At 69.1% G+C, this 57,671-nt stretch carries 50 protein-coding genes and 3 pseudogenes (1 of these 53 running past the window's edge); 23 read left to right on the forward strand and 30 right to left on the reverse strand.

From position 1 onward, the window contains the following. From AB0I98_RS30795 to AB0I98_RS30805, 3 genes and pseudogenes are all read left to right on the forward strand, one after another. A partial coding sequence (locus AB0I98_RS30795) for a transposase family protein (protein ID WP_362947733.1) occupies window positions 1-225 on the forward strand: 225 nt, incomplete at its 5' end. Between the two features lie 464 nt (window positions 226-689). Continuing rightward, window positions 690-2,015 carry an alpha/beta hydrolase gene (locus AB0I98_RS30800; protein WP_362947734.1) on the forward strand — a complete coding sequence of 442 codons (1,326 nt, stop codon included), beginning with the start codon at window positions 690-692 and terminating at the stop codon, window positions 2,013-2,015. Between the two features lie 580 nt (window positions 2,016-2,595). Continuing rightward, window positions 2,596-3,102, forward strand: a pseudogene (locus AB0I98_RS30805) (sensor histidine kinase); the annotation flags it as partial. Between the two features lie 100 nt (window positions 3,103-3,202). On the opposite strand, the gene AB0I98_RS30810 reads toward AB0I98_RS30805, so the two are convergent. The 8 genes and pseudogenes from AB0I98_RS30810 to AB0I98_RS30845 form a co-directional block, all read right to left on the reverse strand. Then, window positions 3,203-3,616 carry a VOC family protein gene (locus AB0I98_RS30810; RefSeq protein WP_362947735.1) on the reverse strand — a complete coding sequence of 138 codons (414 nt, stop codon included), beginning with the start codon at window positions 3,614-3,616 and terminating at the stop codon, window positions 3,203-3,205. Next, window positions 3,613-4,197 (reverse strand): dihydrofolate reductase family protein, encoded by a 585-nt coding sequence (locus tag AB0I98_RS30815; RefSeq protein WP_362947737.1) that lies wholly within the window; start codon window positions 4,195-4,197, stop codon window positions 3,613-3,615. Before AB0I98_RS30815 ends, AB0I98_RS30810 begins: the two co-directional genes overlap by 4 nt. 175 nt (window positions 4,198-4,372) lie before the next feature. Further along, window positions 4,373-5,626: an IS256 family transposase gene (locus AB0I98_RS30820; protein ID WP_362947739.1), complete on the reverse strand. Its 1,254-nt coding sequence runs from the start codon at window positions 5,624-5,626 to the stop codon at window positions 4,373-4,375. Between the two features lie 1,133 nt (window positions 5,627-6,759). Then, a pseudogene (locus AB0I98_RS30825) lies at window positions 6,760-6,972 on the reverse strand (class I SAM-dependent methyltransferase); the annotation flags it as partial. Window positions 6,973-7,094: 122 nt separating this feature from the next. Continuing rightward, window positions 7,095-8,252 carry an FAD-dependent oxidoreductase gene (locus AB0I98_RS30830; RefSeq protein ID WP_362947741.1) on the reverse strand — a complete coding sequence of 386 codons (1,158 nt, stop codon included), beginning with the start codon at window positions 8,250-8,252 and terminating at the stop codon, window positions 7,095-7,097. Window positions 8,253-8,773: 521 nt separating this feature from the next. Beyond that, complete coding sequence (locus AB0I98_RS30835; RefSeq protein ID WP_362947743.1) at window positions 8,774-10,081, reverse strand: ISL3 family transposase; 1,308 nt, start codon at window positions 10,079-10,081, stop codon at window positions 8,774-8,776. Between the two features lie 103 nt (window positions 10,082-10,184). Continuing rightward, a complete protein-coding gene (locus AB0I98_RS30840) occupies window positions 10,185-10,586 on the reverse strand; it encodes a DUF6283 family protein (protein WP_362947745.1) in 402 nt (133 codons plus the stop codon). Window positions 10,587-11,013: 427 nt separating this feature from the next. Next, window positions 11,014-11,406: a helix-turn-helix domain-containing protein gene (locus tag AB0I98_RS30845; protein WP_362947747.1), complete on the reverse strand. Its 393-nt coding sequence runs from the start codon at window positions 11,404-11,406 to the stop codon at window positions 11,014-11,016. A 106-nt stretch (window positions 11,407-11,512) separates the two neighbouring features. Here AB0I98_RS30845 and AB0I98_RS30850 point away from each other — a divergent pair, with 106 nt between their 5' ends. Both AB0I98_RS30850 and AB0I98_RS30855 read left to right on the forward strand, forming a co-directional pair. Beyond that, window positions 11,513-12,346 carry an enoyl-CoA hydratase/isomerase family protein gene (locus AB0I98_RS30850; protein ID WP_362947748.1) on the forward strand — a complete coding sequence of 278 codons (834 nt, stop codon included), beginning with the start codon at window positions 11,513-11,515 and terminating at the stop codon, window positions 12,344-12,346. A gap of 185 nt (window positions 12,347-12,531) precedes the next feature. Next, on the forward strand, window positions 12,532-12,732 hold the full coding sequence (locus AB0I98_RS30855) for a hypothetical protein (RefSeq protein WP_362947750.1): 201 nt from the start codon (window positions 12,532-12,534) through the stop codon (window positions 12,730-12,732). Between the two features lie 317 nt (window positions 12,733-13,049). Here AB0I98_RS30855 and AB0I98_RS30860 read toward each other — a convergent pair. Beyond that, window positions 13,050-13,163 (reverse strand): annotated as a pseudogene (locus AB0I98_RS30860) (helix-turn-helix domain-containing protein); the annotation flags it as partial. 1,109 nt (window positions 13,164-14,272) lie between these two features. Between AB0I98_RS30860 and AB0I98_RS30865 the strand changes: the two are divergent. The 3 genes from AB0I98_RS30865 to AB0I98_RS30875 are packed head-to-tail and all read left to right on the forward strand — an operon-like array spanning window position 14,273 to window position 16,484. Then, entirely contained in the window at window positions 14,273-15,337 is a 1,065-nt protein-coding gene (locus AB0I98_RS30865) for an aromatic ring-hydroxylating dioxygenase subunit alpha (protein ID WP_362947752.1), read from the forward strand. Then, window positions 15,334-15,549: a hypothetical protein gene (locus AB0I98_RS30870; RefSeq protein WP_362947753.1), complete on the forward strand. Its 216-nt coding sequence runs from the start codon at window positions 15,334-15,336 to the stop codon at window positions 15,547-15,549. Before AB0I98_RS30865 ends, AB0I98_RS30870 begins: the two co-directional genes overlap by 4 nt. Further along, window positions 15,546-16,484, forward strand: a complete 939-nt coding sequence (locus AB0I98_RS30875) for a PDR/VanB family oxidoreductase (RefSeq protein WP_362947754.1) — start codon at window positions 15,546-15,548, stop codon at window positions 16,482-16,484. The genes AB0I98_RS30870 and AB0I98_RS30875 overlap by 4 nt, the downstream gene beginning before the upstream one ends. Here AB0I98_RS30875 and AB0I98_RS30880 read toward each other — a convergent pair. Further along, complete coding sequence (locus AB0I98_RS30880; protein WP_362947755.1) at window positions 16,435-17,250, reverse strand: IclR family transcriptional regulator C-terminal domain-containing protein; 816 nt, start codon at window positions 17,248-17,250, stop codon at window positions 16,435-16,437. The genes AB0I98_RS30875 and AB0I98_RS30880 overlap by 50 nt on opposite strands. Before the next feature lie 191 nt (window positions 17,251-17,441). Here AB0I98_RS30880 and AB0I98_RS30885 point away from each other — a divergent pair, with 191 nt between their 5' ends. From AB0I98_RS30885 to AB0I98_RS30900, 4 genes are read left to right on the forward strand one after another with little or no spacing between them, the layout of a single operon-like run. Continuing rightward, the gene (locus AB0I98_RS30885; RefSeq protein WP_362947756.1) at window positions 17,442-18,416 is read left to right on the forward strand and encodes an ABC transporter substrate-binding protein; all 975 of its coding nucleotides are present in this window, start codon (window positions 17,442-17,444) and stop codon (window positions 18,414-18,416) included. After that, window positions 18,413-19,186, forward strand: a complete 774-nt coding sequence (locus AB0I98_RS30890; RefSeq protein ID WP_362947758.1) for an ABC transporter permease subunit — start codon at window positions 18,413-18,415, stop codon at window positions 19,184-19,186. Before AB0I98_RS30885 ends, AB0I98_RS30890 begins: the two co-directional genes overlap by 4 nt. Further along, window positions 19,183-19,962 carry an ABC transporter permease subunit gene (locus AB0I98_RS30895; RefSeq protein ID WP_362947759.1) on the forward strand — a complete coding sequence of 260 codons (780 nt, stop codon included), beginning with the start codon at window positions 19,183-19,185 and terminating at the stop codon, window positions 19,960-19,962. The genes AB0I98_RS30890 and AB0I98_RS30895 overlap by 4 nt, the downstream gene beginning before the upstream one ends. Window positions 19,963-19,982: 20 nt before the next feature. Continuing rightward, entirely contained in the window at window positions 19,983-20,804 is an 822-nt protein-coding gene (locus tag AB0I98_RS30900; protein ID WP_362947761.1) for an ABC transporter ATP-binding protein, read from the forward strand. Here AB0I98_RS30900 and AB0I98_RS30905 read toward each other — a convergent pair. From AB0I98_RS30905 to AB0I98_RS30960, 12 genes are all read right to left on the reverse strand, one after another. Next, complete coding sequence (locus AB0I98_RS30905) at window positions 20,773-22,908, reverse strand: discoidin domain-containing protein (RefSeq protein ID WP_362947762.1); 2,136 nt, start codon at window positions 22,906-22,908, stop codon at window positions 20,773-20,775. The genes AB0I98_RS30900 and AB0I98_RS30905 overlap by 32 nt on opposite strands. 65 nt (window positions 22,909-22,973) lie before the next feature. Next, complete coding sequence (locus tag AB0I98_RS30910) at window positions 22,974-24,575, reverse strand: glycoside hydrolase family 13 protein (RefSeq protein WP_362947764.1); 1,602 nt, start codon at window positions 24,573-24,575, stop codon at window positions 22,974-22,976. A 49-nt stretch (window positions 24,576-24,624) separates the two neighbouring features. Beyond that, window positions 24,625-25,485, reverse strand: a complete 861-nt coding sequence (locus AB0I98_RS30915) for a carbohydrate ABC transporter permease (protein ID WP_362947765.1) — start codon at window positions 25,483-25,485, stop codon at window positions 24,625-24,627. Further along, window positions 25,482-26,438 (reverse strand): sugar ABC transporter permease, encoded by a 957-nt coding sequence (locus AB0I98_RS30920; RefSeq protein ID WP_362947767.1) that lies wholly within the window; start codon window positions 26,436-26,438, stop codon window positions 25,482-25,484. Before AB0I98_RS30920 ends, AB0I98_RS30915 begins: the two co-directional genes overlap by 4 nt. 3 nt (window positions 26,439-26,441) lie before the next feature. Beyond that, window positions 26,442-27,788, reverse strand: coding sequence for a sugar ABC transporter substrate-binding protein (locus AB0I98_RS30925; RefSeq protein ID WP_362947768.1), 1,347 nt, complete (start codon window positions 27,786-27,788; stop codon window positions 26,442-26,444). Between the two features lie 120 nt (window positions 27,789-27,908). Further along, window positions 27,909-28,904, reverse strand: coding sequence for a LacI family DNA-binding transcriptional regulator (locus AB0I98_RS30930; protein WP_362947769.1), 996 nt, complete (start codon window positions 28,902-28,904; stop codon window positions 27,909-27,911). A 66-nt stretch (window positions 28,905-28,970) separates the two neighbouring features. After that, window positions 28,971-29,663: a GntR family transcriptional regulator gene (locus AB0I98_RS30935; protein ID WP_362947770.1), complete on the reverse strand. Its 693-nt coding sequence runs from the start codon at window positions 29,661-29,663 to the stop codon at window positions 28,971-28,973. 77 nt (window positions 29,664-29,740) lie between these two features. Beyond that, window positions 29,741-30,742, reverse strand: a complete 1,002-nt coding sequence (locus AB0I98_RS30940; protein ID WP_362947772.1) for a proline racemase family protein — start codon at window positions 30,740-30,742, stop codon at window positions 29,741-29,743. Between the two features lie 13 nt (window positions 30,743-30,755). Beyond that, window positions 30,756-31,652 (reverse strand): dihydrodipicolinate synthase family protein, encoded by an 897-nt coding sequence (locus tag AB0I98_RS30945; protein ID WP_362947774.1) that lies wholly within the window; start codon window positions 31,650-31,652, stop codon window positions 30,756-30,758. 51 nt (window positions 31,653-31,703) lie between these two features. Next, window positions 31,704-33,101 (reverse strand): NAD(P)/FAD-dependent oxidoreductase, encoded by a 1,398-nt coding sequence (locus tag AB0I98_RS30950; protein WP_362947776.1) that lies wholly within the window; start codon window positions 33,099-33,101, stop codon window positions 31,704-31,706. Further along, complete coding sequence (locus AB0I98_RS30955; protein WP_362947777.1) at window positions 33,094-33,396, reverse strand: (2Fe-2S)-binding protein; 303 nt, start codon at window positions 33,394-33,396, stop codon at window positions 33,094-33,096. Before AB0I98_RS30955 ends, AB0I98_RS30950 begins: the two co-directional genes overlap by 8 nt. Further along, window positions 33,393-34,550, reverse strand: a complete 1,158-nt coding sequence (locus tag AB0I98_RS30960) for an FAD-binding oxidoreductase (protein ID WP_362947779.1) — start codon at window positions 34,548-34,550, stop codon at window positions 33,393-33,395. The genes AB0I98_RS30955 and AB0I98_RS30960 overlap by 4 nt, the downstream gene beginning before the upstream one ends. 88 nt (window positions 34,551-34,638) lie before the next feature. Between AB0I98_RS30960 and AB0I98_RS30965 the strand changes: the two genes are divergently transcribed. Next, the gene (locus AB0I98_RS30965) at window positions 34,639-36,051 is read left to right on the forward strand and encodes an aminopeptidase P family protein (RefSeq protein ID WP_362947780.1); all 1,413 of its coding nucleotides are present in this window, start codon (window positions 34,639-34,641) and stop codon (window positions 36,049-36,051) included. 79 nt (window positions 36,052-36,130) lie between these two features. On the opposite strand, the gene AB0I98_RS30970 is transcribed toward AB0I98_RS30965, so the two are convergent. Then, window positions 36,131-36,802, reverse strand: a complete 672-nt coding sequence (locus AB0I98_RS30970; protein ID WP_362947782.1) for a hypothetical protein — start codon at window positions 36,800-36,802, stop codon at window positions 36,131-36,133. Window positions 36,803-37,041: 239 nt separating this feature from the next. Here AB0I98_RS30970 and AB0I98_RS30975 point away from each other — a divergent pair, with 239 nt between their 5' ends. The 3 genes from AB0I98_RS30975 to AB0I98_RS30985 all read left to right on the forward strand — a co-directional run bounded on the left by AB0I98_RS30975 (window position 37,042) and on the right by AB0I98_RS30985 (window position 38,690). After that, a complete protein-coding gene (locus AB0I98_RS30975; RefSeq protein ID WP_210575247.1) occupies window positions 37,042-37,695 on the forward strand; it encodes a helix-turn-helix transcriptional regulator in 654 nt (217 codons plus the stop codon). Window positions 37,696-37,727: 32 nt separating this feature from the next. Further along, window positions 37,728-38,252: a toxin-antitoxin system, toxin component gene (locus AB0I98_RS30980; protein WP_362947844.1), complete on the forward strand. Its 525-nt coding sequence runs from the start codon at window positions 37,728-37,730 to the stop codon at window positions 38,250-38,252. A 201-nt stretch (window positions 38,253-38,453) separates the two neighbouring features. Then, window positions 38,454-38,690 (forward strand): hypothetical protein, encoded by a 237-nt coding sequence (locus tag AB0I98_RS30985; protein ID WP_328352317.1) that lies wholly within the window; start codon window positions 38,454-38,456, stop codon window positions 38,688-38,690. Between the two features lies 1 nt (window position 38,691). Here the strand turns inward: AB0I98_RS30985 and AB0I98_RS30990 are convergent, their stop codons facing one another. Both AB0I98_RS30990 and AB0I98_RS30995 read right to left on the reverse strand, forming a co-directional pair. Continuing rightward, the gene (locus tag AB0I98_RS30990) at window positions 38,692-39,375 is read right to left on the reverse strand and encodes a 4'-phosphopantetheinyl transferase superfamily protein (RefSeq protein WP_362947783.1); all 684 of its coding nucleotides are present in this window, start codon (window positions 39,373-39,375) and stop codon (window positions 38,692-38,694) included. Then, on the reverse strand, window positions 39,323-40,231 hold the full coding sequence (locus AB0I98_RS30995) for a metallophosphoesterase (RefSeq protein WP_362947785.1): 909 nt from the start codon (window positions 40,229-40,231) through the stop codon (window positions 39,323-39,325). The genes AB0I98_RS30990 and AB0I98_RS30995 overlap by 53 nt, the downstream gene beginning before the upstream one ends. Window positions 40,232-40,525: 294 nt before the next feature. On the opposite strand from AB0I98_RS30995, the gene AB0I98_RS31000 reads away from it, so the two are divergent. Continuing rightward, on the forward strand, window positions 40,526-41,653 hold the full coding sequence (locus AB0I98_RS31000) for an ATP-grasp domain-containing protein (RefSeq protein WP_362947787.1): 1,128 nt from the start codon (window positions 40,526-40,528) through the stop codon (window positions 41,651-41,653). Between the two features lie 91 nt (window positions 41,654-41,744). On the opposite strand, the gene AB0I98_RS31005 is transcribed toward AB0I98_RS31000, so the two are convergent. The 5 genes from AB0I98_RS31005 to AB0I98_RS31025 all read right to left on the reverse strand — a co-directional run bounded on the left by AB0I98_RS31005 (window position 41,745) and on the right by AB0I98_RS31025 (window position 49,429). Next, window positions 41,745-42,569: a sulfotransferase gene (locus tag AB0I98_RS31005; protein ID WP_362947845.1), complete on the reverse strand. Its 825-nt coding sequence runs from the start codon at window positions 42,567-42,569 to the stop codon at window positions 41,745-41,747. Window positions 42,570-42,800: 231 nt separating this feature from the next. Next, window positions 42,801-44,051, reverse strand: a complete 1,251-nt coding sequence (locus AB0I98_RS31010) for an alpha-L-fucosidase (protein ID WP_362947789.1) — start codon at window positions 44,049-44,051, stop codon at window positions 42,801-42,803. 156 nt (window positions 44,052-44,207) lie between these two features. Next, window positions 44,208-47,252: a glycoside hydrolase family 38 C-terminal domain-containing protein gene (locus tag AB0I98_RS31015; RefSeq protein ID WP_362947790.1), complete on the reverse strand. Its 3,045-nt coding sequence runs from the start codon at window positions 47,250-47,252 to the stop codon at window positions 44,208-44,210. Window positions 47,253-47,303: 51 nt separating this feature from the next. Continuing rightward, on the reverse strand, window positions 47,304-48,668 hold the full coding sequence (locus AB0I98_RS31020) for a 6-phospho-beta-glucosidase (RefSeq protein WP_362947792.1): 1,365 nt from the start codon (window positions 48,666-48,668) through the stop codon (window positions 47,304-47,306). Further along, window positions 48,665-49,429, reverse strand: a complete 765-nt coding sequence (locus AB0I98_RS31025) for a DeoR/GlpR family DNA-binding transcription regulator (protein ID WP_328371682.1) — start codon at window positions 49,427-49,429, stop codon at window positions 48,665-48,667. Before AB0I98_RS31025 ends, AB0I98_RS31020 begins: the two co-directional genes overlap by 4 nt. A 138-nt stretch (window positions 49,430-49,567) precedes the next feature. Between AB0I98_RS31025 and AB0I98_RS31030 the strand changes: the two genes are divergently transcribed. The 6 genes from AB0I98_RS31030 to AB0I98_RS31055 form a co-directional block, all read left to right on the forward strand. Beyond that, a complete protein-coding gene (locus AB0I98_RS31030) occupies window positions 49,568-50,587 on the forward strand; it encodes a carbohydrate kinase family protein (RefSeq protein ID WP_362947794.1) in 1,020 nt (339 codons plus the stop codon). A 47-nt stretch (window positions 50,588-50,634) separates the two neighbouring features. Further along, entirely contained in the window at window positions 50,635-51,915 is a 1,281-nt protein-coding gene (locus tag AB0I98_RS31035; protein ID WP_362947796.1) for an extracellular solute-binding protein, read from the forward strand. A gap of 124 nt (window positions 51,916-52,039) precedes the next feature. Then, complete coding sequence (locus tag AB0I98_RS31040; protein WP_362947846.1) at window positions 52,040-52,924, forward strand: sugar ABC transporter permease; 885 nt, start codon at window positions 52,040-52,042, stop codon at window positions 52,922-52,924. Then, window positions 52,921-53,793: a carbohydrate ABC transporter permease gene (locus AB0I98_RS31045; protein WP_362947798.1), complete on the forward strand. Its 873-nt coding sequence runs from the start codon at window positions 52,921-52,923 to the stop codon at window positions 53,791-53,793. The genes AB0I98_RS31040 and AB0I98_RS31045 overlap by 4 nt, the downstream gene beginning before the upstream one ends. Before the next feature lie 139 nt (window positions 53,794-53,932). After that, the gene (locus AB0I98_RS31050) at window positions 53,933-54,877 is read left to right on the forward strand and encodes an alkaline phosphatase family protein (protein WP_362947799.1); all 945 of its coding nucleotides are present in this window, start codon (window positions 53,933-53,935) and stop codon (window positions 54,875-54,877) included. Then, window positions 54,874-57,671, forward strand: partial view of a glycoside hydrolase family 2 TIM barrel-domain containing protein gene (locus AB0I98_RS31055; RefSeq protein ID WP_362947801.1) — the 5' portion only. 175 nt of this gene lie beyond the right edge of the window; 2,798 of the gene's 2,973 nt are visible here — the first part of the coding sequence; its start codon is at window positions 54,874-54,876; its stop codon lies beyond the right edge, outside the window. The genes AB0I98_RS31050 and AB0I98_RS31055 overlap by 4 nt, the downstream gene beginning before the upstream one ends.

Below are 57,671 nucleotides of genomic sequence, written 5' to 3' on the forward strand. Positions count from 1 at the left end.
ATGGGAGCCGGCCCCTGGGTGACGACACCCATCAGACGCCTGCCGCGCCGTGACCTCACGCCGACCCAGCAAACCGTCAACCGTGCGCTGTCCGCGGCACGGGCTCCAGTCGAGCGCGGCGTCGCACGCTTGAAGTCCTGGCGCATCTTCCGCCGATCCCGGTGCAGCCCGAATCGAATGTCGTCAATCTCCGCGGCTGTCCTCACTCTGGAGCGGCAACGCTGAAAGACCTCAGTCTTTCGCAGTGGGACATCTTTCACCGGACTGGGATGGTGCCGGGGACACGACGGACTTCCGCCTCGGATGCCTTGCGTTCGCCCGGTGCCCGTCGGTCAGGACATAGGCCTGCCAGCGGTGCTCCTCAAGACTGCCGTGGCTCCGTGGATACCCGCTACCGGAACAGACCCTGAAGCAACTCGGAGGCGACCATTTCTCTGTCGGCATCACCAGAAGACTCACCGGGCAGGCACGGGCTTCCAACTGCTGGCACAGACCCTGCAGGGGAGCCCTGCCAGCATCGTCGTGTCCACCGGAGCAGGCGCCGGCCACACAGGAAGACACTGGCTCTCGTCATCGCCGCCACCACGGTCGCGGTGACAGCGGTGGTGTGCGCGTCCACGGCGACGCCGGACGCATCGGCCGCGGAGCCGGCTTCCCTGGAGTGGGGTCCATGTCCAAAAGAAGCTGCTATGCCGCGTGTGGAGTGCGCGACGCTCGAGGTCCCGCTGGACTATCGCAAGCCCGACGGTCGCCAGATCGAAATCGCAGTCTCCAGGCTGGCCAGCCAAGTGCCTTCCAAACGTCGAGGCGTACTACTGACCAATCCCGGCGGCCCCGGCGCGGGAGGGCTCAGCTATCCAGGCATCCTCGCGGCCTTCGGGTTGCCCACTCAGGTGCTGGACTCCTACGACGTGATCGGCTTCGATCCTCGGGGCGCGGGTCGTAGCACACCGGTGAGCTGTGATCTGACGCAGCAGCAGCAGGAGCGGGGTGCCTTTCCGGCATACGCCCATACCGCCGCCGACGTCACCCGGGAGGCGAAGTACGCGCGCACCATCGCCCGGCAGTGCGCTACGTCAGACAGCGCGTGGATGCTGCCGCACACCACGACCGCGAACACCGCGCGGGATATGGACCGCATCCGGGCGGCTCTGGGCGAGAGCAAGATCTCCTACCTGGGTGCCTCATACGGAACCTCGCTTGGTGCGGTCTACGGGACTCTCTTCCCGGGGCGGGGCGACCGAATCGTGCTCGACAGCAACCTGGGGCCTGGTGGCTATGACGTGACCGCTTTCCGGCTGGTAGGCCGCGGAATGGAAGAGCGCTTCCCGGAATTTGCGGAGTTCGTGGCCGCGCATCCCGAATACGGACTGGGCGCCACTCGCAGGCAGGTGACCGCCAAGTTCTTCGAACTCGCCAAGCGACTGGATGAACGACCGGTCAGCGGCATCAACGGGACATCGTTCCGCGGGAGGACGTTGGATCACCTCTACTCCGACGCGCTCATGCCGGCGTGGGCGAAGACCTGGCAAGCACTCGACCAGGGCAAGCCGGTGTCGTCCCCGCCGCCGCCGAACGCGGCGAACTCCATGGCAGCCCGTCTCTATGTGCTTTGCGCGGACAGGCGCTGGCCGACAAAGGTGAGCGAGTACCAGCGTGACGTCGCAGTGGACCGCCTGCTGTATCCGAAGCTGGGTGGGTCTACTGCCAACATCGGACCCTGTGCCTTCTGGCCGGACAAGGACTTTGAGCCGCCGGTGGAGGTTGGACGCCGGGGACCTTCGAACTTCCTCCTCGTGCAGAACGAGCGTGACCCTGGGACACCGCTGGCCGGCGCCAGGAAGCTGCGCGGAGCACTGGGCAAGCGGGCCACGATGGTGACCGTTGACCAGGGCGGCCACGGCGTCTACCCGTCCGGCGGCAACAAGTGCGCGAGCGACCTGGTCACAACATTCCTGACTACCGGGCAACGCCCCGCATACGACCAGGCATGTGCGGCTGAGCCGGGCAAGTAGCGAACGTGCCCGAGTGACGTAGCTGTTGCGCCGCCGCGGAGCAGGCCTCCCGTTCGGAGGTACCGCGACGGCGCGCCGTTCGGCTCGCCCCGCTGATCATTCGGATGCCGGAGCATCCCGTCGACGACCCGGTCGTTGGTCTGGCCGCGCTGAGCCTGTGCCGCAGCTGTCGGTGGCGATGACCACTTCGATTCCCAAGCCAAGCCGGCCGGCCCGGGCAGTCCCGGTAACGAGGCAGGTGGACCATGCAGATTGCCAGGCGAGGTAACGCAACTCCGGCCCACTTCATGTCCCGGCAGGGGCCGCTGGACAGCGGGCCTGTAAAACCAGTGATCTGGCATTCACGCTCACTGGAGACCCTCTCCGAAGGCTGCAGGGATCTCATCGTCACCATGATTACCCCTTCCGCGGGGACTGCCTACCGGGTTGCCCCTGGCCCGACTCATGGAAGACACGTTCTCGCGAGAATGGCCAAGTTGTGAACGACGACAACGCGCAACCGCTCGGATTGTGGCAGCAGACCTGGCGGCTGGCGGCGGCCGCGGCAGTGGGCGCAATCATCTGGCTCATTACCGGTGTAATGCTGGAGCGAGTGTCAGAAGCCGGAACGGGTTCCTGGTTTTTCATCGGTGATCCGCTGGTGGCTCTCGGCTGCTTGACAGCGCTTCTGTGGCGGCGCAGGTATCCCTTCATCGTGGCCACGACTGTCGTGATCGCCTCAACCGTGTCGGCTCTCGCCACAGGGGCCGCGTTGATGGCACTCGGCTCGGTTTCCACTCGTCGGCGTTCGGTGGAGACTGGCGCGGTGGTGCTGGCCTACTTGGTCGCGTCACAGTTCGCCAGTGGGCTGTACTCGGTCCGGAGCACACCCGGCTCGTTCTGGTTGCAGCTCGCCATGTTGGTACTGACCGCGGGTATTGTCGTCGCCGCCGGCACGGCCCTTGGCTCGCGGCGGGCGGAAGTACTGTCCCTGCGGGACCGGGCGGAGAGCGCGGAACGGGAGCAGACCGCGCGAGCCGCGCAGACGCGGGCCGTGGAACGCAACCGAATCGCCCGCGAGATGCACGACGTGCTTGCGCACCGGATCGAGTAATCGTCAAGACCTGTGGATGGGGTGGGATGTCGCCTCGCGTTGCGCCGCGGTCGCACCGAGGGGGAGCTTCGTCACGCCACAGACCGTGGCCGCCTCAGGCGAAGTCTGCTGCGGTGATGCCGTCGGGATGTCCGGACGGCCACTCCACCAACTCGATCCGGTAACCATCCGGGTCCGTGAGCCACGACGTCTTCGGGCCGTGAGGCCCGCCCGGGTACTGGAGGGGTTCGGGCCCCAGGCCGGCTTCGGTCAGCGTCTCCAGAGTGGTGGCGAGCGTGTCCACCTGGATCGCGAGGTGGTCGAAACCGCTGCCCACGTCGACTGGTCCGTCGCCGGGGCGGTGGACCAGTTCGAGCGAGGCCGCCGGTTCGTCGGGGAACTTGAGGATCACGAGGTGAGCCCCGTCGCCGCCCTCGACCCTGCCCAGTTCGACGTAGCCCAAGGCGGTGTAGAAACCGAGCGAGCGGTCCAGGTCGGTGACGCGGTAGGAGACGAAGAGCGTCTTCACGCGGCCTCCTCGGGGCGATGCACCCGGTAGCGGAGATGCGTGACGTCTCGATCCTCGAGTCGTCGGACAAGGTCGAGTTCGATGTGATCGCTACCCAGGTGGTCGAACAGCCGTCGGCCGTCCCCGAGGAGGACCGGAACCAGGTGGATCTCCATCTCGTCCAGCTGCCCGGCTCGCAGAAGTGCTTGGGCCGCCCCCGCCCCATGGACCATGACCGGCCGGTCCCCTGCGGCTGCGCGAGCCTGACGGGCGCAGTCCTCGACATCGGTGACGAAACGCGCGTGGCCGGGTGGCACGTCCCCGTCATCCACCTGGTGGGTGAGGACGAAGATCGGCACGCCGTCGTGGTGGTCGCCCTGCCAGCGCCCGGCGAGTTCGAAGGTCCGACGGCCGGAGATCACCGCGCCGGTCGCCAGCGCTTCGCGGTAGACCTCGCCGCTCGGACCGTCGGACTCCCGGTCGTCGAGCCAGTTGAAGAGCCGTCCACCGTCACGTCCGAGCTCCTGCCCTGGCCGATCGTCCGGGCCGGCGATATAGCCGTCGAGCGACATCGACATATACAGCCGAATCGGATTGTTCATCCTGGCCTCCATCTCTCCTCCATGACACCGGGATCCGGCGTCTCCTGATCCGCCGACGGGGCGGGAATGCCACAAGGAAGACTTCAGGCAACCGGCAAACTCATCGGCCCGACGCGCCGACCCTGCTGCCGGGCTGAGGGGCAGGAGCCATGACCCGTGGATCAGTTGCGGTCGTTCAGGCCACGTGGCTCTCGGAGCGTTCGACGAGGCGGCCGCGCTCGAAGCGGGCTCCGGCACGGACCAGGGCGACGAGGTGGGGTGCGTTCACGGCCCGCCACCGCTGCTGGGCGGACTCGACGAGCTTGAAGACCATGGCCAGGGCGGCGGCCGCGCTGCCAGCGCCCCGGGTGACCTTGGTCCGCAGCCGGACGGTGGCGAAAGTCGACTCAATCGGGTTCGTGGTGCGCAAGTGGATCCAGTGCTCAGCGGGGAAGTCGTAGAAGGCCAGCAGCTCGTCCACGTCGTCGGTGATCTTCTTGACGGCCTTGGGGAACTTCGCGCCATAGGTCTTGGCGAACGCGGCCACGGCCCTTTGTGCGTGGTCGCGGTCCTCGGCGTTGTATATCTCCTGCAGGGCCTTCTTCGCGCCGGGCTGGGCGGACTTCGGCAGGGCGTTCGCAACATTGGCGATCTTATGAACCCAGCACCTTTGATGGCGGGTTTCGGGGAACACCTCAGCCAGGGCCTTCCAGAAGCCGAGTGCGCCGTCGCCGACCGCAAGGACGGGAGCGCGCATGCCGCGGCGGGCGCAGTCGCGCAGGAGATCCGCCCATGAGTCGGCGGATTCGCGGTAGCCGTCGCTCATGGCGATCAGCTCCTTGGTGCCGTCGGCGCGTACGCCCATCAGGACCAGTACGCACGACTTCGCCTCGCGCAGGCGGATGCGCAGGTGGATGCCGTCGGCCCAGACGTAGACGTAGTCACTGCCGGACAGGCCGCGCTCGCCGAACGCGGCGTAGTCGGCCTGCCACTGCTGGGTGAGGCGGGTGACCGTGGCCGCCGACAGGCCGGCTGTGGAGCCGAGAAACTGCTCCAGGGCGGGCACGAAGTCGCCAGAGGACAGGCCGTGCAGGTAGAGAAGCGGCAGCACCTCGCTGATCTTCGGGGACTTGCGGCACCAGGGCGGCAGGATCGCCGAGGAGAACCGCTTGCGCTCGCCGTCCACCTCGTCGACGCGTTTGTCGTTCACCCTCGGTGCCTTCACCTCGACCACCCCGGCCGCGGTGGTGACCTTCCGCGGCTCGTGGTACCCGTTGCGGACCACGAGCCGACGCCCGTTCTCGTCACGCTGTTCAGCCAACTCGGCTATGTAGGCGTTGACTTCGGCCTCCAGGGCCGCGGCCAGCATCCGCCGTGCACCCTCGCGGACGATGTCGTCGATCAGGAAGCCGGTCTCGGTCGATCCATCGGCATTCACTACGCTCAGCACGGGCGTGCCTTCCCGGCCGACGGCGCAACGCCAGCCTGCTCGATGACCAGAAGTCGATCACTCGGCAAGGTACGCCCTTCGCGTCCAACCCGAGGCCGATCCACAAGTCATGAGCATTGCTCGCCCGCAGCGCGCTATGGCGACCTCCGCCTGGCCTCTGACGCGGCCAGATCTGGGCACTCCTATCCGACCTGTTGGGTGCTGGCAGAGAATCTACGTCGTTGTGATTCGGCTTGTACGCGCATGTGACATCGGTACGCCTCTTCTAGGCCAGGGTCGGGGGCATCAGGAGAAGCGCTATGTACGCCGTCAACACCGTTCCGACTGCAGTCGCACAACTCACCGGCGAGCGGCTGCAAGCTACCCGGCTTCGTACGATCGCCCTGGAAAGCTGGGAGAAGCTCATCCCAGCGGCAGAGTCGAACCAGGCGTTCCTCGAATCCCTGTTGCTGGGCGCGCTGGGTGGCCGCGCCGACCAGAGGCACCCTTTCGGTGTGCTCGCGGCGGCCCCCGCGTCGGGGCAGCTTGAGCTCTACCTGGAAGACGATTCCTGCGCCGAGCTCTTGCTGGAGCTACTGCCCTACCGTGACCGGCGCCGTACTTGGCGGAGTGTGCGCGGGCTAGGCGTGCACCCCGAGCGACGCAGTCTTCATTTCACCCTGCCTCCGTATCGTTCGCATGCCTACGCCTCTCCCGTCCAGCGGTCCCTGGTGATTGTGCGCGCGCTGCGGGAGAACAGGCTGTCGCTTCTGCTGGAGCGTGACCGGCAGCGGCTGGAAAACGCAGGATGCCAGCCTCAAGGAACGGGGAAGCCCTCCAGGCTGTCTCCCGCGACGCGAACCGCTGTCTCGCAATGTGCTCGAACAGCACGCCGCTGCATGCCAGTTGGCCAGTTCCCTATTGCACCCACCCGAGTATGGGACGCTTTGTCCGGACACGTAGGGGTCACAGCGTCCCCTTCGCTCACCGACCACGGCTTGGACTGGATCATCGAGCGCACCGTAGCGGCCGACGCGCCCTTTCATGACGACCGCCTCCTGGCGGTATTCACCGACCGCGTAGCCGGACCGGGCCTGCACCTCCTCAGCCACGAATGCTCTGCAGCGGTCTGCACCGCGCAATGGGTGTCCGACAAACTGCTCCGCCGGCCAGTTATAGGCGGGCGTCACCTTGTGGTCGAAGCGGACCGGCTCCGGTCCCTCGGTTCCGAAGGACACCAGGAGCAGGCCCCCTGGTGCCAGGACACGCACCTGCTCGGCGAGCAGCGCGGGCAATTCTCCACGTGGGGTATGGATCATCGAGTAGTGGGACAGCAGTCCGCCAAGCGCGCCGTCCTCGACCGGCAGGGGGTCTGTCCCTCACCTCAACGCCAATCATGAGTTCAAGCTCAGTAAAAGCGCACTTCACAGAGCCCCGCGCAAACCCACGCATGAGAGGACAGACCCCACCGACCGTCAGGTCAGAGAACCTATTGCTTCACGGAGTCCGCTACCTGCGAAGAAGCCGGGCGAATCCCGCCGTAAACGAACGGGCCCTCCAGATAACGCTCCAAGGCGAAATAGGGTCGACGAGGTATGCGGACGCGGCGGCCGGCGTAGGAGAAGATCTCAAGACCGTCCTGCAGGGGCCCGAGAACGGCCCCTTGTGCGTGCCCCCGGATCTGCAAGTCACGGGCGGGTTTTCCACGCAGTGCGGCCACGACGTTGCGCGCGACCAATGCGGGGCCTCCGTTGCGGGCCGAACCACGCAGGGAATCGCTGGCTGCTACGTCGCCCACGGCCCAGATGCGGTCGTGATCGGGCGTTCGCAGGTCTGCGCCCACGCGGACGTATCCGTGCGGGTCGAGCAGGTCCTCGGGCAGCCATGCGGTGTTCGGGCGGGCCCGGCCGACTGCCCAAAGGACGAGTCCTGCCTCGGCGGGGGGCTGGCCGGTGACGAAGGTAACGGGCCCCGCCGCCGGTGACAGATCGGCCGGCAGCTCTGCACGGTGACCTGGGTACAGATGAACGCGGAGCCGTTCGAGCCGCGCCCTCACCGCGTTCCAGACGTCGGGATGATGGCTGGTGAGGGCACGATCTCCGGGGAAATACAGGTCGATCCGTGCGGCGGGAAACGCCTCGGCGAGCTGCGCGGCGCTGCCCACCGCTGTCGCACCCCCACCGACGATGGCGATGGAATCAGCGGCGGCGAACCGGGCGTGCATGTCGCGCAGCCCCTTGTCGATCTCATTCTGGTCCTGTAGCTCGGGCTGACGCCAGAACCCATTACTCACGCCTGTGGCGAGCACAAGCGCGTCGTACGGTTCGCGTGTCGTAGTGCCGTCAGCCGACCTCACAGTAACCGTACGGGCATCCGTATCGAGGCCGGTCAGCGAGCCATGCACCAAGCGCGCCCGGTCCAGGACCCGAAAGCGGTCGTAAGAGATGTTGAACCGGGTCACCCACTCTTCGGGCCGGGCCAGCCGCCACCCCAGACTCTGCCCACTGACCAGGCCCGGCTTGCTGGAGACACCCACCACGTCGACGAGACGTCGATGGCGGACCAGATTGATGGCGGCCAAAAGTCCGGCATCGCCCATCCCCGCGACTACAACGCGGGCGCGCGACGCCTGATCTAAGCGCAACATAGCCGAAGACTAGCAAGCCATGGATCATGCCCCTCGATCAGGGACGGGACGCCAACCCTCGGCACCAAGCGCCGCCGCTCGGCCCCGATCTGTGAAGATCAATGCTCGTGAAGGCAGCCTGAAACTGGCCCACTTGGCCCCCACGCTGGTCACTGATGGAGCCGATTCAGGCCGTCCCGGTCCGAGCTTCACAAACTGGGGCCTGCTGGAGGCGCCGCGGTGGAGCCGGAAGAAGGTCCTGGCGCGCATGCCGTGAACGGTGATCATGGAGTTCTGGTGTGTGCCCCGGTCGTGGGTGAGCGTCGGGTCGCGGCGATGAGCAGGACGCGTTTCCTCAGGAGTGGGAGTCCAGCCCGGTTGAACATCTGCCGCTTGATCATCTTCAGATCACTGATCCGGCCCTCGACGACGCCCGAGCTCCAATTGCCCGCGAAGCCGGCGGTGACAGCGTCGAGGTCGGTGGCCAGCCCCTTGGCGAAGCTGGCAAGGCCCGGCAGTCCACTCCCGCCGACCTCGTCGATTCAGCTGGGCAGATCGCTTGCCCGACGGGTCTGGAGCATCTGACCGAGGGACCGGATGTGTGCGTGGGCCGCAGCCAGTTCGGGACATGCGGTGAGCGTGAACTTGAGGAATCGGCTGTCTTCCTCTCGCAGGGTGTCCGGGTGTCGGGTGAGCCAGCCGGTCACCTGGCGGACGGTCGGCGGCCTCGGTGGTGGCTGGGCGGGAGCCTCGCGGGGCGGGAGTGTGCGGCTGATCCAGTCGCGCAGCGTGGTGTAACTGACCGTGAAACCCCGCTCGTGCAGCTCGTGTTGAAGGTCCTTGATCCGCGCGTCGCCGGTCTGCCACCGCTGCTGCAGGTAGTCGGCGTAGAGGTCGAGCTCGCTGCCACGCTGCGGCCGCAGTGTGACCTGGTCCTGCCAGCGCGCGGCGCGAGCGTACCGCTGCACCGTATGCCGTCCCGAGCCCAGCTGGCGGGCGATGGCCCGGATCCCCATCCCCGTGCCGAGGAGATCGTGGACCTGATGCCAGCGGACGCAGGCAAGTTCCGCAGTGCGCTGATGTGAGGCGGGGAACTCCTCCTCGGCGTCGCCGATGTCGGCCTGCTGTGGCCCGACCTCTGAGGCCATCGGGGGCAGACAACGACGGTGAGCGGCCACACATCGTTCGGCCGCCTTGCCGAGGTTGTTCCAGATGTGCCACTTGTCCGCTACCTGTATCGCATGTGGGGCGGCGGTGCGAGCGGCCTCGGAGTAGGAACCGGACCGGTCCCTGCAGATGATCTCCACGCCGGGATGCGCGGTCAGCCAGCGGGCCAGTGGGCCGCGGTCACGGCCGTCCAGTATCTCGATCGGGGCGTGAGTTTCTGCGTCGACCAGCAGCGTTCCATAGACCTGGTCCTTGCGGGTGGCGAAGTCGTCGACGCCCAGGACCCGCGGAGTGACGGCGGGCGGGTCGGGCAAGGCCATCACGAGTCGCAACAGCAAGGACCGATCCGCCGGGGCGGACATCAGCCCGGCGAGTCTGCTGCCGGACCGTCCCGCGAGCGCCACCCCGACCGCCTCCAGCAGATTACGCAGCAGCGGCGTCCGCCGTCCGTAGAAGAAGGTCAGCCCTTCGACCTGCTCGGCGAAGGTCACCTTGCCGCACTCGGGGCTGTCGCAGAACAGACGCCGCACCGACAACTCGATCAGCACTCTGCGGCCACCGACCGGAGCATCCGCGAGCCGGCGCTCGTACCGGCTGTGCGCCCGATCCGACGGAGCGCCGCACCTTGGGACAGATCGCTTCGTGCCCGTCACGCGTGCGCGAAGCAACGCACAACACAGCACCCTTCAGCGTCACTTGTTCCACCACAACCGCTTCGAGGTGCGGAAACAGCCTCTTGAGCAGGTCCTCACACGGCAGGCAGCATGCCCGCAGAGTGACGGTGCGTCACCGGCGCGCAGAAGCGTGCTGCCGCAGCTGTCCGGTACGCGCTTCGAGGAGTGCCTCCAAACTGGCGTACAGGCGCGGCCAGTTGGCCCGTGGCGTCACCGCGTGGCCGGGCAGAGCCTCGAACGCGATCGCTAGTCGAATCGCCAGGTGATTTTCACCCACCGTGGCAAGCCAGCCGGCACACCAGCGGAACGGATGGGCCGTGTCCGGCTGGTCGAGGTGGCAACCTACGACAGGAGCATCGAGTGGCGTCTCCGCACCTGGTCCGCCGTTGGCTCGCCGCAGCATGTCCATGTCCTGCTCGGAGAAGGCCGTGAGATCGGCGTCCGTCCGCCACGGGCAGCGGGCACAGGACCGCTCACGGTACTCATGCTCGACGCCCGGCTGAAAGCGGTACACCGCAGCGGCACGATCCTCCCCGCCAGTGTCCCCTCGGCTGGCCTCCTGCACCGACGCTTCCCTCCCCGACCTGCTCACCCTTGGTATCCGAGTATCTCAGGCAGGCCGTGCTCGTGGTGCAGAGACCACCAATGATCACCGTTCACGGAATGCGCGCCAGGACCTTCCTCCGGCTCCGCCGAGGCGGCTCCAGCGGGCCCCAGTTTGTTCTGCCGGGGGCGTCGTAGTGCGGCGCCCAGCAACGTCAACAACGTCCGGCTGAAGCTCAAGCGGCTGGTCGAGCGCGGGATCCTGGTCGAGACTGGGCAGGGGTTGTTCACCCAGCTGGCGCCGCCAGGCGACGTCGCGGCCGGCCCGCACACTCCTCCGGAATGCGCGAAACGGACATCAAGTCACGCACCGCCCTCCGAGATGCCATCGCAGGCGGTTAAGCGTCAGCCCTGGTGTCGTACGCCCGCTGGCAGTTCTGGATCTCTCCGCTGTGCTCGACGGTCCAGTCGTAGAGCCGGCCGAACGGCTCGCGCAGGGACTCGCCCAGGGGTGTGAGCGAGTACTCGACGCCGACCGGTGAGGTCGGCAGCACCGTGCGCTGAATCATGCCGTTGCGCTCGAGACGGCGCAGTGTCTGGGTGAGGACACGTTGCGTGATGCCCTCCAGGCCTCGCTTCAGTTCATTGAACCGGGTGGGCCGCTCCAGCAGCGCCATCACCATCATCGACCACTTGTCCGCTATCTGGTCGAGGATCGGTCGGCTGGGGCAGTCCGCCCGGAAAACCGTTCGCGTTTCGGTGTCAAAGCCGTGCAGATCAGTGTCCTTCATGATCCTAGGTGCTCCCAAAGTGCGTTCTTGACCATCTGGGTGCCGTCACCGACGGTAGGTATGCATTGCAAACCTACATGCCCAGCGGTAACCAACGGAGAACCTCATGACGAACGATGCCTACTCGACCCTGCGAGTGAGCAGCGAACACGGCGTCGCCCGGATCGTCCTCGACAATCCCCCGGTGAACGCGCTCGGAACGACGATGATGCGTGAGCTGCGGACGGTGCTGACGGGCCTCACAGACGATCCTTCCGTCCGCGTGATCGTCTTCTCGAGCGCCGACCCGGAATTCTTCATCGCTCACGTGGACATGCACGTCGGCGAGGAGATGGACGTACTCCAGGAACTCGCCGCATCCGCGCCGGCGGACGTCAACGTGTTCCAGGCGGTAGGCGAGCTCCTCCGCCATCAACCCCAGGTGACCATCGTGAAGCTCGCCGGGAAGGCCCGCGGAGGCGGGGCGGAATTCGTGGCCGCAGCGGACATGACGTTCGCCGCCGTCGAGACCGCCGGACTGGGTCAGATCGAAGCGCTGATGGGCATCATCCCCGGCGGAGGCGGAACGCAGTACCTCCGGGACCGCGTGGGTCGCAACCGCGCACTGGAGGTGATCCTCACCGCCGACTTGTTCGATGCCGAGACCGCAGCGTCCTACGGCTGGATCAACCGGGCCCTGCCGGCCGACGAGCTCGACGAGTACGTCGACCGTGTCGCCCGTAACATCGCCGCGCTGCCCGACGGTGTCATCGAAGCAGCCAAGCACTCGCTGCCCGCCGATGACTTCAAGGAAGGACTCCTGCGTGAGAACCATGCCTGGGCTTCTACGTTCAGCCAGCCGGCCGCTCAGCATCTGATCAGCAAGGGCCTGCAGGAGGGGGCACAGACACCGGCTGGCGAACGCGACCTCGAGGGACTGATGCGCAGCGTCGCCCGCTGATTGCCGGACGGGCACATGACACATCGCTGAGCGGCCTCACAGCCGTCCTGTTCGTCCATCAAGCCATTGAGCCTCCGGTTCGGGTTCGGAGACACACACCAATCTTGTTCTTTAAGGTCTGGCCTACTTCAAAGGTTGGCCGTATCGGATCTCGTCCCCGAAGGCTCGTTCGGCACAATGATCGTGTGACGAACAACGAGGACGTCGGAGTACCGTCCAACAGCACAGGGCTTGTTGTAGGCATGCTGATCGGCATCACAGTCGGGCTCGTGCTCGGGCTGGCTGTCTTCGACAACATGGCGATCGGCCTGGTGCTCGGCAGTGGCGCAGGCGGGGCCCTCGGTGTCACTTTCCCAGCGGCGCGGCGCTCGCAGCGCCAGTCTTAATGACCGCTACGAGGCTGTCTGGCTCGGAGTGCTGTGCTTGAGCTGTCCAGCACAACTGGGTACCTGGCTGTCGGCAGCGTCGCCTGACGTTGCCGTAGATCGGCTCGCCTTTTCCTCGAACGACGCCCTCGAACATGATCGTTCGTCCGAGGACTCCCCGAACGTGAACACGGCCTTCGTCTGATCCTGTGCTCCGACCAAAGAGGCACTTGCCCAGCACGAAGGCCGTGGGGGGATGAGTCTGCTGCACTATGATCCCCAGCGGTCACGGGCGCGGCGTACGGATGCCCAACGCTGGGCCTGAATGGGTGGTACTTACCGGTGCGCGGGTCACGGTTACGGCGCACCTCCCGGCTAATCGTGGCTGGGTCTCGGGCGAGTTCCCGGGCAATGGTGCGCAGGGAGTTCCCGGCGCGGAGCAGGGCGGCGATTGACGATCCGCGCGTTCTCCGACAAGAACCGCTCGGAGACCGCGTCGGACTCCCGTACCTCGGTGATTGGCAGGTGGACGCGCACGTTGCCGGCCCGGTCGACGACCTTCCTTCCGTACCTCCAGCGGTTCCCGGTCTTGCGGTTGATTCCCACCTCGCGGCACGCGGCCGAGTTGCTCACCCCCTGCGCCATGAGGCGAAGGTATTGATCACGCTTGTCCGCCAACGGCGCAGGTCCGGGCTTCTTCGGCTTCCGACGCGGCTTGGTCATCGCAACAACCCCGAGGGGCAGGTGTCGCAACCACCTCTAGAACCCAAGACGCCTCAGGGGGGCTGCTGACGCCCGCCCTGGCCGGGCGAATCCACGACCATTTCCCACGGCCACACAACGAACCACCTGTGCCGTCGCAAGCGATCTCCCGGACCGGCCGCCCCCATTTGATGCCGGACCGAGCGCGGAAGGCCGCCAAATGGCAACCGCAGACCGCCTCGCGCGACAGGGGGTCATACCTGGAGTTGCAGGCTTCACCTTCAAGACTCTCGCCAGGACCGAGGCTGCGGATCAGCAGGCGTCGGCGTGATGACCATCCGAGCAGCCCACGGAGGGCGTGCCCCCTGTCCCACTGGGAGACGAAGGGTCTGCTCGTGCTCATCCTCCAGGACCCCAGCCCAAACAGTCGCTCGCGCGGCTCCCACCGCACGACCCCTCAAACCTACCCCAACCTGCAATTACACCCGACGACGACGGGAAGAACGGCAAATTCGACCCGGATTCGACCCCACGGGCTCTCAGCACGGACATGATCAAGCCTGATCTGCGGCGATGCGATTTCTGCCGGTGTACCAACAGTTTGTGGCATCAAAATCGCCACAGAACCCTAATAACGGTCACGTGAACGCAATTCTTGAACACCACGATGACGCAGCCCATCAGCACGGCCACTCATCGAGACTGCGACTCGGCCGACTATCGGCTCTGTTCCTGCATCCCTACCGCGGCTCTGACCAGGCGCTTTATTCGAGAGCTTCCGCGAGGCGGAAGAGGCATTGCGACCCTATGACGCTCTCGTCGACGATGCCACCACCCATCAGAGACGGGAGTCGCCCCCATGCCGCACACGACCAGTTTCGCCAGGAACCAGTGGTACGTCGCCGCCTACAGCCACGAGGTCGGGCGGGAGCTGCTCGGCCGGAGCATTCTCGGTGAGCCGCTCGTGTTCTACCGCACCGAGGGCGACGGAACGCCCGTAGCGCTGCACGACCGGTGTGTGCACCGCCGGTACCCGCTGTCGGAGAGCGGGCTCGACGGCGACCGGATCGTCTGCGGCTACCACGGCTTCACGTACGACACGACGGGCGCGTGCGTGTACGTGCCGGGGCAGAAACGCATCCCGCGCACGGCCCGGGTCGCCTCCTACCCGGTGGTCGAGCAGGACTCGCTGATCTGGGTGTGGATCGGCGACCCGGCGCACGCGGACCCGCAGACCATTCCGCGCGCCCGGCACCTCGACGCCCCCGGCTGGACCACCGTCCGCGGGATGGAGCCCATCGACGCCGACTACGGACTGCTCGTCGACAACCTCCTCGACCTCTCCCACGAGACGTATCTGCACGGCGGCTACATCGGCACCCCCGAGGTCGCCGAAACCCCGATCACCACCGAGGTCGACGAGGGCGCGGGGATCGTCCGGGTCAGCCGGCACATGGACGACGCCGAGTGCCCGCCGTTCTACGCCAAGTCCACCGGCATCGAGGGCCGCATCACCCGCTGGCAGGACATCGAGTACCACGCCCCCTGCCTGTATCTGCTGCACAGCCGGATCGCCCCGGTCGGCGTGGTGCCGGAGGCCGACGGCAGCGACCCGAACGGCTTCCACACCGAGATCACGTACGCCATCACGCCATCCTCGGACGGCAAGGTGTACGACTTCTGGATGGTCTCCCGGGACTGGGCGACGGACGACGACGAGGTCACCGAGTTCCTGCGCGGCAACAACCACACCGTCGTCATGCAGGACGTCGACGCCCTCAACCTGCTCCAGAAGACGCTCGGGACGGAGCGGACGGGGTACCAGGAGCTGAGCATCAACATCGACACCGGCGGCCTGGCCGCCCGCCGTATCCTCGCCCGTCTGGTGGAGGAGGGCGACAAGCCGATGGAGAGGGTCCAGTGACGAGCCCCACGGGCGAGATCTACCGCATCGACTGGCTGCCGGGCACCGACCTCCTGCACGGCACCTGTCACTGCGGCGCCGAGCACACCGCCCAGGATCCGATCGAGATGTGGGAGTGGATGCTGGGCCATCCCGAAGGACACCACCCCGCAGGACGCCAGCCCGAAGGACACCACCCCGAAGGACACCAGCCGCGAGGAAGCGACTCATGACCGTGTACGAAGCCGAACTCGTCGTCGACCGCACGGAGTCCGCGGCCGACGGCGTGCTCGCCCTCACCCTGCGCCATCCCCTGGGCGAGGAGCTCCCGGCCTGGGAGCCGGGGGCGCACATCGACGTCGTACTGGGCCCGGAGCTGGAGCGGCAGTACTCGCTGTGCGGGGACCCGGCGGACCGCTCGGTGTGGCGCGTCGCGGTGCTGCGGGAGCCGGACGGGCGGGGCGGATCGGCGTACGTGCACGGGCAGTTGGGGCCGGGCGACAAGGTGCGCGTACGCGGGCCCCGCAACCACTTCGCCCTCGCCTCGGCGCCCCGCTACCACTTCATCGCGGGCGGCATCGGCATCACGCCGATCCTGCCGATGCTGGCGGCGGCGGAAGCCGCGGGCGCCGAGTGGACGCTGCTCTACGGCGGACGGAGCCGCCGGTCCATGGCGTTCACCGAGGAGTTGCGGCGGTACGGCGACCGCGTCACCGTCGCCCCCCAGGACGAGGCCGGTCTCCTGGACCTCGCCTCGGTCCTCGACGACCTCCCCGAGGGCACCCTCGTCTACTGCTGCGGTCCCGGGCCGCTGCTGGACGCGGTGGAGGAGCGCTGCCCGGCCGGAGTGCTGCACGTCGAGCGGTTCAGCCCGAAGGAACAGCAACGGACCGGGGACGACGAGGAGTTCGAGGTCGTTCTGCAGCAGAGCGGGCGCACCCTTACCGTCCCGCCGGACGTCTCCGTGCTCGACACCGTGCGCGCCGCGGGTGTCGAGGTGCTCTTCTCCTGCACCGAGGGCACCTGCGGCACCTGCGAGACCGACGTCATCGAGGGCACCCCGGACCACCGCGACTCGGTCCTCACGGACGAGGAGCGCGAGGCCGGGGAGACCATGCTCATCTGTGTGTCCCGGTGCCAGGGGAAGCGGCTCGTGCTGGACCTGTGATCCGTACGTCCGCCTCGATCCGGGCGACCGTCGCGAGCAGGTGGGGCAGCAGATCGCGGCGTACGGACTCGACGGAGTTGCGGCCGGCGTGCACGGCGATGTTGACGCCGGCCACCACCTCGCCGTCCCGGTCACGCACCGGGGCGGCCACCGATCGCAGCCCCTCCTCCAGTTCCTGGTCGACGAGGGCATGCCCCTGACGCCGTACCCGGCGCAGTTCCGCGCGCAGGGCGTCCGCCGTGACGACGGTGCGGGTGGTGTGGGGGCGCAGGTCGGCGCGGGCGAGGCGGATCTCGATCTCCTCGTCCGGCAGATGAGCGAGGATGACCCGGCCCACGGAGGTGACGTGCGCCGGGAAGCGGGTGCCGACCGTGATGGACGCGGTCATGATGCGGCTGGTGGGGACCCTGGCGACGTACACGATGTCGTCGCCGTCGAGGACGCACAGCGAGGACGACTCCCTTACCTGCGCGACGAGTTGCTCCAGATGCGGTTCGGCGATCTGCGGCAGGGTGAAGCTGGAGAGGTAGGAGTAGCCGAGCTCCAGCACGCGCGGGGTGAGGCGGAAGCGCCGGCCGTCGGTCTGGACGTAACCGAGATCGGCGAGGGTGAGCAGGAAGCGGCGGGCGGCTGCGCGGGTCAGTCCGCAGGCGCGGGCGACATCGCTGAGTGTGAGAGCCGGGTGCTCGGCGTCGAAGGCGCGGATGACGGCGAGACCCCGCTCGAAGGACCGGACGAAGTGCGGTGCGCGGGGTGCAGCGGGCATCGTGGCCTCCGGGCGGACGCATGAACGTGCGCTGTGCGCACGCTAAGAGCGCGCATCTCGCAATGTCAACGACCTGTGATGGCCCGGGCATTGACCGTGCCTCGGGACGGGCTTTACGTTCCCACACAGCACACCCGTGCAGTCTGCGCACAACCTCTCGGAGCACCAGGACCGGTCCCACAGGGGGAGTCATGCGTCGTCGTCTGTTCATCGGCCTCACGGCCCTATCCGTTCTGGCCGCTGCGACGGGGTGCGGCTCGTCCGACGACGGTGGCGCGTCGGATGCGAACGCCTCGTCCGGCGGCACCACCACGGTCAAGGTGGGGATCATCCCGATTGTCGATGTCGCGCCCCTCTATCTGGGCCAGAAGAAGGGGTTCTTCAGTGAACGCGGCCTGAAACTGGAGCTGACGCCCGCGCAGGGCGGCGCCGCGATCGTGCCGGGTGTGGTCAGCGGCCAGTTTCAGTTCGGCTTCTCGAATGTGACCTCGCTGATGGTCGCCCAGTCCAACAACGTGCCCATCAAGGCCGTGGTGAACGGCATCGCCTCGACCGGCGTGAAGGGCAAGGACTTCAACGGCCTGATGGTGAAGAAGGGCAGTTCCATCACCTCGCCGAAGCAGTTGGAGGGCAAGAAGGTCGCCATCAACACCCTGAAGAACATCAACGAGACCGTGGTGCGCCAGTCGGTGCGCGCGGCGGGCGGCGACCCCGACAAGGTGCAGCTCGTCGAGCTCGCCTTCGACCAGATGCCCGCGGCCCTCGACAAGGGACAGATCGACGCCGCGTGCGTGGTCGAGCCGGCGACCGCCACGATCAGGAGCCAGGGCGGCGTGGAGATCGCCTCTCCCCTGGTCGACATCGCCCCGGACCTCACCGTCGCCATGTACTTCACCTCGCAGCAGTACGAGCAGCAGAACCCGGACGTGGTGAAGAAGTTCCGCGAGGCCACCGCCCAGTCCCTGGCCTACGCCGACTCCCACCCCGACGAGGCCCGCGCGATCATCACGACCTACACGAAGATCCCGGCGAACGTCCTGGAGCAGGTGACCCTGCCCAAGTGGCCGGCCGAGGCCAACCGCGCCTCCATCGAAGCCCTGATGAAGCTGGGTGAGGAGGACGGCCTCTTCAAGAAGACGCCGGACCTGGACGCGCTGCTGCCGTGAGGGGCGTGAACGCCGCACTCGGTGCGGCCGGGCTCGCGGCCTTCCTCGCCCTGGGTGAGGCGGTGCCGCGGCTCGGTCTGGTCAAGGACGACTACTTCCCGCCGACCAGCCGGATCGCCGACGCGCTCGGCGGCGAACTCACCGACGGCGCCTTCTGGTCGGCGCTCGGCGACACCCTCACCGGCTGGGCGCTGGGCCTCGCGATCGCGGCCTGCGCGGGGATCGTCGTCGGCGTGATCATCTCCGTGGTCCCCTATCTGCGCGAGGCGACGGCCTCCACGATCGAGTTCCTGCGCCCGATCCCCTCGGTCGCCCTGATCCCCCTCGCCGTCCTCCTCTACGGCACCGAACTCCGCTCGGTCCTGCTCCTGGTCGTGTACGCCTCCTTCTGGCAGGTACTGATCCAGACCCTGTACGGCGTCCAGGACCTGGACCCGGTCGCCGACGAGACGGCACGGTCGTACGGCCTGGGCACCTGGGCGCGGATCCGGCATGTGCTGTGGCCGACCGCGCTGCCGTATGTCATGACCGGCGTGCGCCTCGCCGCGGCCGTCGCACTGATCCTCGCCGTGACCGCCGAACTCGTCATCGGCGCACCCGGGTTGGGCGCACGGATCGCCGTGGCGCAGACCTCGCAGGCCGTGCCCGACATGTACGCGCTGGTCGTCGTCACCGGCCTGCTGGGGCTGCTGATCAACGTGGGTGCGCGGTCGGTGGAGCGGCGGGCGCTGGCCTGGCACCAGTCGGTGCGCGGGGAGGTGGCGGTGTGAGGCGGCTGCTGCTGCGGGTGTTCTTCGTGCTCGCGCTGCCCGCGCTGCTGGTGGCGGGCTGGTGGGTGGCGTCCGACGGCAGCACGGACGTGTACTGGCCGCCGCTGCGCACGATCCTCACCACCTTCCCCGACGTCTGGACCGCCGACCGGCTCCAGGACGACGTCCTGCCCAGCGTGCTGCGGCTGACCGGCGGCTACGCGCTCGCGGCGGTCGTCGGCGTGGCGCTCGGCACGGTCATCGGCTCCTACCGACGCGTGCGCGCGGTCTGCGAACCGGTCCTGGAGTTCCTGCGAGCGGTGCCGCCGCCTGTCCTCGTACCGGTCATCATGCTGTTCGCGGGCATCGGCGACACCATGAAGGTCACCGTGATCGCCAGTGGTTGTGTATGGCCGATCCTGCTCAACACGGTCGAGGGCGTGCGTGCGGTCGACTCCGTGATGGCGGAGACGGCACGCAGTTACGGCATCACAGGCACCGCGCGGCTGCGCAACGTCGTTCTCCGCTCGGCGAGCCCGCAGATCTTCGCGGGGCTGCGCCAGGCGCTGTCCATCGGCATCATCCTCATGGTCATCAGCGAGATGTTCGCGGCCAGCAACGGCCTCGGCTTCACCATCGTCCAGTTCCAGCGCGGGTTCGCCATCCCCGACATGTGGACCGGCATCCTCCTGCTCGGCCTGCTCGGCTTCCTCCTCTCCGTCGTCTTCCAGCTGGTCGAGCGCCGCGTGCTCGGCTGGTACCACGGCCTGCGCGCCTCGACCAGGCGGTCGCCGTGAACCTCGCGAAAGGGCGGTCCATGGACGCGCTTCTTGCCGTATCCGGCCTGAAGAAGGTCTACGAGGGGTCGGGGCGCCGGGTGGAGGCGGTCCGCGACCTCACCTTCACCGTCGACGCCGGCGAACTCGTCTGTCTCGTCGGCCCGTCGGGCTGCGGCAAGACGACCCTGCTGAAGTGCATGGGCGGACTGCTCGCACCCACGGCCGGTGAAGTACTGCTGGAGGGACGGAAGGTGACCGCGCCGCCGCCCGGGATGGCGTTCGTGTTCCAGGAGTACGGGCGGAGTCTGTTCCCCTGGATGCGGGTCGGCGAGAACGTCGAACTCCCCCTGAAGCAGAAGGACTTGAGCAGAGCACGGCGCCGGGAACTGGTGGCCGACGCGCTGCGATCGGTCGGGCTGTCGGACGCGGCGAGCGCCTATCCCTGGCAGCTGTCGGGCGGTATGCAGCAGCGGGTCGCCATCGCCCGCGCGCTCGCGTACGAGCCACGGGTGCTGCTGATGGACGAGCCGTTCGCGGCGGTGGACGCGCAGACGCGCGCCGATCTGGAGGATCTCGTACGCGGGCTGTGGCGGGAGCGCGGCATCACGATCCTGTTCGTCACCCATGACATCGACGAGGCCGTGTACCTGGGCGAGCGCGTGATCGTCCTGTCCTCCTCCCCCACCGTCATCCGGGAACAGCTCAAGGTCGACCTGCCCGACGACCGCGACCAGCTGCACACCCGCGTCGCCCCGCGCTTCGCCGAGCTGCGGACCCATGTGTACGAGCAGATCCAGGCGGCGAAGCGCGGGGTCCCGCAGGACGCGGTCACGAAGTCAGATACGCCTCCATCTCGCTGAACTGGGCGGCGGGCCAGCCGGTGTTGGCGGTGACCGTGAGCCGCAGATGGCGCAGGCTCGTGCCGCTGGGCAGCGCGACGGTGGCCGTGTTGCCCGTCGCCGGGTCGAAGCGGTAGCCGGTGGAGCCGACGACCGTCGAGTAGTTCGAGCCGTCGGTGCTGCCGAGGACGGTGAGGGTCTGGGTGCGCGCACCCCACGCCGAGGACGGCGGCAGCTTCAGCACCAGCCGGCGTACGGACTCGGTGGCGCCGAGGTCGACCGTCAGGCTCTGCGGGAAGGCGTTGTTGGTGGACTCCCAGTAGCTGTTCGCGTCGCCGTCGACCGCCTTGCCCGGCGTGTAGACGTCCTGCGAGCCGGTCGCCGTCGCCGCGCGCCCCTTGGCCAGGTTGCGGTTCGGGTCGGGGTCCGGGTTGCCCTGGCCGGGCTGGGGCCAGGTCGAGCAGTCCGACCAGGTGCTGCTCCAGCCGGAGTTGCCGCCGCCGTCGGTGAGCGTGAACGTGCCTGAGGGATAAGGGCAGTTGTAGATACCGGCCGCGCCCACGCCCGTAGCGGTCACGTTGCGCATAGTGGCGGCACCCGGGGCTTCGGCCTGGACGACGACGGTGCCTGTGTTGCGTACGGTCGCCCCGTCGATGGTGATGTTCTTGGCGTCGTAGCCCCGGCCGCTGCCTGACACGAACTCGAAGGCGCTGTACGGGCTGTCGGTGATCGTCGTGTTGGTGATCCGTACCTGTGCCTCGATGGCGCTGTCGTACGAGTCGACGCGCAGCGCGCCCATCGGGTGGTTCCAGTTGGGGTTCATCGCGCCGGTCCGCACGAGTGTGTTGCCGTCGACGGTGATCATGCCGGCGAGCGGGTGGAACGGGTCGAGGAACTTCTGGTTGGAGATCGCGATGCCGCTGCCGAGGGCGTTGGTGTCCGAGATCAGGTTGTTCTTCACGCTGATGTCGGTGCCGCCGTAGATGGCGATGCCGTTGGCGAGGTTCGGCTGGGTGATGGTGTTGTTCTCGAAGCTGCTGTTGGTGTCGGGCGCGTACAGCGACCACATGGCGAGCGCATCGTCGCCCTGATTGCGCAGGAAGTTGTTGCGGACCTTGACCCCGCGCGCGTTGCCGTTGAGGTTGAGGCCGTCGGCGGTCATGTCGAGGAAGCGGTTGTTCTCGACGATCAGGTTGTCGTTGTTGCCCATCAGCCAGAGGCCGACCTTGAGGTGCTGGAGCCACATGCCGGAGACCGAACTCCCGGCGCCCAGGGACCCGTTGACGAAGTTGTCCGGGTTGGAGTCGACGCGTTCGGTGACCTCGCCGATGACCGCGAAGTCCTTGATGTGGACGTTCCCCAAGGAGCTGGACTGGTCGATGAAGCGGGAGGTGCGCACGACGGAGTGCCAGCTGCCGGCGCCCTGGAGGGTGACGTTCTGGACGCCGTTGAGGGAGGACGTCAGCTTGTACTCGCCCGGCGGGATCCATACGACCCCGCCCTGAGCCGCGGAGATCGCGTCCCGGAAGGCCTGCGTGGAGTCGCCCTGGCCGGTGGGGTCGGCGCCCTTGGACGTCACGGACACCGACCCGGAGGGCTGCGTCGCGGGCGCGGCGACCTGCTCGAAGTCGGCGACGTCGACGGTGACTTGGGTACCCGTCGGCTCCAACGCGACCTCGTCCCCCGGCTGGACGTCCTGCCCGAGCAACAGCCGGGCGTTGTCGTAGAAGTGGTGCGTCTTGGCACCTGGGATCCAACTCGTGTCCACGTACGAGTACTTGGACGTCACGACGATGGTCTTCGCGAGTTTCGTGCCGTTGACGTACACGTTCAGCGAGCCCGACTGACCGTCGGGGACGCTGTAGGCGACGTTCACGGCGTTCGCCGCGCGCGGCACGGTGAACTCGACGCGCTGCCCGGCGGCGAGGCGTACGGCCTGGCGTCCGGAGGCCTCGGAGGCGAGCGTGCCCTGGGTGTAGTCGGGGCCGATCTTCGTGCCGGTGGTGGTGGCGGACTCGGCCTCGACGGAGGTGAAGGGGAGGGTGGCGCCGGCTGCGGCGTGGGCCGTGGGGGCGGTGGCGGTGAGCAGGCCCGCAGCGAGGGCGACGACCATGGTTGCTGGCATGGCCCTGACAGTTCTGTTTCTGTTACTGCGCATGTGCTGGTCCCTTCGGGGTGGGGGGCGCGGTCTCAGGCACGGAGCCAGACCGCGGTGTCCTTCGGAAGCCTCCCTTCGCTGTCCAACGGAGCACTGCTGACGAGGAGTTCGGTGTGCTCGGGCAGGTCGAACGGCCGGTCGGCGAGGTTCACCACGCACAGCGCGCCCTCGGCCCGGGTGAAAGCGAGGACGCCCTCGGGGGCGGGCAGCCAGGTGAGGGGACCGTCGCCGAAGACGGGCCTGCGGCGGATCGCCTCCCGATAGAGGTGGAGCATCGAGCCCGGGTCCGCGGCCTGGCGGTCGGCCGCGTACGAGGGCCAGTCGGCGGGCTGCGGCAGCCATGGCTCGCCACCGAATCCGGCGTACGGCGCGTCCGCGGCCCACGGCAGTGGCACCCGGCAGCCGTCGCGGCCCGGGTCGGTGCCGCCGGAGCGGAAGTGCATCGGGTCCTCGATGCGGTCGAGGGGGATGTCGGCCTCGGGCAGGCCGAGTTCCTCGCCCTGGTAGACGTAGACGGCGCCGGGCAGGGCGAGCGAGAGCAGGGCGGCGGCCCGCGCGCGCCGGGTGCCCAGGGCCAGGTCGGCCGGGGTGCCGAAGGCCTTGGTCGCGAAGTCGAAGCCGGTGTCCTCACGGCCGTAGCGGGTGACCGTGCGGGTGACGTCGTGGTTGCAGAGGACCCAGGTGGCGGGGGCGCCGACGGGGGCGTGCTCGGCGAGCGTGTCGTCGATCGACGTACGCAACCTGCGCGCGTCCCAAGGACAGGACAGAAACGAGAAGTTGAAGGCGGTGTGCAGTTCGTCCGGGCGCAGGTAGCGGGCGAAGCGTTCGGGGTCGGGGAGCCAGACCTCGCCGACGAAGATGCCGCCGTATTCGTCGGCCACGGCCCGCCAGGAGCGGTAGATGTCGTGGAGTTCGTCGCGGTCGAGGAACGGGTTCGGGTCACGGCCCGCGACGAAGTCGGGCAGCTGCGGGTCCTTGGCGAGCAGGGCGGCCGAGTCGATGCGGACGCCCGCGACACCGCGCTCGAACCAGAAGCGCAGGATGTCCTCGTGCTCCCGTCGGACGGCCGGGTGGGCCCAGTTGAGGTCGGGCTGTTCGGGTGTGAAGAGGTGCAGATACCAGTCGCCGTCGGCCAGGCGGGTCCAGACGGGCTCGGCGGAGCCGACGAACTGGGACGGCCAGTCGTTGGGCGGGAGTTCGCCGTGCGGGCCGCGCCCTGGACGGAAGTGGAACAGCTCGCGCTCGGGGCTGCCGGGGCCGGCCGCGAGCGCCGCCCGGAACCACGGGTGCTGGTCCGAGACGTGGTTCGGCACGATGTCGACGATCGTGCGGATGCCCAGCTCCCCCGCCTCCGCGATCAGTTTCTCCGCCTCGGCGAGCGTGCCGAACGCCGGGTCGATCACGCGGTAGTCGGCGACGTCGTAGCCGCCGTCCTTCATCGGCGACAGATACCAGGGGTTGAACCAGAGGGCGTCCACGCCGAGTTCGGCGAGGTACGGCAGCCGGGCGCGGACGCCCGCGAGGTCGCCGGTGCCGTCGCCGTCGCCGTCCGCGAAGCTGCGGACGTACACCTGGTAGATGACGGCGGAGCGCCACCAGTCGGTTCGCGTGGGGGCATGGGTGGGCTGTCCCACTGTGCCTGCCTTTCTGGGTCGGAGAGGGGCGGTGTCAGTGAGGGCGGCGTCAGCCCTTCGTGCTGCCCGCGCTGATCCCGGCGATGATGTGCCGCTGGAAGACCAGGAACATCGCGACCATGGGGATGCTGGCGATCACCATCGCGGCGATCAGCACGGTCAGCTGGATGTTCTGCGACAGCTGGACGAGTGCCACGCTGATCGGCTGCTTATCCGTGTCGGAGAAGACCATCAGCGGCCAGAGGAAGTCCTGCCAGACCGCGACCAGCGCGAAGATCGACACGACTCCGAGCACCGGCCGGGACATCGGCAGCACGATCGACCAGAGGATGCGCAGCCTCCCGGCGCCGTCGATCTCGGCGGCCTCCAGTACGTCGCGCGGGATCTGGTCGAAGAACCGCTTGAGGAGGTACAGGTTGAAGGCGTTGGCGACCGCCGGGAGCCAGATGGCGAGGGGCTCGTTGAGCAGGCCGAGATCGGCCACCGTCATGTACTTCGGTACGACCAGCGCTTGGGCCGGGACCATGAGCGTGGCGAGGATGCCGCCGAGGATCACCTTGCCGAAGACCGGCCTCAGCTTGGAAAGGGCGTAGGCGGCGGCCGTGCACAGGACCAGCTGGAACAGCCAGGCGCCGGCCGCCTGGACCACCGTGTTCCACAGGTGGGTCGGCAGCCGCATCAGGTCCCAGGCGTCGGTGTAGCCGCTGAGGTGCCACTCCTCCGGGACGATCGTGGGCGGGGTCTGCGCCACCTCGTCCGGCGACTTCATCGCGCCGGTCACCATCCAGTAGACGGGGAAGAGGAAGGCCAGCGCGAAGAGCAGCACGATCGTGGTGAAGACGGTCCAGTACGTCGCCCTGCCGCGCGGTCGGGCCAACGCGGCCGGGGAGACCAGGGTCCGGGTGCTCATGCGGTGTCCTCCCCTTCGGTGCGGGTGAGCCGCAGATAGACGGCGGAGAAGAGGCCGAGGAACACCAGCAGCATCACGCTGAGCGCGCAGGCGCCGCCGAAGTCGTTGTAGAGGAAGGCGTACTTGTAGATCAGGTAGAGCACGGTGACCGTGGCGTTCTCCGGGCCGCCGCCCGTGATCACGAACGGCTCGGTGAACACCTGCATCGTCGCGATGATCTGAAGCAGCATCAGCATGAGGATGACGAACCTGGTCTGCGGGATCGTCACATGCCGGATGCGCTGGAGGAGGCTCGCGCCGTCCAGTTCCGCCGCCTCGTACAGCTCGCCGGGGATGGACTGCAGGGCGGCCAGGTAGATCAGGACGGTGCCGCCCATGTTGGCCCAGGTCGCGACGATCACCAGGGAGATCAGTGCGGTGTCGGCGCCGTTGGACCAGTTCGACGTGGGCAGGTGCAGGAAGCGCAGCGCCTCGTTGGCGAGGCCGGTGCCGGGGTCGTAGAACCACTTCCACAGCAGGGCGGTGACGACCGGCGGGATCATCACCGGCAGGTAGACCACGACTCTGAAGAAGGCTCTCGCGTGCCGGAGTTCGTTGAGGACGAGCGCCAGGACGAAGGGGATCGCGAAGCCGATGAGGAGGGCGAGCAGGGTGAAGGTGAGCGTGTTGCGCCAGGCGGCCGTGAACTCCGGGTCGTCGAAGACGCGGGTGAAGTTGGCGGTGCCGACCCACTCGGGGTCGGAGCCGGGCGTGTACTTCTGGAAGGCGATCACGATCGCGCGGATCGCGGGATACCAGGAGAACAGGGCGAAGCAGACGAGGCCGCCGAGAAGGAAGGCGTAGGCGCGGGCCTGGTCGGCGAGGCGGCGCCGCCGCCGGTCCCCGGCCGGAGGCGGCGCCTGCACCGGGCGCACCGTGATCGCCTCGACGGGTCGCGCGGTGGTCTTCGTCATCGGTCAGCCCCGGGCCAAGATGCTGTCGATCTTCCCGGAGGCGTCCGCCAGGAGCCGGTCGATGTCGGCGTCCTTCTTGGTGAGGACGGCGGAGACGACTGAGTCGAGGACGGAGTAGATCTGCTGGGCGTGCGGGGGCTCGATCTTCATGTCGAGGTTCTGGTTGCCGTCGAGGAAGGCCTGGTAGTTCTCGACCGGGACATTGGCGTTGGCCTTCTTGATCTCCTGATCCTTGGCGTCGGCGGCGCCGGTGAACAGCCGCGGCTCGGGCAGCCCCACCGGGGCCTCGGCCTTCTTGGCGCGGGCGTAGTCGCCGAGGAAGCCGTCTCCGGGGGTGAGGAACATGTGGTCCAGCCACTTCAGGCCCGCCCTGATCTGCTCGGGGCTCGCCTTCTTGTTGAACATGTAGCCGTCGCCGCCGATGAGCGTGCCTTCGCCGCCGGGCATGGGCGCGAGGGCGAGGTCCTTGTAGTCGCCGCCCTTCTCCTTGACCAGGATCGGGATGTTGTCGGGCGCGGAGAGATACATGCCGAGCTTCCCGGAACCCATCATCTGCTGGACGTCGTTGATGACCAGGAGCTGCTTGCTGCCCATCGAGTTGTCGGTCCAGCGCATGTCGTGCAGGTTCCGCAGCACGGCCCGGCCCTCGGGTGTGTCGATCGTCGCCTTCTTGCCGTCGGCGCTGACGACGTCGCCGCCCTGCGCGTACAGCTCGGCGGTGAAGTGCCAGCCGCCCTGGTTCTGGGCGCTGTAGTCGGCGTATCCGACGGTGCCGTTGCCGAGATCGGCGATCTTCTTGGCGGCGGCGCGCAGTTCGTCCCAGGTGGCCGGGGGCTGGTCGGGGTCGAGGCCCGCCTGCTCGAAGAGCTTCTTGTTGTAGATCAGGCCCATCGAGTAGCCGGTGCGCGGGATGCCGTAGATCTTGCCGTCGACGGTGTAGATGTCCCGCAGCTGCCGCTGGATGGTCTCGTAGCTCTTCAACTCCTTGATGTACGGCGTGAGATCGGCCGCCTGGTTGATGTCGACCACGTGCTTGGCGTCGGTGAAGTACGTGTAGAAGACGTCCTCCATCTGCCCGCCGGCCAGCTTCGCGTCGAACGTCTTCGGGTCCTGGCAGGGGAACGCGTCGTGCGCGACGACGTCGATGTCCGGGTTGGCCTTCTCGAAGGAGGCGATGTCCTGCTCGAAGAACTGCCGGTCGACCTTGGCGCTCTTGGGCGGCATGCAGTTGACGGTGATGCGTGTCTTTCCGCCCGCCGAGTCGTCCTCGTCGCCGCCTCCACAGGCGGTGAGGGCGAGGGAACAGACGCTGAGCGCGACGAACGTACGGCGGAACCCGGTGCTACTCATCGGTGGACCCCTTTGGGCAGGAGCGGTGGGCGCCGCACACTCAAGCACCGCCGACATCGAGCCGCAAGATGTCGCGCAGAATCTGAAATTATTGAACGAGTCTGTGAATCTCCGCGGATCTCAGTCGCGAGGCGCTTGCCCGGTCGAACCCCGCACCACCAGCTCGGGCTCGAACAACAGCTCCTCAGCCGGTACGGCCGCCCCGCCGACCTGCGCGTTCAGCAGCTCGACGGCCGCCCTCCCCATCGCCTCGATGGGCTGGCGCACCGTCGTGAGCGGCGGCTCGGTGCAGTTCATGAACGCGGAGTCGTCGTAGCCGACGACGGAGATCTGCGACGGGACGCCGAGTCCCTTGCGGCGGGCTGCCCGGACGGCCCCCAGGGCGAGCGGGTCGCTGGCGCAGATGATGCCCGTGACGCCCCGGTCGATCAGTCGCGCGGCGGCCGCGTGTCCGCCCTCGATCGAGAAGATGGCGCGGGCGACGAACTCGTCCGGCAGATCCCCCACCGCTCGGGCGGCGGCCAGCTTGCGGGCCGACGGCACGTGGTCGCCGGGGCCGAGCACCAGCCCGATGCGCTCATGACCGAGGGAGGCCAGATGCCGCCAGGCCTGTTCCACCGCGACCGCGTCGTCGCAGGAGACGCCGGGGAAACCGAGGTGTTCGATCGCCGCGTTGACCAGGACGACCGGGATGTTGCGGTCGGCGAGCAGCCGGTAGTGCTCGTGCGGCGCGTCGGCCTGGGCGTACAGACCGCCGGCGAAGACGACGCCGGAGACCTGCTGTTGCAGCAGCAGCGCCACATAGTCGGCCTCGGAGACACCGCCCTTGGTCTGCGTGCACAGCACTGGGGTCAGGCCGAGCTGGGCCAGCGCGCCGCCGATCACCTCGGCGAACGCCGGGAAGATCGGGTTCTGCAGCTCGGGCAGCACGAGGCCCACGAGCCGCGCACGTTCACCGCGCAGCTGCGTGGGCCGCTCGTAGCCGAGAACGTCCAGGGCGGACAGCACCGCCTGCCGGGTGCCTTCGGAGACTCCGGGCTTGCCGTTGAGCACCCGGCTGACCGTGGCCTCGCTGACCCCGACCTTCTTCGCCACCTCAGCAAGTCGTCGCGTCATGCGCGCAAGAATAGCGCAAGAAATGCAAGCGGCTTGCGTTCAGTTCCGTTTCCGTAGGGCCGGCTGTCAGTCGCGGGCCGCCCACAGGCCCCGGACATGGCCGAGGTGACGGGTCATGACCTCGCGTACGGCGTCTTCGTCCCGGGCGAGCAGGGCATCGAGGAGTTCGAGGTGCTCCATGGCGGAGTCCTCCAGCCGCCCCGCCTGCACCAGAGCCGTCAGCCCGTACAGCCGTGCGCGGCGCCGTAGGTCCCGTACGACCTCGACGAGATGGTCGTTGCCGGCCAGGGCGAGCAGCCCCAGATGAAAGCGCAGGTCGGCCTCGACGTAGGCGATGAGGTCACCCTTCCCGGCCGAGAGCACGATCTCCTGGGCGATCGGGCGGAGCGCCTTCAGGTCGTCGGGGTCGGCGGTGGCGGCGAGGCCGACGGTCGTCGGGATCTCGATCAGTGACCGGACGTGGGTGTACTCGTCGAGTTCCTTCTCGGAGACGGCCTTGATCCGGAAGCCCTTGTTCGGGACGACATCGACCATGCCCTCCTTCACCAGCTCGAGCATCGCCTCGCGCACCGGCGTCGCGGAGACACCCAAGCGGGGGGCGAGGGCGGGCGCCGAGTACACCTGGCCGGGGCGTAGTTCACCGGCGATCAGCGCGGCCCGCAGCACATCCACGACCCGTTCGCGGAAGTTCGGCTTCCTGCCGCCGAGCGCGGGGATTGCCGGGGTGGCGACGGGAGGGTTGGTGGGCTGGGCGGGCATGGGTTGTCTCCTGAGGGGCCGTGCCTGTGCAATGTCACATGCTATGGAGTGCAATGTCACATTCTATCGAGCGCACCTCACAGCACGAACCCGGCCGGGAACGGGTCGGTCGGGTCAAGCAGATACTGCGCCGTGCCGGTGATCCAAGCGCGGCCGGTGAAGCTGGGCAGCACGGCGGGGCGGCCGGCGACTTCGGTGGTGGCCAGCAGCCGGCCGGTGAAGCGGGTTCCGATGAAGGACTCGTTCACGAACTCGGTGTTCAGGGGGAGTTCGCCGCGTGCGTGCAGCTGCGCCATGCGCGCGCTGGTGCCCGTGCCGCAGGGCGAGCGGTCGAACCAGCCGGGGTGGATGGCCATCGCGTGCCGGGAGTGGCGTGCGGTGGAGCCGGGGGCGTACAGGTGGACGTGGTGGCAGCCGTGGATCGACGGGTCCTCGGGGTGGACGGGCTCGTCCTCGGCGTTGATCGCCTCCATCAGGGACAGGGCCGCTTTGAGGATGTCGTCCTTGCGGGAGCGGTCGAAGGGCAGGCCGAACTCGTCCAGCGGCAGGATGGCGTAGAAGTTGCCGCCGTATGCCATGTCATATGTCACTGTCCGCCCGTCGGAAAGCGCGATCTTGCGGTCGAGGGCGACGGAGAAGGACGGCACGTTCTGGAGAGTGACCGCCTTCGCGGCGCCGTCCTCCACCGCCACCTCGGCGACGACCAGGCCCGCCGGGGTGTCGAGCCGGATCGTGGTGACCGGTTCGACGACCTCGACCATGCCGGTCTCGACGAGCACGGTCGCCACGCCGATCGTGCCGTGGCCGCACATCGGGAGATAGCCGGAGACCTCGATGTAGACGACGCCCCAGTCGCAGTCGGGCCGGGTGGGCGGCTGGAGGATCGCGCCGCTCATCGCGGAGTGGCCGCGCGGCTCGTTCATCAGCAACTGCTTGATGTCGTCCCGGTGTTCACGGAAGTACAGCCGCCGCTCGTTCATCGTGTCACCGGGGATCGTGCCGATCCCGCCGGTGATCACGCGGGTAGGCATGCCCTCGGTGTGCGAGTCGACGGCGTGCAGGACGAGTTTGCTGCGCATGGTCCAGACTCCTTCACGCGAGCCCTGCGGCTACGGCCTTCTCGGTGGCGGCGCGTACGGCGGCCTCCTGCTCGGGCAGCAGCGGGACGCGCGGCGGGCGCACCGGGCCGCCGGGCCGGCCGACGATGTCCATGGACAGTTTGATGGCCTGTACGAACTCGACCTTGGAGTCCCAGCGCAGCAGCGGGTGCAGTTGCTCGTAGAGCTTCTTGGCGGTGGCGAGGTCGCCGCCCACGGCCGCCCGGTACAACTCGACGGTCGCGGCGGGCAGCGCGTTCGGGTAGCCGGCCACCCAGCCCTTCGCGCCCGCGATCGCGAGTTCCAGCAGGACGTCGTCGGCGCCGATCAACAGGTCCAGTTCCGGGGCGAGTTCAGCGAGCTGATAAGCGCGGCGGACGTCGCCGGAGAACTCCTTGACGGCCTGGATGTACCCCTCGCCGTGCAGCTTGGCGAGGAGTTCCGGCACGAGGTCGACCTTGGTGTCGATGGGGTTGTTGTACGCCACGATCGGCACCCCCGCCTTGGCGACCTCCGCGTAGTGCGCCAGCACCGACCGCTCGTCGGCACGGTACGCGTTGGGCGGCAGCAGCATCACGGACGCGCAGCCGGCGTCGCGTGCCTGCTCGGCCCAGCGGCGGGCCTCCGCCGAGCCGTAGGCGGCGACGCCGGGCATGACCCGCTCGCCTCCGATGGCGGTCACGGCGGTCTCGACGACCTTGGCCCGTTCCTCGGGGGTGAGTACCTGGTATTCGCCGAGCGAGCCGTTCGGTACGACGCCGTAGCAGCCGTTCTCGACCAGCCAGGCGCAGTGTTCGGCGTATTTGGCGTGGTTCACGGACAGGTCGTCGTCGAGCGGGAGGGCGGTGGCGACGAGGATTCCCCGCCAGGGGCGGTTCGCGGTGGCGGTCATATGAGGTTCCCTCCGAATGGAATGTGACATATCACTGGTGCACTGCGGGCATCACTCCGCTTCGGGCTCCCCTGCCCGAGCCAGCACCCCCAACGGCACCGGCCGCGCGAACGGCCTGCGGCCCGGCGTCTCCGCGCACCCGGCCAGCCCCGCGACCGCGGGCCCGCACACCCGCCCCTGACACCAGCCCATTCCGGCCCGCGTCAGCAGCTTCACGGTTCGCAGATCACCGGCACCGAGTTCACCGACGGCCTCGCGGATCGCGCCGCCGGTCACCTCCTCGCAGCGGCAGACCACGGTGTCGTCGGTGACCTGCTCGGCCCAGTGCGCGGGCGGCGCGTACACGGTGTCGAGCGCGGCGAAGAACTCCCGCAAGCCGGTACGGGACTTCGCTGCCGCGGCCCACGCGCGCGGGTCGGGTTCGGCGCCGTTCAGCCGGGCGGCTGCCGAGTATCCCGCGATGTGCCCCTCGGCGAGGGCGAGGGCCGCGCCGCCGATGCCGGTCGTCTCGCCTGCGGCCCAGACACCGGAGACGTCGGTGCGCTGCTCCTCATCGACGTGGACGTTCGGTCCGTCGAGGCAGCAGCCGAGGGTCTCTGCGAGGTCGGTGTGCGGCAGCATGCCGTGCCCGACGGCGAGGGTGTCGCAGGGGATGCGCCGCTCAGTGCCCGGCCGGACGCGTCCGGCACCGTCGAGCACGGCGACGGTCACCGCCTCCAGGCGTTCGGTGCCGTGCGCCTCGACCACGGTGTGGTGAACGAGGGTGCGCACCCGGTGCCGGAGCAACTGGGCGGCGTACCGGGCGCCTTCACCGACCTTGCCCGGCTGAGCGGCGAGCGCCCGGGTCCGTCGTACGAAGTCCTTGGGGTGCGCGGACTCGACGAGCGCTGCCACCTTCACCCCGGCCGCGGCGAGTCCCGTCGCCACCGGCAGCAGCAGCGGCCCGGTCCCGGCGACCACGGCGGTCTGCCCGGAGACGGTGAGGGTGCCCTTGAGCATGGCCTGGGCGCCACCCGCGGTGATGACGCCGGGGAGGGTCCAGCCAGGGAAGGGCAGGACCTTCTCGTAGCCGCCGGTGGCGAGGAGGACGGCGTCGGCGTGCACGACGGCGGGGTCCTCCTGCTCGGGGCCGAGCAGGGCGTGCACCGTGAAGTGGCCCGACTGCCCTTCCACGAACCAGACATGATGATCCGTCAAGTGCGTGACCCGGCCCGCCTCCACGCGTTCGGCCAGGGCATCCCGTAGCCGCTCCCACGTCTGCCACTGATGGTGCAGGGCCTGTGGGCTTCGGGCGCGGAGTTCGGCGGCTGGCTGACGGTAGAACTGCCCGCCCGCCTGCGGCGCCGAGTCGATCAGGGTGACCCGGACACCGCGCGACGCGGCGGCCACCGTGGCGGCGAGGCCCGCCGGGCCCGCGCCGATCACGGCGAGATGCGGCCGTTCAGTCATCGTGCCCCGTCCCCTCCTGCGTACGGATCGCATCGCCCGGCCGCACCGGCACGAGACAAGCCCGTTGATTCGGGCGGTCGTTGACCGTCACCAGGCAGTCGAAGCAGACGCCGATGCCGCAGAAGATCCCGCGCGGGCGGCCTTCGACGCGGGTGGTGCGCCAGGAGGTGACGCCGGCCGACCAGAGCGCGGCGGCGACGGTCTGGCCGGGTAGGGCCTCGATCTCGCGGCCGTCGAGCGTGACGGTGAAGGCGGGACCGGGTCGGGCCTCGGCCAGGTCGAATGGGGTTTTCACGCGGCCTCCTCGGGCGAGGGGAAGCGGTCGGGCCGGAACGGCGTCAGATCCAGGTCCGGGGCCTTCTCGGTCAGCACCTGCGCGATCAGCTGCCCCGTGCCGGTCGCGAGCCCGATGCCCGCGCCCTCGTGACCGCAGGCGTGATGGAGGCCCGGCACTCTTGGATCGGGGCCGATGGCGGGCAGGTGGTCGGGCATGTACGGCCGGAATCCGAGGTAGGCGCGCATCGCGTGGACCCCTTCCAGGAACGGGAACAGCCGCGTCGCGCCCGCAGCGAGTGCCCGTACGGCCGGGAGGGAGAAGGTCCGGTCGAAGCCGACGCGTTCACGGCTCGCGCCGATCAGGACCGGCCCGGCGGCCGTGCCCTCCACGACCGGCGAGGTCTGCAGGGCCGCCGAGTCGCTGGCGACGTCGGCCACGTAGTCGGCGGCGTACACCTTGTGGTGAACCCTGCGCGGGAGCGGTTCGGTGACGAGGACGAAGCCGCGGCGCGGGAGGACGGGGAGGTGCACGCCCGCGAGGGCGGCGAGGTCGGCGCCCCAGGTGCCCGCCGCGTTGACGACCGCCGGGGCGTGCAGGTCACCTCCGTCGGTACGGACGCCACGGACCGCCCCGTCCCGTGTGCGCAGGATGTCCGTCACGGTCCGGCCGGTGAACAGGCGGGCGCCGGAGGCCTTGAGGAGGTGGGCGGCGGCCAGGGCGGGCATGACCTGAGCGTCCTGGGGGTAGTGGACGGCGCCGGGAAGGCCGGGAGCGAGATGGGGTTCGAGGTCGTAGAGGGTGTCGGGTGCGACGGGTCGGGCGGTGACTCCGGCGGCGCGCTGGCCGTCGGCGAAGCGCTCCAGGGCGGTGAGTCCACCGGGGGACGTGGCCACCACTACGCCGCCCTTGGCCTCGTACTCCACGGACTTCCCGAACTCCGCCGCGAGTTTGCCCCAGAGGCGGCTGGAGAGGAGCGCGAGGTCCAGTTCGGGGCCGGGCTCCTTGTCGGAGACGAGGATGTTGCCCTCGCCGGCGCCGGTCGTGCCGCCGGCCACCGGGCCACGGTCGACGACGGTGACGTCGAGTCCCGCGCGGGCGGCGTACAGGGCGCACGCGGCGCCCACCATGCCGGCCCCGACGACCACGACATCGCAGGTCAATCGCTTGCTCACGCCAGTACTATGTCACATACCGCTCCAGCTGGGAACGACGTCCCACGGCGTCACACGACGTCACACACACGGAAGAGGTGCCCCCGACATGGCCAACGGCCGTAAGAACTATCTCTACCGAGGAATCTCCGACGAGCTGTCCGCCCTGATGCGGACGGGCTGGGCCGACACCGAACGCACGGACCTGACGCCCACCGAGCAGGCCTCGTACGCGGCCCGCCGCCGCGCCGCACTGTCGGCGCTGTTCCCAGGCGAGCGGCTGGTCGTCCCCTCCGGAGGCCTCAAGATCCGCTCGAACGACGCCCATTACCCGTACCGCCCGTACACCGGCTATGTGCACCTGACCGGCGATCAGGCGCGCGACGGCGCCCTGGTCCTGGAACCCCACCCGGACGGCGGGCACGACGCCCACTGCTACCAGCTCCCCCGCGACAGCCGGGACAGCGACGAGTTCTGGACGGGCTACACCGCCGAGCTGTGGATGGGCCGCCGCCGTACGCTCGCCGAGTCGGAGCAGGTGCTCGGCATGGAGTGCCGGGACATCCGTACGATCGCCGAGGACCTCACGAAGTCGACCAATACCCCCACCCGCATCGTCCGCGGCATCGACCCGTCCCTGGAGGCGGTGCTCGCCACCGACGAGGAGCGGGACGACGAGTTCGAAGAGGCCGTCTCCGGACTGCGGCTGATCAAGGACGAGTGGGAGATCACCGAACTGCGCCGCGCCGTGGATGCGACGGTCCGCGGATTCACCGATGTCGTACGGGAGTTGTCGCAGGCGATCGCCACCTCGGAGCGGTGGATCGAGGGCACCTTCTTCCGCCGGGCCCGCGTCGAGGGCAACACCGTCGGCTACGGCTCGATCTGCGCGGCCGGCGAGCACGCCACGATCATGCACTGGCAGGACAACGACGGCCCGGTCCGCCCCGGCGAACTCCTGCTGCTGGACGCGGGCGTGGAGACCCACACGCTCTACACCGCCGACGTCACGCGCACGCTCCCGATCAGCGGCACCTTCACACCGCTGCAGCGCGAGATCTACGACGCGGTGTACGAGGCCCAGGAGGCGGGCATGGCCGCGGTCAAGCCCGGTGCGCACTTCCGCGACTTCCATGAGGCCGCCCAGCGGTCGCTGGCCGCCCGGCTGGTGGAGTGGGGCTTCCTGGAGGGCCCGGCCGAGCGCGTGTACGAGCTGGATCTCCAGCGCCGGTTCACCATGGCGGGCACCGGTCACATGCTCGGTCTCGACGTGCACGACTGCGCGCAGGCCCGCAACGAGGACTACATCGACGGCGTGCTGGAGGCCGGTATGTGCCTGACCGTCGAGCCCGGCCTGTACTTCCAGCCCGACGACCTGACCGTCCCCGAGGAGTGGCGCGGCATCGGCGTCCGGATCGAGGACGATGTGCTGGTGACGGCGGACGGCAACGAGAATCTGTCGGCCGGGCTCCCCCGCTCGGCCGACGAAGTCGAGGCGTGGATGCGGGAGTTCGCGGGCTGACCCCGGACAACGGAACGGGGGCGACGCGCCCCGTCCTGACCAGAGCGCCGTCGGCGACCTGAACGCCGGCGGTGCCCGGTCAGGCGTCGGGGGCGGAGACCACCGTGAGGTGGCTCGCCGTGCGGCGGGCTCGTGCGGGCCTGCGGCCGGTGGGGGCGGCGCGGCGGGCGGGGCGGAGGACCAGCGTCATCCGCGAGTAGCCCATCTCGTGCAGCGTCCGGGGGGTTTCGTCGACGACCCGGCAGTCCGTGGCGCCCCAGCGCGGGTCCGGGTGCAGCAGCGGGCGGACCGCGCCGTCGTGGGCGAGGGCCTGCTCGCCGACCGCGCGGATCCAGTGCGGCAGGCCGTGCCGGTAGGCGGCCTCCATGATGGGGTCCTGGGCGATGTCCCGGCGGATCGACTGCAGCCCGTGGTCATGGGGGTTCCGCTCGACGGCGGCGGCGAAGAGGGCCAGCATGGGCAGGCACCAGCTCGACTCGTGTTCCCCGAGGACCGTGCTCGCGTCCGGGTGGAACAGGACGAAGCGCAGGAAGTTGTCGTACGGCATGGCCGTGGGGTGCGGACCGATGCCGCGGAAAAGTGTCTCGAAAGCGGTGTTGGTCAGGACCACGTCCCACCGGTGATCGAGCACGACGGACGGGAAGGTGACGGCCTCCAGGAGGGTGGCGTAGTCATGGAGATACGCCTGGGCCTCAAGACTCTCGGGGACGGGCCGCGGCGCCGGCCGCTGCCCACCTGCCTGATATGCCATCGGGAGGTCACCCCTCTTGCCTATGCGGCCTTCACGCGGCGCCTTGATCCTCGTGCCCCGACGCGAGGCGTGTCAACTATCGTGGCATTTCATGCCGGTTGACGGCTGAAATTGGCCACAGTTGTGGCGACACCTGGATGTGAGTTCGAACCACCGGCTACTCTCCGGGAAGTTCACGCCAACCGTGTGTGGTGAGAATGCCGGTGAGAAGGCCTGGGAGAGACGTGGGAGATCTGTCGGTGACGGATGGCTTCGAGGGTCCCGGCGCCGCGATGGCGGCTCTGCCGGCGGTCGTCGCCCGGGTCACCGCACTCGCCGACCGGCTGGGCGTGGCGCACGCGGACGTCTTCGCCACCGGCCGGCTGTCCGTCGCCTCCGGTGTCCCCGAGCCCGTGGTCAAAGCCCTGCTGAGCGGCCGGCCGGCGGGCGAGCCCGATGTGCAGGCGAGGTTTCTGCAGCGCCTGGACCTGCTGCGCCGCACCCGGCTCAAGCCGAACGGGCGCAAGTACACCCAGCAGGAGATCGCCGACGGCGCGGGGATGTCGCGGCAGCAGGCGGGCGCTCTCATCAACGGCGACCGGCGTCCCACCATGGAGCACTGCGACGCCATTCAGCGCTTCTTCCGGGTGCATGCCGGATTCCTGACGGCCGAGGACCCCGAAGCGCTCGCGGGCGCCCTTCAGCGCACCGAGCAGGAGCTGCTGCAGAAGCTCGCCGACCGTGAGCGGGAGGCGGCGGCCGCCGCCGACGACCCGCTGGAGCGGCTGCTGCAGGACCATGGCGTCCGCGGAATCGCCTGGCGGGCGGCGCAGCTGCCCACCGACCAGCACCGCGACAAGGTCGCCGAATGGCTGGACATGCTCCTGGAGAGCGTCAAGCGGCCCGAGTCCTGAGCCTGGGGAGATCAGTGGGCATCGACAAGGAAATGCGCCGCCTGTGCGGCGAGTTGGTCGCGGAGCTCACGCTCCCCGCACCGGCGCGGCCCGAGGACCTGTACCGCGCCCTGTGCGACGCCATGAGCAGACGCCGCGGCCGTCCTGTCCACTTCCGTACGGCCGCCTTCCCGCCCGGCACCGCCAGCGGGCTGTGGCTCGACATGGCTGACCAGGACGTCGTGGTCGTCGAGGAACGCACCGCCCCCGACCACCAGTTGGTCATCCTCGGCCACGAGCTGTGGCACATGAAGGCCGGACACTGCAGCCACCACGTCGAGGGCGCCGCCGTCGCCGCCCGGCTGCTCAGCGACGAGGCCGACCTCGCGGACACCGTCCGCAAGATCGCCGCCCGCACCCGCTTCGACGAAGCCGAGGAGCAGGACGCCGAGAGCTTCGGCCTCCTGCTGGCCAGCAAGTGCCGTACCTGGCTTGCCGGTTCGTCGTCGCGGGGGCCGGTGCAACGGGACCGTCTGGCGGGGCGGATCGAGGCGTCACTGGGGTATCTGGGGCCGTGACACTGGCTCGGTCGCCTTCGGGGGCGCCGCGTCGGACCAGCTGGCGTTGGTGGGCACTCACCCGGCCCTTGCCCTGGGCTGAGTGGGCGAACCGGCAGGTGGCCAAGCCCGATTGTCAGTGGTGGGCGGCAAACTTGGAGGCGCGTGCCACGCGAGTACGGAGGCGCGCCCGACCGACGCCGACGTGGGGAGAGCCGACCGATGCAGACCGCTCTGATGACCGACCGTGAGCGCACCGCCGTGCAGGCCTATCTGCGGCTGCTGCACACCGTGCGTGCGGCCTTCGACACCGCTGCCGGCCCGCCGGGCGGTGGCCTGCCACCTGCCGTTCCGCCGTCCGTGCTGGCCGAGGCGGAGCAGGCGCTGGCGGAGGCGGGGCTCGCGGGCAACGAGGAGGAGTTCTTCCGGCTGCTGCAGAGCTGGTGCCCGGAGGCCTGACCTACGCCACGGCCTGGTGGGGTACGGAGACGGCCGTCGCCACCAGGCCGCGCCGGACGGTCCAGCGTCCCTCGAAGTGACGGAGCCGCCGGCCGCCGATCAGCGGTCCGGGGACCAGGAGTTCGGCACGGAAGGCGCCGCCGAGCAGATCGCCGGGGTCCGCGGAGATCTCGATGTCGGCCTCGGTGAAGTCCAGCCACTGCCGGGTGAGGGGGAACCACGCCTTGTACACGGACTCCTTGGCGCTGAACAGCAGCCGGTCCCAGTGGATGTCCGGGTGGTGCGCGGACAGACTGCTGAGCCGCGGTACCTCCGTGGACAGGGACGCGGCGGCCAGGACACCCTCCGGGAGCGGGTCATGGGGCTCGGCGTCGATGCCGATCGAGGCGAGGTCGGTGGCGCGGACCAGGGCAGCGGCGTGGTAGCCCTTGCAGTGGGTCATGCTGCCGACCAGGCCGGCCGGCCAGCCCGGTGCGCCGCGCTCGCCGGGCAGCACGGCCTGCGGCGGCACGCCGAGCTTCTCCATGGCGCGGCGGGCACAGGCCCGTACGGTGGCGAACTCACGGCGGCGCTTGTCGATCGCCCGCGCCACGACCGCCTCTTCCTCGGGGTACAGAGGCGCCGGCTCGTCGTCACCGTACGTCTCCACGACCACCACCGAGGCGGGCAGCAGCTCCTCGATCACCTGGCCCGACCTCCCTGGGCAGAATGCGGCGCAGCGCCCCCGGCTCCTGGGAGCGCTTGCTCCATTCTCGCGGGTATCCGACGGACACCTCTTCGAAGCGGACACCGTCGTGCCAGGTCGTCCGCGGAATGTGCAGATGACCATAGACCATGGTCTGGACCCGGAATCTGCGGTGCCAGTCGGCCGTCAGCCCGGTGCCGCACCACATGGCGAACTCGGGGTACCACAGGACGTCTGTCGGATGCCGGTCCAGCGGGTAGTGGTTGACCAGCACCGTCGGCAGATCGCCGGGCAGCTCCGCGAGCCTGCGCTCGGTGGCCGCGACCCGGGCCCGGCACCAGGCGTCGCGGCTCGGGTAGGGATCGGGGTGCAGCAGATACTCGTCGTTGCAGACGATCCCGGTTCCGTGCGCGTACGCCAACCCCTCGTCCTTGGTCGCGCAGCCTGCCGGGAGGAACGAGTAGTCGTAGAGCAGGAACAGCGGCGCCACGGCCACCGGGCCGCCGGGGCCGTCCCAGATGGGGTACGGGTCCTCTGGTGTGAGCACGCCGAGTTCCCGGCACTCCTCGACGAGGTGCTCGTAGCGGGCGACGCCGCGCAGGGTGACGGGGTCCTTCGGGTGGGTCCACAGTTCGTGGTTGCCGGGAGCCCAGACGACCTTCCGGAAGCGGCCGGCGAGGGTCTTCAGGGCCCACCGCACGTCGGAGACGGTCTCGGAGACGTCGCCGGCCACCAGGAGCCAGTCGTCGTCCGTCTCGGGGTGCATCTTCTCGACGAGGGCTCGGTTCTCCGGGTAGCCGATGTGCAGATCGCTGATGGCCAGCAGCTGTCCGGCACCACCGGCCGTCGACGTCACCTGTTCGCCCCTTCCGCGCACGAATGGCTCCACGACAGCACATCCGCAGCCCCCGGACAAGGCGGATCTCCAGGGCGGGCCGCGCGGGTTATCAGGAGAAGATCGTCCCGTCAGGCAACCTCCCAAAATCCGTAACACGTACGTTGCACGCCGCACCCCCGCGAAGCCGTATGATCGCCCCAACACCACACCACGGACTTCCCTTCATCAGGGGCAGTTTGGTGTTCCCTCGATTCGATCTGGCCGGGCACGGCCTGCTCCGCCGTGCCCGCGAAACCGTGAAAGGCGGCCTGCATGGTCTCTCGCGTACGCGTCTGGCTCAACCGCACGTACGCGGAGAACGTGTTCTTCATGGATCAGCTGCGACGAAATCCCAGCGATCGGGCCGTCGAGATCCATGCCACGCACGGCGATGCCGACTCTCCCGTGCTGGCCGCCGCCGACACCGCCGACTTCGAGCCGGAGGGCCTGTCCCCCGCCGCGTATGTCGAGTACGCCCTGGACCAGTGCGCCCGCCGCGCCATCGACGTGTTCGTGCCGCGTGCGCAGCAGTCGGCGATCGTGGCGCACCGCGCCGACTTCGAGGCGGTCGGTACGGCGGTGCTCGCGCCGCCTCCCGAGGCCGTGGCCGTCTTCCACGACAAGGTGATCGCGTACGAGGCGGTCGAGGCGATCGGCGTGCCGGTGCCGCCGTGGTGGCGGGTGCGGTCGGCGGACGAACTCGTCGCCGCTGTCGAGGAGTTGGAGGCGGGCGGCCACAAGGCGTGCTTCAAGCCGGCGTCCGGCGCGGGCGGGGTGGGCTTCCGCAACATCACCCGCACGCCGTTCTCGATGATGCACCTGAACGGCTTCCCGAGTTCGTACGTCCCTCTCGACCTGGTCGTGCAGGCCGTGCGGCAGTCCGATGAGCCGGTGGACTGGCTGATCATGCCGCGTCTCGAGCAGCCGGAGGTGTCGGTGGACTGCCTCACCGGGCCCGACAACCGGATCCGGCTGGCGGTGGGCCGCACGAAGAACGGACGCCGACGTGGGTTCACTCTGCACGAGCAGTGGCTGGCGCCGGCGCGGGCGATCGCGGAGGGGTTCGGGCTGCACTACCTGTCCAACATCCAGTTCCGGATGTTCGGGGACACGCCGGTGCTGATGGATGTCAACACGCGTCCGGCGGGCGGGCTGCATCAGCTGTCGCTGTGCGGGGTCAACGCGCCTTGGGCGGCTGTTCAGTTGGCGCTCGGTGAGGATCCGGGCGAGGTGGTTCCGCCGTTCCTGGGGCAGGACTACACGGTGGTCTCCGGGCCGCGGCCGTTGCGCACGGTGTCGTTGCCTCAGCAGCGGGAGGCTGTGCCGCTGTCGAGGGTGCCTTCGCCTCCGGCGGTTGAGTCGGTGGAGTCGGGTGCGGCGGCGCAGGCACTGCCGCTCTAGGTTGTCTGCCGGGTGCGGGTTGTCTGTGGCTGGTCGCGCAGTTCCCCGCGCCCCTTCAGGTACGTGTCGTCACCGGCGTGGACCAATCGGCTTAGACCTCGTACCCCCACGCCTTCGCGATCTCCTTCAGGCGCGGCGGGAGTTCGGCGGTCGGGTCGGCGGTGCGGGCGGGCTGGATGCGGCCCGACTTGATGGTGCTGCTCCAGTCGCCGAGCTGGGGGCGGAAGGTGCCGTGGTCCTTGTTGCCGTAGTCGAGCATGCCGCTCTCCCACTCGACGCCGAGGTAGTCGCACAGGGCGCGGGTGGCCTTCTCCGGTTCGGCGGTCAGTTCCTCGTACGTGACGATGTGCGCGTTCCCGAGCTTCTGCCGGGCCTCTTCCAGCTTCTCCGAGTAGTTGAGCACCTCGGCGCGGATGGCCTCGTGGTCGGGGTCCTGGCGACGGTCGGTCAGGGACGCGACGATCGCGCCCGGGTGGCGCAGCAGCAGGATGTAGCGGGCGTTCGGCCAACATCGGTCCAGGCGGGGCCAGATGAGGGTGTTGGGGGGCGTCTTGTCGACGATGATGTCCTTGCCGCTGCGGGTCAGCTCCAGGTGCAGCACCCGGTCCCAGAGGAGGTGCTCCAGCTCGGCCTTGTCGAGTTGCAGCGCCTTCATGGCGTCCGCGGTGAAGCTGCGGGTCAGCTGGACGTGGACGGTGCGCAGATGCATCTCGTGCGGGGCGCGGATCCGGCTGTGGCTGTTCAGCAGCACACGGAGCAGGGTCGAGCCCGAGCGCACCGAGGACAGCACGAAGACCGGCGCCTCCACCAGGCGCGGGGCGATCGGAGCGACGTACGTCGACTCCTTCGGCTTCGCGGCGGGCCGGGGCGACGGAATGGCGTCCAGGGTGCGACGCGGTGGGCTCACCGCCTGCATCATCAGCCTCCCACGGCGCCTCAGCCCCTTGCCGATCGCTGACTTACGCGAGTCTCCCACCGCGACACCTTTCTCTTGCGCCTTACCTTGGCATCTCACGGGCAGTAGGCAAACTCCAAGTGTCCAAGAAGCAAAGCGCCATGGTCACGGACTCCGGGAATTCGGCCGTGACCAGGCGCTTTACCGCTTCCTTAAATCTTCATGGGAGTTCGAGGGACAACGTGTTCACGATCAGAAACGCCCGGCTCCCCGGTACAGCTCCAGTTCGCCGTCCAGCTCGACGGCGAGGACCGTGGCATGCGGGTCGAGGTCCGCCGCGGCGGGCGGTTCGATCCACAGCACGCCCGGCGTCTCGTGCAGGCCTCCGGTGATCCGGTGGGCCAGTTCGGTGCCGCTGCCGAGCACGGTGACCCGGCGCACCGAGCCGAGCAGACCGCGTACGTTGATCTCCGCGCGCGGGGCGTCGAACAGGATCAGATACAGCGTGCGGCGGTCCTTGGAGAGGGTGCTCGGACCGTAGTGATGGCCGGCGGGCAGCCCCCGTTCGGTGCCGTACACCGCCTCCGAGTGCTTGGCGATCCAGTCGCCGAGTCCTTCAAGGCGCTCGGCCTGCTCCCGCGGGATCGTACCGTCCTCCCTCGGTCCGACGCTGAGGAGCAGATTGCCGCCACCGCCGATCGTCTCGGTGAAGTAGCGGACCAACTGGTCGACCGACTTGTGGTTGTGGTCGTGGTGCTGGTGACCCCAGGAGTCGTTGATCGTCAGACACAGCTCCCAGGGGCCCTCGGGCGGGACGACCGGGGCGCCCTGCTCGGGGGTCGCGTAGTCGCCCTCGCTGAGCATGCGGGCGTTGAACACGACGTCCGGGACCTCGGAGCGGATCAGCGCGGCCAGCTCGGGGATGCGCCACTGCTCCTCGCTGCGGTCCCACTCCCCGTCGAACCACATCAGGTCCGGCTTGTAGCGCGACGTGAGTTCGCGGATCTGGCCGTCCCGGTAGACGAGGAAGCGTTCCCAGGCCGACAGGTCCTCGAACTCGGCCGCCACCTCCGAGTACCGGTTGTCCTCCAGCTCCGGCGGGCGGCCCGGCTTGCGCGTGGAGGCGTAGTCGGGGTGGCTCCAGTCGGAGTGCGAGTAGTAGAAGCCGACCTTGAGGCCCTGCTCGCGCAGCGCGTCGGCGTATCCGGATATCAGGTCCCGGCCCACGTTCAGATCGCCGTACGCCGTGTCCCAGAGGGCGACGCCGTCGTGATGGCGGGTGGTCAGGACGGCGTACTTGGCACCGGCGCGGGCGAACAGCTTCGCCCAGTCCCGCGGCTCGTACCGGGAGGCGGTGAAGCGCTCGAACTGCGACATGTAGGTGTCGTACGGGACGATGTCGTCGTAGAACGACCAGGACTCCTGGACGCCGTCGACCGCGTAGATCCCCCAGTGGATAAAGATCCCCAGCTTGGCGTCGGTGAACCACGGCTGCATGGGCACGGCTGAACTCCTCGACGGTTACTTGGATCTTGGGTCACTGCGAAGGAGCAGGGCGGGCACGGCGGCAGCCGAGCCCGCCCCTGCAAGGGGCGCGGGGAACTGCGCGACCAGCCCCCACCGGACCCGCAGTGAACAACCGGCCCCCTTAGCGGAGCGCTACGCGCGAGCGAGACGCAATGTCAGCACCTGGAACGGCCGCAACTCGACCACGACCCCCCCGTCGACAACCTCAACGTGCTCATCCGCAAGCGGACGTTCCAACAGGTCGGTCACCTTCGCTCCGGCCAGCGGGAAGCCGGCGCGCAGGACCCCCTGAGCGCGGCCGCCACGGGACTCGTAGAGCCGGACGACGACATCGCCGGACCGGTCGTCGGCGAGCTTGACCGCCTCGACGGTCAGGCCCTCGCCGTCGACGGAGACGACCGGCTCGGGGGCACCCGCCGCATCCGCCACGCGCAGCGGAAGGTTGAGGGCGTAGCCCTCGGCGACGGCGTCCTCGATGGTCGCGCCGGGCAGCAGCGCGTAGGTGAAGCGGTGGCGGCCCTGGTCGGCCTCCGGGTCCGGGATGCGCGGGGCGCGGACCAGGCTGAGGCGGACCGTGGTCGTCGTACCGCCGTCCTCGCGGACCGTGCGGGAGACGTCGTGGCCGTACGTCGAGTCGTTGATGACGGCGACGCCGTAGCCGGGTTCGCCGATGTGCACCCAGCGGTGGCCGGAGACCTCGAAGCGGGCCGCCTCCCAGCTGGTGTTGGTGTGCGTGGGGCGCTGGATGTGGCCGTACGCGATCTCGGCGGAGGAGTGCGGGGCCCGGATGTCCAGCGGGAAGCCCGCCTTGAGGAACTTCTCGGCCTCGTGCCAGTCGATGTCCGTCTCGAAGTCGACACGGGGGCTGCCGGCGCGCAGGGTGATGGTCTGGGTGATGGTCGAGCCGTTGCCGAAGGACCGGACCACCCGGATCGCGCCGACCAACGGGTCCTGGGCGACGACGGTGATCTCCGAGGCGTCCAGCAGGTCGGTGTAGCGGTTCTTGTAGTGCTTGTCGACGTCCCAGGCGTCCCAGTAGTTGGGAAGGTCGGTGTGGAGGCGGAGCAGGTTGCCCGCGTCGGCGAGGACTTCGCGGTTCGCCTTGAGGTCGCGTACGGAGGCGAGGGTGCCGTCGTCGGCCAGCTCGACGCGGACCAGGCCGTTGTCGAGGACCCGGCCGGCGACTGTGACGGGCTGCGCGGGCGCGGCGGCGACGAGGGGCGCGCTGCCGCTCGCGGGGACCGCCACCAATGTGGCACCCTCCGCCGTGCGCACGACCTCGGCCCGGTCGTACGGGCTCGTGTTGAAAACCCGGCTTCCGCCGCCGCCCAGCGCGGCGACCGCCTCGGCCGTGAGGGCCTCCAACTCCTCCGCCACGCGGGCGTATTCGGCCTCGGCCTCCCGGTGCACCCAGGCGATCGACGAGCCCGGCAGGATGTCGTGGAACTGGTGCAGCAGCACCGTCTTCCACAGGCGGTCCAGCTTCTCGTACGGGTAGGTGTAGCCCGGCGCGTGCAGTGCCGCCGTCGTCGCCCACAACTCGGCCTCGCGGAGCTTGTGTTCGGAGCGGCGGTTGCCCTGCTTGGTGCGGGCCTGCGAGGTGTAGGTGGCGCGGTGCAGTTCGAGGTAGAGCTCGCCGACCCAGACCGGGGCGTCGGGGTACTCCTCGCGGGCCTTGGCGAAGAAGTCGTCCGGGTGCTCGACGACGACCTTCGGGGAGCCCTCCAGGTCGGCCAGCCTGCGCGCCCGTTCCATGATCTCGCGGGTGGGGCCGCCACCGCCGTCGCCCCAGCCGAAGGGGGCGAGGGAGCGGGTGGCGCCGCCCTTCTCCTGGTAGTTGCGGACCGCGCGGGACATCTCCTCGCCGCTGAAGCGGGCGTTGTAGGTGTCGACCGGCGGGAAGTGCGTGAAGATGCGGGTGCCGTCGATGCCCTCCCACCAGAAGGTGTGGTGGGGGAACTTGTTGGTCTGGTTCCAGGAGATCTTCTGGGTGAGGAACCACTCGTTGCCGGCCAGCTTGGCGAGCTGCGGATAGGCGGCGGTGTAGCCGAAGGAGTCCGGCAGCCACACGCCCTTGGTCTCGACGCCGAAGTGCTCGATGAAGAACCGCTTGCCGTGGATGAACTGCCGGGCGACCGCCTCGCCGCCGGGCAGGTTGCCGTCGGCCTCCACCCACATGCCGCCGACGGGGGCCCACTGGCCCTTCTTCACCGACTCCTGGATGCGGGCCCACACCTGCGGGTAGTTGTCGCGCACCCACTCGTACTGCTGAGCCTGCGAGCAGGCGAAGATGAAGTCCTCGTACTCGTCGGCGAGCGCGGTGACGTTCGAGAAGGTGCGGGACGTCTTGCGCTTGGTCTCGCGGATCGGCCACAGCCAGGCGGAGTCGATGTGCGCGTGGCCGACGCCGGAGACGGTGTGCGCGCTCGCGTTGGCGGGCTTCGACAGCACCGGCTTGAGCGCCTCGCGGACCTCGGCCGCCGAGCCGGAGATGTCGTCGAGGTCGAGCAGGTCCATCGCCCGGTCCAGGGCGTGCGCGATCTCGTGCCGGCGCGGGTCGTGCTCGCCCAGCTCCAGCATCAGCTCGCGCAGTACCTGCACGTCCAGGTCGAGGTGGAAGACCTCCTCGTCGAGGACGGCGAGGTCGGCGCGCTGGAAGGTGTAGAGGGGCTTGTCGCCGGCGGTGAGGACGTCGCCCATGGGCGTGGTCTTGGAGAAGTTGTCGGCGAGGATGTCCGGGTTGGAGGCCGCCTCGACCAGGTAGTCGATCTGCTCACCGCCGGTCGCCGGATTGGCGATCGGCACGTACTGGTTGAGCGGGTTGACCGCCTTCAGCGGGGTGCCGTCGGTGCGGTGGACCAGCGCCTCGGCCTGGTTGCCGGGCCAGTCGCCGATGAAGCCGAGGTCGATGACCGCCTCGACGCGCTTGCCGGCCCACTCGGCGGGGATCTGTCCGCGCATCCGGAACCAGGTCGTGCCCCACGGCGGGCCCCACGGGGTGTCCATCGCGAAGGGAGCGTAGGGAGCGGCCGCCGCCTCCTCGAAGGAGACCGGCTCGCCCGGCGCCTGCCAGGCCTCGACCTCGAACGGCACGGTGGCCGCGTAGATCGCGCCCTTGATGCGCTGGTCGTGAAGGCGCTGGACGCGCTCTTCGATCCGTTGGCGTTCGTCGTGCATCAGAGTCTCCAGGGAGCGTGCGGGGAGATGAAGAGCCTGCCGGGAAAGCGCTTACGCAAGATACGTGAGACCAGGGTGGACCTGCGTGTAGCCGTCGACCAGTCTGCGGGCCACGTTCACGGAGTCCACGAGCGGGTGCAGCGCGAACGCCTTCACCGCGGTCGCACGGGACCCGGATTCGGCAGCGGCGAGTACCTCGCGCTCGACCGCCTTCACCGAGCAGACGAGCCCGGTGGCGTGGTCGGGCAGCGGGTCGACGGCGACCGGGTGGGCGCCGTTGGCGTCGACGAGGCACGGGACCTCGATGACGGCATCGTTGTCAAGGATGGACAGCGTGTGCTCGTTGCGCACGTTGAGGATCAGGGTGGTGCGTTCGTCGCGGGCGATGGCCCGCATCAGCGCGAGGGCGACCTTCTCGTAGCCGCCGGAGAGGTCGTCGGCGTCGCGCTCGCCGGCGCCCGCCGTCTCCCGGTTCTCCGCCATGTACGTCGCCTCGCGCTCGGCGCGGGTGCGGTCCCAGGCGAGCAGGGCCGCCGCGCTCGGGTCGCGCATCTCCTCGTAGAAGCGGGCCTGCTGGTCGCGCAGGAAGGCGCCGCGGGTCTGGTGGGCCTCCTGGTAGGCGCGGACGGCTTCCCGGTTGAAGTAGTAGTAGTGCAGATACTCGTTCGGGATCGCGCCCAGCGACTGCAGCCAGTCGGGGCCGAAGAGCTTGCCTTCCTCGAAGGAGCCGAGCAGGCCGGGGTCGGCGAGCAGCCGCGGCAGCTCGTCGCGGCCGGCCACGCGCAGGCCGCGGACCCAGCCGAGGTGGTTGAGGCCGACGTAGTCGATCCAGGCCTCGCGCGGGTTGGCGCCCAGAACGCGGGCGATACGGCGGCCGAGGCCGACCGGCGAGTCGCAGATGCCGATGACGCGGTTGCCGAGGTGACGGGACATGGCCTCGGTGACCAGGCCCGCGGGGTTGGTGAAGTTGATGACCCAGGCGTCCGGCGCGAGGCGGGCCACCCGCTGGGCGATGTCGACGGCGATGGGCACGGTCCGCAGGCCGAAGGCGATGCCGCCCGCGCCGACCGTCTCCTGGCCGAGGACGCCCTGCGCCAGGGCCACCCGCTCGTCGTTGGCGCGTCCCTCCAGGCCGCCGACGCGGATCGCGGAGAACACGAAGTCGGCGCCGCGCAGCGCCTCGTCGAGGTCGGTGGTGGCGGTGACCTCGGGAGCTCCCCCAGCCTCCGGCCGGGAGGTGCCCCCAGGGACGTCCGCCGCCTGCTCGGCCAGGACGCGGGTCACGGCGCCGAGCCGGCCGGCGTCCAGGTCGTGCAGCACGACCCGGGTCACCCGGCCCTCGCCGCGGTCTCCGAGGAGCGCCCCGTACACGAGCGGCACGCGGAATCCGCCGCCGCCCAGAATCGTCAGCTTCAAGGTTGCACCTTTCCTGCCACGAACACGTCGACGCCCGCCTCCTCCAAGGAGGACCGCGTCGCCGTGTCCACGGGAGCGTTCGTCACCACCATGTCCAGGTCCTCGGGACCGCATACCTTCGCCATGCCCGTGCCCGGGAACTTCGCCGAGTCGGCGAGCAGGACGACCCGGTCGCCGGCCTTGATCATGGCGCGCTTGACCGGCACCTCGACGACCGTGGTGTCCATCACCTGCCCGCCCGGGCGCACTCCACTGGTGCCGAGGAAGAGCCAGTCGGCGTGCAGCTGGCGCAGATTGTCCTCGGTGAGGAAGCCGACCAGGGAGCGGTAGTCGCGGCGGACCATGCCGCCGAGCAGGACCAGCTCGATGCCCTCGTCGTCGGCGAGCTCCTCGTAGACCACCAGGTTGCTGGTGATCACGGTGAGCCGGCGGCCGTGCAGCCGGCGGGCCAGGCGGTAGGCGGTGGTGCCGATGTCGAGCAGCACCGACTGACCGTCTTTGATCATCGCCGCCGCATGCTCGGCTATCGCGTCCTTCTCGGACACGCGCACCTCGGCGACCTCGGCGAAGGGCTGGTCGCCCTCCTCCGCGACGGCGCCGCCGTGCACCCGGGTGAGCAGGCCGTCCTCCTCGAGTTTCACCAGGTCACGCCTGATGGTGGCCGGGCTCACACCGAGTTCCTCGGAGAGATCGGTCACGGCTGCGGGGCCACCGGAGCGCAGGGCCCGCAGGATGAGTTGGTGTCGTCGTTCTGCCAGCACGCGGTGAACACTACTCGTCATCTTCAATCATTTCTATGCTCAGTTCTGCTGAGGTATTGACCAATCTCGCCGAGCGGCGCACGATTCCGGTCATCAAAATGACGAGTTTTGACGAGCTCCCCACGAAGGGATGTGCGCGTGGACGACGACAGGCCCGATGTCCTGCTGACCGGGCTGCTCTTCTACGACCTCGTCCTCACCGGGCTCGGGAAGCCACCGACGCCGGGCGAGGAGATCTGGACGTCCGGCATGGGCTGCGGCCCGGGCGGCATCGCGAACCTCGCGGTGGCCGCGTCCCGGTTCGGCCTGCAGACCTCCCTGGCCACGGTCTTCGGCGACGACTTCTACGGCGAGCACTGCCGTGACGTCCTCGCCGACCAGGAAGGCGTCGACCTCTCGCTCTCCCGCACCGCGGACGGCTGGCCCACCCCGGTCACCGTCTCCATCGCGCACGGTCACGACCGGGCCCTGGTCACCCACGGCCAGGAACCGCCGTACTCGCAGGACACGCTGATGGGCGACCCGCCCGAGGCGCGCACCGCCCTTGTGCACATCGAGGCCGAGCCCCGCGCCTGGCTCGGCAAGGCCGCCGCGAACGGCACGCAGATCTACGCGGACGTCGGCTGGGACCCCACCCAGCAGTGGTCCAGCGACCTCCTCGACCAGCTCTCCCTGTGCCACGCCTTCCTCCCCAACGAGACCGAGGCGATGGCCTACACCCGAACCGACAGCGCGGTCGCGGCGCTCGGCACGCTCACCGAACTGGTGCCGGTCGCCGTGGTCACCCGCGGCGGCGACGGCGCGATCGCCGCCGACCAGACCACCGGCGAGTACGCGGAGGTTCCCGCCCTCGACATCGATGTCCTGGACGCGACCGGCGCCGGCGACGTCTTCGGCGCGAGCTTCGTCGCCGCCTCACTCGGCGGCTGGCCGCTGGCGGAGCGGCTGAAGTTCGCGGTACTGGCGTCCGGTCTGTCCGTCCAACACCACGGCGGGGCACTCGCGGCCCCCGGCTGGTACGGCGTCGACCGCTGGTGGCACTCCCTGACCGACCCCGCTCTGAAGAAGGCATACGGCTTCCTCGCGCACCGCATCCCGGCAGACGTCGGACCGCCGGTGCAGCACGCCCCGGTCACCCCGCCCGCACAGCAGCCCTGACCCTCACCCACCCTCAGCACGTCGAACAGGAACAACAGGAGTGACCCGTGGACCTCTCTCGTAGACGCTTCCTCCAGGCCGCCGCGTTCACCGCGGCCGCGTCCGGCCTGACCGTCGCCTGCGGCGACGGCTCGGAATCGGGCGGCACCAAGAACGGCAAGAACCTCACCCTGTGGTACTGGGGTGGCGCGCTCAGCGACAAGCTGGTCGCGGAGACCAAGACGCACTTCAGCAGCGAGGTCAAGCTGACCGCCGCCTCCATCGGCGGCGAATTCAAGCAGAAGCTCACCACCACCCTCGCTGCGGGCGGCTCCTCCGTGCCCGACATCACCGGCATCAAGGGCGAGGACATAGCCTCCTTCCTGCCCAACGCCGACCGCTTCCTCGACCTGAACGACCTGGGCTTCAAGAAGATCTCGTCCCAGTACCTGGAGTGGAAGACCAAGCTCGCCCAGACCGAGGACGGCAAGCAGATCGGGTTCCCGATCGACATCGGTCCCACCGCGCTCTTCTACCGCGCGGACCTGTTCGACAAGGCCGGGCTGCCGACCGACCCGGCCAAGGTCGCCGCCGAGGCCAAGACCTGGGAGGACTACTTCGCGCTCGGCACCGAGCTGAAGAAGTCGCAGCCCGGTGTCTTCCTGGTCAACAACATCAGCGCGGTGTTCAACATCGCGGTCGGCCAGGGCACCAAGCGGTTCATCGACGAGGACAACCACTTCATCGGCGACCAGGAGCACATCCGCGCCGCGTGGGAAACGGCGATCCGCCCCTACACGCTCGGCATCGACGCCAAGATCAACGACCAGACCTGGAACGCCGCCATCGGGAAGAACCTGGCCACCGAACTCGGCGCCGCCTGGCACGCGCTGGACATCGAGTCGGCCGCCCCGGGCACCAAGGGCAAGTGGCGGGTCTGTGCGAACCCCAACGGGCCGGCCAACCAGGGCGGCTCCTACCTGGCCCTGCCCTCGCAGTGCCGGAACCCCGAAGAGGCATTCAAGATCATCAGCTGGATCCTCAGCCCGGAGAACAACGCCAAGAGCTACACCGACGCCACCATCTTCCCCGCCTCGCCGGCGACGTACTCGATGGAAGCCATGACAGGCCCCGACGCCTTCTTCGGCGGACAGAAGATCATCGAGGTCTTCGGCCCCGCCGCCGAGGCCATCCCGGTGAGCTACGAGGCACCCGCCGACTCCGCGGTCATGGCACCCTTCACGGCCGAGCTGAGCAGCATCGAGGCCAAGGGCAAGAAGCCCGATGACGCCTGGAACGACGCGGTCAGCCAGGCGAAGCAGATCGCCCGGCGACAGGGGGTGAAGTGAGGTGGCGTCACCTCCGGTCACCGGTTCCGCCACGGTGCGCGAGCACCGTGGCGGGCCCGGCCCGGCCCGTTTCCGCCCGCGGCGTACCCCGCCCGCGGGCGCCGTTCGGCCCAGGCGTCGCGGGGTGCTGTCGTACTGGCGGCAGTACCTGGCGATCTCGCCCTTCTTCCTGATCTTCGCCGCCTTCTCCTTCGGCCCTGTCTTCTATTCGCTGTATCTGTCCTTCCAGCGCTACGACGGCCTGGGCACCAAGCAGTTCGTGGGTCTGCAGCAGTACGAGTTCCTCTGGAACGACCCGGTCTTCTGGCTGTCCATCCGCAACACCCTGGTGATCTGGGTGTTGTCCACCGTGCCCACGCTGTTCGGCGCCCTGGTGCTGGCGACGCTGCTGCATTCGGTGCGCCGCTTCAAAGGCTTCTACCGCATCGCTCTGTACGTCCCGAACGTCACCTCGATCGTCGCCGTGGCGATCTTCTTCGGCGCGGTGTTCAGCAACAACTTCGGTCTGGTCAACGCGATCCTGGGCACGGTGGGCATCGAGCCCGTCCCGTGGCTGAGCAATCCGTGGCTGATCAAAGTGGTCATCGCGCTGCTGATGACCTGGATGTGGACCGGCTACAACATGATCATCTACCTGGCCGGCCTGCAGGCCATCCCGACGCAGATCTACGAGGCGGCCAAGCTGGACGGCGCCGGCCCCGTCCGTACCTTCTTCCAGATCACCATGCCGATCATGCGGCCCATCATCCTGTTCACCGTCGTCATCTCGACCATCAACGGTCTGCAGAGCTTCAGCGAACCCCAGGTGCTGTTCGCCAGCAACGCCGCCAACCAGAACCAGGGCGGCCCTGGCCAGGCGGGCCTGACCACGCTGCTGTACTTCTACCAGTCGGCCTTCCTCGACAACGACTACGGCTATGGCGCGGCCATCGTGTGGGCCTTCTTCGTACTGATCATCGTGCTCGTCGTCATCAACTGGCGCATCGTGCAACGAGGGAGGAAGTCATGACGACAGCCGCCAACACATCGCCGGCCACGGGCCCGAGGCGGCGGCTGCGGCGCCCCAAGGGCCTGATCGCGCACATCATCCTCGCCCTGGCCGTCCTGATCTCGGTCTTCCCGTTCGTGTGGACGATCGTGATGGCGACCAACACCACCAAGGACATTTACAAGAGCCCACCGAAGCTGACCTTCGGCTCCCATCTGCTGGAGAACATCCGGCACGTGCTCGACACCATCGACTTCTTCGGGTCGATGCTCAACACGGTCGTCGTCGCGTGCGTCACCACGATCCTGGTGCTGTTCGTCGACTCCCTGGCGGCCTTCGCCTTCGCCAAGTTCGACTTCCCCGGGCGCAAGGTGCTCTTCGGCACGCTGCTGGTGTTCATGATGCTGCCGCTCCAGCTGGCCGTCCTGCCGCAGTTCCTCCTCATGTCCGAGATCGGCTGGGTCGGCATGCTCAAGGCGCTGGCCCTGCCCGCCCTCGCCAACGCCTTCGGCATCTTCTGGCTGCACCAGTACATACAGAACGGCGTGCCCGACGAACTGCTCGACGCCGCCCGCATCGACGGCGCCGGGTTCTTCCGTCAGTACTGGAACGTCGCCCTACCGATGATCAAACCCGCACTGTCCTTCCTCGCCATCTACGCCTTCGTCAACGCCTGGAACGACTACGTCTGGCCACTCATCGTGCTCACCAACCCCGACCACGTCACCCTCCAGGTGGAGCTCGCCCAGCTCAACCTCGGCCACAGCACCGACTACAGCATGGTCATGGCCGGCGTGCTCATGGCGGCCATCCCGCTGGTCGTGGTCTTCACGATCTTCGCCCGAGGCTTCATCGCGGGTGCGACGGAGGGAGCAGTGCAGGGGAGCTGAAGGGCCGCGCCCCAAAGGGGCGCGGGGAACTGCGCGACCAGCCACAACGGGCGCGCAGCCAAGAACCGGCAGTCAGTCCCGAGCTCTTGGTACTGGACCAGACCGGTGCAGCAGGCAAGAGCGCCGAGGGGGGTAGACAGTGACGGACGCCGAGGGCCGGCGCGGCAAGGTGCTCGTCGTGGGCATGGACGGGCTGCGCTTCGACCGCCTGACCGGCCGGCAGGCCAACGCACCCGTGCTGCACGCCCTGATGGCCGCGGGCGCCCACGGCACCAGCCTGCTGCCCTACGGCGAGGCGGACGGCCAGGCCGAGGACGGCCCCTCGACCAGCATGGCCTACACCGACTCCGGGCCCGGCTGGTCGAGCGCGCTGACCGGGGTCTGGCCCGACCGTCACGGGGTGACCGGCAACGACTTCGCCGGTGCCGACTACGCCCGCTACCCCGACGTCCTGAGCCGCGCCGTCACCGCCCGGCCCGGTCTGCGCACCGCGGCCGTGGTGTCCTGGCCGGAGTTGGTCCGCCGAGGCGTCCTCGGCGCCGCCATCGGCCGACGTGTGGACTACGACGGCGAATCCGACGGCTACGAAACCGCGGACCGCCTCGTCGCCCGAACCGCCGAGCGCTGGCTCACGGAGGACGACCCGGACGTCCTGTTCGTGTACTTCGGCGCCACCGACGAGGCCGGCCACGCCACGGGCCCCCTCTCTCCCGCCTACGACCACGCCCTGCGCGCCCAGGACACCCACCTCGGGCGGCTGCTGGACGCGGTCGACGCCCGGCGCTCGGACCCCCGACGTGCCGACGAGCACTGGACCGTGCTGGTCACCACGGACCACGGTCACCTCGACACCGGCGGCCACGGCGGTGACACGCGTGCCGAACAGGAGGTCTTCGTCATCCTTGCCGAGCCCGGCGCGCACGGCGGCACCCGGCTCGACACGCCCCGCCTCATCGACATCGCCCCCACCGTCCTGGACCGGCTCGGCATCGCCGTCGATCCCGTCTGGGGCCTGCAAGGCCGTGCCCTGCCCCGGCACAGCCCAACGTCACCCACGTCCCCACCGACTTCGGAATGGCCATGACCGACGCACTTCCGCACCCAGCCGATCCCCTGATCGCCCTGCGCCCCTGGGAGGCACCCGAGGTGACCTCCTGGGGGCGCCTCCCCATGAACGCCGTCGACCGGCGCTCCGGAGCACTGCCCCTGGACGGCGACTGGCGCTTCCAGTTGCTGTCCGCCCCGGACGCGCCGGTCGGCGGTTCCTGGTCCTCGACGTACGTCCCCGGCGCCTGGACCATGCAGGGCACGGACGACCTGCCGCAGTACACCAACGTCCGCATGCCGTTCGCCGAGTTCCCGCCCCACTCGCCCGCCGCCAACCCGACGGGCGTGTACGAGCGTGCGGTGGACGTCCCCGCCGAGTGGGCCGGGCGGCGGATCGTGTTGCAGGTCGGGGCGGCCGAGAGCGTGCTGCTGGTGCAGGTGGACGGGCGGCCTGTCGGGATCTCCAAGGACTCGCATCTGGCGGCCGAGTTCGATCTGACGGACGTCGTACGCCCGGGCTCGTCCGCGGCCGTACGGCTCACGGTCGTCAAATGGTCCGACGCCTCCCACATCGAGGACCAGGACCAGTGGTGGCACGGCGGGATCACCCGGTCGGTGCTGCTGTACGCGACGGATCCGCTGTATCTCGCGGACGTGACCGTACGGGCGCGCGCGGACGGCGAGCTGCGCGTCGACTGCCAGGTACGGGGTGTGCTGCCGGACGGCTGGTACGTCACCGGCGAGCTGGACGGCGAACCCCTCGCGCAGGACGCCGAGTTCGACCGGCTCAACACCGAGGACGAGCGGGTCTCCGACTTCCTCGGCGAGGCACGGTTGTGCGCGACCGTCCCCGACGTCCGCACCTGGACCGCGGAGACGCCCGAGTTGTACGGCCTGACCGTCCGGCTGCACCGCGCCGACGGAACGGTCGCCGACACCTCGTACCAGCGCATCGGCTTCCGCGACGTCGAGATCGTCGGCCGGGACCTGCTGGTCAACGGCGAGCGGATCTACGTCCGGGGCGTGAACCGGCATGACTTCCATCCGCTGACGGGCCGGACGGTGTCGTACGACGACATGCGCGCCGACCTCGTCCTGCTGAAGCGCTTCGGCTTCAACGCGATCCGCACCGCGCACTACCCGAACGACCCGGCGCTGTACGGCCTCGCGGACGAGCTGGGTTTCTACGTCGTCGACGAGGCGGACATCGAGGCGCACGACCACGCGCATGAGATCGCCGACGACCCGCGCTATCTGAACGCCTTCGTGGACCGGGTGTCACGGATGGTGCTGCGGGACAAGAACCATCCGTCGGTGATCATCTGGTCGCTGGGCAACGAGTCCGACTACGGCGCCAACCATGACGCGGCGGCGGGCTGGGTGCGGCGGCACGATCCGACGCGGCCGATCCAGTACGAGGGGGCGGCCAAGCTCGACTGGGCGGCGACGGACGACGCCTCCGACATCGCCTGCCCCATGTACGCGCCGATCGAGGACTGTGTCGCGCACGCGCTCTCCGGTGAGCAGACGCGACCGCTGATCCAGTGCGAGTACTCGCACGCCATGGGCAACAGCAACGGCACGCTCGCCGACCACTGGGCCGCCATCGAGTCAACGCCCGGTCTTCAGGGCGGCTTCATCTGGGAGTTCTGGGACCACGGCATTCTCCAGCGGGTGACAGACGGCAGACCCGCCGGGCGCTCCGGCGCCGGGCTGTACGACAACGGTGTCGCCGCGCCCGGACATCGCTGGGCGTACGGCGGCGACTTCGGCGAGACGATCCACGACGGCGCGTTCATCGCCGACGGGATCGTGTTCCCCGACCGCACGCCCAAGCCCGTGATGTACGAGCACCGCGAGATCGCGGCGCCGGTGCGGCTGACGTGCTTCAAGCACGAGGGCCTGGTGGTCGAGAACCACCAGTGCTTCCGCGGGCTGGACTGGCTGTCCGCCCAGTGGGAGCTGACCCTCTCCGACGGCCGTACTCCCCCAGCCTTCGGCCGGGGGGACCCCCATTTCGCTACGCTCACCGCTCCCGCCGAGCTGCCCGACCTGATTCCCGGCGAGACGGCGGCCGTGCCGCTCCCCTTCGAGCTGCCGGACGACGGCGGCGAGGCCTGGGTGACGCTGCGCGTGACCACGAAGGATGACGAGCCGTGGGGGCCGCGCGGCACCGAGGTGTGTGCGCCCCAGCTGCGACTGCGGGCGGCCCCCGCGCCGCGGAACGCGACCGTCCAGGGCCCGCCCGTCGAGGTCGACGGGGAAGGGCTCCTCGTCCATCCCCTCCTCACCGCCGCCCCCACGCTGTCGCTGTGGCGGGCGCCCACCGACAACGACGAGCTGGGCGGCATCGCGCTGCGCTGGCGGACCTGGGGGCTCGACGCGCTGGTCCGCAAGGTCGTCAACGTGCGGCGGGAGGGTGAGCGAGTGACCGTGCATGCCGAGTACGCCGGGACGAGCGGCGTCGTGCGCCATGTGCAGGTGTTCACTCCCGTCGAGGGCGGCGTCCGGGTCGAGGAGTCGGCCGAGCTGCCGGAGGACTTCGAGGACGTGGCCCGGGTGGGCACGGTGTTCGAGACGGTGCCCGGGCTCGACCTGCTGGAGTGGTTCGGGCAGGGGCCCTGGGAGTCGTACCCGGACCGCAGTGCGGGCGCGCCCGTCGGCCATCACTCCGTGCCCGTGGACGACCTGTTCACCCCCTATCTGCGCCCGCAGGAGAGCGGCGGCCGGCACGGCGTACGGCACTTCACGCTGTCGGCACCGGACGCCACCGGTCTCGCGGTGCGGCTGGACGAGCCCCGGCAGGTCTCCGTGACCCGGTACCGCGCCGA

This window comes from Streptomyces sp. NPDC050211 (assembly GCF_040656035.1).
Lineage (GTDB): Bacteria > Actinomycetota > Actinomycetes > Streptomycetales > Streptomycetaceae > Streptomyces.

Coding starts and splice junctions, on each gene's coding strand:
- AB0I98_RS30980 (WP_362947844.1), top strand. CDS start 37,728: ATGCGCCGCCTGTGCGGCGAGTTGGTCGCGGAGCTCACGCTCCCCGCA.
- AB0I98_RS31045 (WP_362947798.1), top strand. CDS start 52,921: ATGACGACAGCCGCCAACACATCGCCGGCCACGGGCCCGAGGCGGCGG.
- AB0I98_RS30925 (WP_362947768.1), bottom strand. CDS start 27,788: ATGAGTAGCACCGGGTTCCGCCGTACGTTCGTCGCGCTCAGCGTCTGT.
- AB0I98_RS30945 (WP_362947774.1), bottom strand. CDS start 31,652: ATGACCGCCACCGCGAACCGCCCCTGGCGGGGAATCCTCGTCGCCACC.
- AB0I98_RS31005 (WP_362947845.1), bottom strand. CDS start 42,569: ATGCAGGCGGTGAGCCCACCGCGTCGCACCCTGGACGCCATTCCGTCG.
- AB0I98_RS30815 (WP_362947737.1), bottom strand. CDS start 4,197: ATGAACAATCCGATTCGGCTGTATATGTCGATGTCGCTCGACGGCTAT.
- AB0I98_RS30985 (WP_328352317.1), top strand. CDS start 38,454: ATGCAGACCGCTCTGATGACCGACCGTGAGCGCACCGCCGTGCAGGCC.
- AB0I98_RS31015 (WP_362947790.1), bottom strand. CDS start 47,252: ATGCACGACGAACGCCAACGGATCGAAGAGCGCGTCCAGCGCCTTCAC.
- AB0I98_RS30915 (WP_362947765.1), bottom strand. CDS start 25,485: ATGAGCACCCGGACCCTGGTCTCCCCGGCCGCGTTGGCCCGACCGCGC.
- AB0I98_RS30935 (WP_362947770.1), bottom strand. CDS start 29,663: ATGCCCGCCCAGCCCACCAACCCTCCCGTCGCCACCCCGGCAATCCCC.
- AB0I98_RS30865 (WP_362947752.1), top strand. CDS start 14,273: ATGCCGCACACGACCAGTTTCGCCAGGAACCAGTGGTACGTCGCCGCC.
- AB0I98_RS30900 (WP_362947761.1), top strand. CDS start 19,983: ATGGACGCGCTTCTTGCCGTATCCGGCCTGAAGAAGGTCTACGAGGGG.
- AB0I98_RS30940 (WP_362947772.1), bottom strand. CDS start 30,742: ATGCGCAGCAAACTCGTCCTGCACGCCGTCGACTCGCACACCGAGGGC.
- AB0I98_RS30880 (WP_362947755.1), bottom strand. CDS start 17,250: ATGCCCGCTGCACCCCGCGCACCGCACTTCGTCCGGTCCTTCGAGCGG.
- AB0I98_RS30830 (WP_362947741.1), bottom strand. CDS start 8,252: ATGTTGCGCTTAGATCAGGCGTCGCGCGCCCGCGTTGTAGTCGCGGGG.
- AB0I98_RS30965 (WP_362947780.1), top strand. CDS start 34,639: ATGGCCAACGGCCGTAAGAACTATCTCTACCGAGGAATCTCCGACGAG.
- AB0I98_RS30850 (WP_362947748.1), top strand. CDS start 11,513: ATGACGAACGATGCCTACTCGACCCTGCGAGTGAGCAGCGAACACGGC.
- AB0I98_RS30845 (WP_362947747.1), bottom strand. CDS start 11,406: ATGAAGGACACTGATCTGCACGGCTTTGACACCGAAACGCGAACGGTT.
- AB0I98_RS30875 (WP_362947754.1), top strand. CDS start 15,546: ATGACCGTGTACGAAGCCGAACTCGTCGTCGACCGCACGGAGTCCGCG.
- AB0I98_RS30905 (WP_362947762.1), bottom strand. CDS start 22,908: ATGCCAGCAACCATGGTCGTCGCCCTCGCTGCGGGCCTGCTCACCGCC.
- AB0I98_RS30920 (WP_362947767.1), bottom strand. CDS start 26,438: ATGACGAAGACCACCGCGCGACCCGTCGAGGCGATCACGGTGCGCCCG.
- AB0I98_RS30930 (WP_362947769.1), bottom strand. CDS start 28,904: ATGACGCGACGACTTGCTGAGGTGGCGAAGAAGGTCGGGGTCAGCGAG.
- AB0I98_RS30885 (WP_362947756.1), top strand. CDS start 17,442: ATGCGTCGTCGTCTGTTCATCGGCCTCACGGCCCTATCCGTTCTGGCC.
- AB0I98_RS30950 (WP_362947776.1), bottom strand. CDS start 33,101: ATGACTGAACGGCCGCATCTCGCCGTGATCGGCGCGGGCCCGGCGGGC.
- AB0I98_RS30800 (WP_362947734.1), top strand. CDS start 690: ATGCCGCGTGTGGAGTGCGCGACGCTCGAGGTCCCGCTGGACTATCGC.
- AB0I98_RS31000 (WP_362947787.1), top strand. CDS start 40,526: ATGGTCTCTCGCGTACGCGTCTGGCTCAACCGCACGTACGCGGAGAAC.
- AB0I98_RS30970 (WP_362947782.1), bottom strand. CDS start 36,802: ATGGCATATCAGGCAGGTGGGCAGCGGCCGGCGCCGCGGCCCGTCCCC.